At 72.7% G+C, this 57671-nt stretch carries 44 protein-coding genes (1 of these 44 running past the window's edge); 12 read left to right on the top strand and 32 right to left on the bottom strand.

Annotated elements, in window-relative coordinates:
* The 14 genes from eboE to ACFYY6_RS23590 all read right to left on the bottom strand — a co-directional run.
* Positions 1-422, bottom strand: the beginning of a protein-coding gene (eboE, locus tag ACFYY6_RS23655; RefSeq protein WP_351630396.1) for a metabolite traffic protein EboE. It extends 757 nt beyond the left edge of the window; the window shows 422 of its 1179 coding nt (coding positions 1-422); its start codon is at positions 420-422; the stop codon falls past the left edge of the window.
* Between the two features lie 4 nt (positions 423-426).
* Positions 427-1275 carry a TatD family hydrolase gene (locus ACFYY6_RS23650; RefSeq protein ID WP_351523410.1) on the bottom strand — a complete coding sequence of 283 codons (849 nt, stop codon included), beginning with the start codon at positions 1273-1275 and terminating at the stop codon, positions 427-429.
* The gene (locus ACFYY6_RS23645; RefSeq protein WP_389194970.1) at positions 1275-1916 is read right to left on the bottom strand and encodes an EboA domain-containing protein; all 642 of its coding nucleotides are present in this window, start codon (positions 1914-1916) and stop codon (positions 1275-1277) included. Before ACFYY6_RS23645 ends, ACFYY6_RS23650 begins: the two co-directional genes overlap by 1 nt.
* A 136-nt stretch (positions 1917-2052) precedes the next feature.
* Positions 2053-2910 carry a sugar phosphate isomerase/epimerase family protein gene (locus ACFYY6_RS23640; protein ID WP_351523406.1) on the bottom strand — a complete coding sequence of 286 codons (858 nt, stop codon included), beginning with the start codon at positions 2908-2910 and terminating at the stop codon, positions 2053-2055.
* Positions 2907-4214, bottom strand: a complete 1308-nt coding sequence (locus tag ACFYY6_RS23635; protein WP_389194967.1) for a UbiA family prenyltransferase — start codon at positions 4212-4214, stop codon at positions 2907-2909. The genes ACFYY6_RS23640 and ACFYY6_RS23635 overlap by 4 nt, the downstream gene beginning before the upstream one ends.
* Positions 4211-5329: an inositol-3-phosphate synthase gene (locus tag ACFYY6_RS23630; protein ID WP_389194964.1), complete on the bottom strand. Its 1119-nt coding sequence runs from the start codon at positions 5327-5329 to the stop codon at positions 4211-4213. Before ACFYY6_RS23630 ends, ACFYY6_RS23635 begins: the two co-directional genes overlap by 4 nt.
* A 266-nt stretch (positions 5330-5595) precedes the next feature.
* Positions 5596-9357: a ThuA domain-containing protein gene (locus ACFYY6_RS23625; RefSeq protein WP_389194961.1), complete on the bottom strand. Its 3762-nt coding sequence runs from the start codon at positions 9355-9357 to the stop codon at positions 5596-5598.
* 409 nt (positions 9358-9766) lie between these two features.
* A complete protein-coding gene (locus ACFYY6_RS23620; RefSeq protein WP_351523399.1) occupies positions 9767-10771 on the bottom strand; it encodes a sugar phosphate isomerase/epimerase family protein in 1005 nt (334 codons plus the stop codon).
* A gap of 12 nt (positions 10772-10783) precedes the next feature.
* The gene (locus ACFYY6_RS23615; protein ID WP_351523397.1) at positions 10784-12085 is read right to left on the bottom strand and encodes a Gfo/Idh/MocA family oxidoreductase; all 1302 of its coding nucleotides are present in this window, start codon (positions 12083-12085) and stop codon (positions 10784-10786) included.
* Between the two features lie 102 nt (positions 12086-12187).
* Positions 12188-13225: a substrate-binding domain-containing protein gene (locus ACFYY6_RS23610; RefSeq protein WP_351523395.1), complete on the bottom strand. Its 1038-nt coding sequence runs from the start codon at positions 13223-13225 to the stop codon at positions 12188-12190.
* A gap of 325 nt (positions 13226-13550) precedes the next feature.
* Positions 13551-14588: an ABC transporter permease gene (locus tag ACFYY6_RS23605; RefSeq protein WP_351523393.1), complete on the bottom strand. Its 1038-nt coding sequence runs from the start codon at positions 14586-14588 to the stop codon at positions 13551-13553.
* Entirely contained in the window at positions 14585-16108 is a 1524-nt protein-coding gene (locus ACFYY6_RS23600; RefSeq protein ID WP_351630416.1) for a sugar ABC transporter ATP-binding protein, read from the bottom strand. The genes ACFYY6_RS23605 and ACFYY6_RS23600 overlap by 4 nt, the downstream gene beginning before the upstream one ends.
* A 248-nt stretch (positions 16109-16356) precedes the next feature.
* Entirely contained in the window at positions 16357-17538 is a 1182-nt protein-coding gene (locus ACFYY6_RS23595; RefSeq protein WP_386609041.1) for an ROK family protein, read from the bottom strand.
* 264 nt (positions 17539-17802) lie between these two features.
* Entirely contained in the window at positions 17803-18768 is a 966-nt protein-coding gene (locus tag ACFYY6_RS23590; RefSeq protein ID WP_351523387.1) for a beta-ketoacyl-ACP synthase III, read from the bottom strand.
* Between the two features lie 347 nt (positions 18769-19115).
* Here ACFYY6_RS23590 and fdhD point away from each other — a divergent pair, with 347 nt between their 5' ends.
* Complete coding sequence (fdhD, locus tag ACFYY6_RS23585) at positions 19116-19964, top strand: formate dehydrogenase accessory sulfurtransferase FdhD (RefSeq protein WP_351630421.1); 849 nt, start codon at positions 19116-19118, stop codon at positions 19962-19964.
* A gap of 359 nt (positions 19965-20323) precedes the next feature.
* On the opposite strand, the gene ACFYY6_RS23580 is transcribed toward fdhD, so the two are convergent.
* Complete coding sequence (locus ACFYY6_RS23580; protein ID WP_389194956.1) at positions 20324-21466, bottom strand: bile acid:sodium symporter family protein; 1143 nt, start codon at positions 21464-21466, stop codon at positions 20324-20326.
* Positions 21467-21585: 119 nt separating this feature from the next.
* Between ACFYY6_RS23580 and ACFYY6_RS23575 the strand changes: the two genes are divergently transcribed.
* Positions 21586-22548 carry a LysR substrate-binding domain-containing protein gene (locus ACFYY6_RS23575; protein ID WP_351630425.1) on the top strand — a complete coding sequence of 321 codons (963 nt, stop codon included), beginning with the start codon at positions 21586-21588 and terminating at the stop codon, positions 22546-22548.
* Positions 22549-22811: 263 nt separating this feature from the next.
* Entirely contained in the window at positions 22812-24611 is a 1800-nt protein-coding gene (locus tag ACFYY6_RS23570; protein ID WP_388648847.1) for an AMP-dependent synthetase/ligase, read from the top strand.
* A gap of 65 nt (positions 24612-24676) precedes the next feature.
* Here ACFYY6_RS23570 and ACFYY6_RS23565 read toward each other — a convergent pair whose 3' ends face one another.
* From ACFYY6_RS23565 to ACFYY6_RS23555, 3 genes are read right to left on the bottom strand one after another with little or no spacing between them, the layout of a single operon-like run.
* Positions 24677-26449: a PQQ-dependent sugar dehydrogenase gene (locus tag ACFYY6_RS23565; protein ID WP_389194953.1), complete on the bottom strand. Its 1773-nt coding sequence runs from the start codon at positions 26447-26449 to the stop codon at positions 24677-24679.
* A gap of 11 nt (positions 26450-26460) precedes the next feature.
* The gene (locus ACFYY6_RS23560) at positions 26461-27729 is read right to left on the bottom strand and encodes a glycosyl hydrolase family 8 (protein ID WP_351523450.1); all 1269 of its coding nucleotides are present in this window, start codon (positions 27727-27729) and stop codon (positions 26461-26463) included.
* Between the two features lie 9 nt (positions 27730-27738).
* Positions 27739-28098, bottom strand: a complete 360-nt coding sequence (locus ACFYY6_RS23555) for a hypothetical protein (protein WP_389194949.1) — start codon at positions 28096-28098, stop codon at positions 27739-27741.
* 424 nt (positions 28099-28522) lie between these two features.
* Here ACFYY6_RS23555 and ACFYY6_RS23550 point away from each other — a divergent pair, with 424 nt between their 5' ends.
* Complete coding sequence (locus tag ACFYY6_RS23550; RefSeq protein ID WP_351523446.1) at positions 28523-29359, top strand: aldo/keto reductase; 837 nt, start codon at positions 28523-28525, stop codon at positions 29357-29359.
* Positions 29360-29933: 574 nt separating this feature from the next.
* On the opposite strand, the gene ACFYY6_RS23545 is transcribed toward ACFYY6_RS23550, so the two are convergent.
* Together ACFYY6_RS23545 and ACFYY6_RS23540 are read right to left on the bottom strand one after the other, a co-directional pair.
* On the bottom strand, positions 29934-30545 hold the full coding sequence (locus ACFYY6_RS23545; RefSeq protein ID WP_351523444.1) for a hypothetical protein: 612 nt from the start codon (positions 30543-30545) through the stop codon (positions 29934-29936).
* A gap of 504 nt (positions 30546-31049) precedes the next feature.
* Positions 31050-32000: a methyltransferase domain-containing protein gene (locus tag ACFYY6_RS23540; RefSeq protein WP_351523442.1), complete on the bottom strand. Its 951-nt coding sequence runs from the start codon at positions 31998-32000 to the stop codon at positions 31050-31052.
* A gap of 281 nt (positions 32001-32281) precedes the next feature.
* Here ACFYY6_RS23540 and ACFYY6_RS23535 point away from each other — a divergent pair, with 281 nt between their 5' ends.
* Entirely contained in the window at positions 32282-33244 is a 963-nt protein-coding gene (locus ACFYY6_RS23535; protein ID WP_351523440.1) for a LysR family transcriptional regulator, read from the top strand.
* Between the two features lie 100 nt (positions 33245-33344).
* Here the strand turns inward: ACFYY6_RS23535 and ACFYY6_RS23530 are convergent, their stop codons facing one another.
* A complete protein-coding gene (locus tag ACFYY6_RS23530) occupies positions 33345-33650 on the bottom strand; it encodes a 4a-hydroxytetrahydrobiopterin dehydratase (protein WP_351523438.1) in 306 nt (101 codons plus the stop codon).
* 63 nt (positions 33651-33713) lie between these two features.
* Here ACFYY6_RS23530 and ACFYY6_RS23525 point away from each other — a divergent pair, with 63 nt between their 5' ends.
* Positions 33714-34583, top strand: a complete 870-nt coding sequence (locus ACFYY6_RS23525) for a helix-turn-helix transcriptional regulator (protein WP_351523436.1) — start codon at positions 33714-33716, stop codon at positions 34581-34583.
* Between the two features lie 114 nt (positions 34584-34697).
* Here the strand turns inward: ACFYY6_RS23525 and secD are convergent, their stop codons facing one another.
* From secD to ACFYY6_RS23495, 6 genes are all read right to left on the bottom strand, one after another.
* Positions 34698-37244: a protein translocase subunit SecD gene (secD, locus tag ACFYY6_RS23520; protein ID WP_351630447.1), complete on the bottom strand. Its 2547-nt coding sequence runs from the start codon at positions 37242-37244 to the stop codon at positions 34698-34700.
* Positions 37245-37301: 57 nt separating this feature from the next.
* Positions 37302-37880: a hypothetical protein gene (locus tag ACFYY6_RS23515; RefSeq protein WP_351630450.1), complete on the bottom strand. Its 579-nt coding sequence runs from the start codon at positions 37878-37880 to the stop codon at positions 37302-37304.
* A 29-nt stretch (positions 37881-37909) separates the two neighbouring features.
* Positions 37910-38731 (bottom strand): rod shape-determining protein MreC, encoded by an 822-nt coding sequence (locus ACFYY6_RS23510; RefSeq protein WP_351630453.1) that lies wholly within the window; start codon positions 38729-38731, stop codon positions 37910-37912.
* A 167-nt stretch (positions 38732-38898) separates the two neighbouring features.
* Positions 38899-41019 carry an NAD-dependent DNA ligase LigA gene (ligA, locus tag ACFYY6_RS23505; protein WP_351630487.1) on the bottom strand — a complete coding sequence of 707 codons (2121 nt, stop codon included), beginning with the start codon at positions 41017-41019 and terminating at the stop codon, positions 38899-38901.
* A gap of 48 nt (positions 41020-41067) precedes the next feature.
* Positions 41068-43221: an alkaline phosphatase family protein gene (locus tag ACFYY6_RS23500; RefSeq protein ID WP_389195077.1), complete on the bottom strand. Its 2154-nt coding sequence runs from the start codon at positions 43219-43221 to the stop codon at positions 41068-41070.
* 199 nt (positions 43222-43420) lie between these two features.
* Positions 43421-43834: a hypothetical protein gene (locus tag ACFYY6_RS23495; protein WP_073781502.1), complete on the bottom strand. Its 414-nt coding sequence runs from the start codon at positions 43832-43834 to the stop codon at positions 43421-43423.
* A gap of 437 nt (positions 43835-44271) precedes the next feature.
* Between ACFYY6_RS23495 and ACFYY6_RS23490 the strand changes: the two genes are divergently transcribed.
* Both ACFYY6_RS23490 and ACFYY6_RS23485 read left to right on the top strand, forming a co-directional pair.
* Entirely contained in the window at positions 44272-45063 is a 792-nt protein-coding gene (locus ACFYY6_RS23490) for an MBL fold metallo-hydrolase (RefSeq protein ID WP_351630460.1), read from the top strand.
* Positions 45060-45680 carry a VTT domain-containing protein gene (locus ACFYY6_RS23485; RefSeq protein WP_351630462.1) on the top strand — a complete coding sequence of 207 codons (621 nt, stop codon included), beginning with the start codon at positions 45060-45062 and terminating at the stop codon, positions 45678-45680. The genes ACFYY6_RS23490 and ACFYY6_RS23485 overlap by 4 nt, the downstream gene beginning before the upstream one ends.
* 183 nt (positions 45681-45863) lie before the next feature.
* On the opposite strand, the gene ACFYY6_RS23480 is transcribed toward ACFYY6_RS23485, so the two are convergent.
* Both ACFYY6_RS23480 and ACFYY6_RS23475 read right to left on the bottom strand, forming a co-directional pair.
* Positions 45864-47276, bottom strand: coding sequence for an aminotransferase class I/II-fold pyridoxal phosphate-dependent enzyme (locus ACFYY6_RS23480; RefSeq protein ID WP_386609028.1), 1413 nt, complete (start codon positions 47274-47276; stop codon positions 45864-45866).
* A 140-nt stretch (positions 47277-47416) separates the two neighbouring features.
* Positions 47417-48268 (bottom strand): SMP-30/gluconolactonase/LRE family protein, encoded by an 852-nt coding sequence (locus tag ACFYY6_RS23475; RefSeq protein WP_351525337.1) that lies wholly within the window; start codon positions 48266-48268, stop codon positions 47417-47419.
* A gap of 319 nt (positions 48269-48587) precedes the next feature.
* Between ACFYY6_RS23475 and ACFYY6_RS23470 the strand changes: the two genes are divergently transcribed.
* The 3 genes from ACFYY6_RS23470 to ACFYY6_RS23460 all read left to right on the top strand — a co-directional run bounded on the left by ACFYY6_RS23470 (position 48588) and on the right by ACFYY6_RS23460 (position 51566).
* Positions 48588-50177, top strand: a complete 1590-nt coding sequence (locus ACFYY6_RS23470) for a bifunctional phosphatase PAP2/diacylglycerol kinase family protein (protein ID WP_389194944.1) — start codon at positions 48588-48590, stop codon at positions 50175-50177.
* Between the two features lie 201 nt (positions 50178-50378).
* Positions 50379-51188, top strand: a complete 810-nt coding sequence (locus ACFYY6_RS23465; protein ID WP_386609025.1) for a class I SAM-dependent methyltransferase — start codon at positions 50379-50381, stop codon at positions 51186-51188.
* Positions 51189-51212: 24 nt separating this feature from the next.
* Entirely contained in the window at positions 51213-51566 is a 354-nt protein-coding gene (locus tag ACFYY6_RS23460; RefSeq protein WP_351525340.1) for a VOC family protein, read from the top strand.
* 244 nt (positions 51567-51810) lie between these two features.
* Here the strand turns inward: ACFYY6_RS23460 and ACFYY6_RS23455 are convergent, their stop codons facing one another.
* Positions 51811-53835, bottom strand: a complete 2025-nt coding sequence (locus ACFYY6_RS23455; protein ID WP_389194940.1) for a DUF5107 domain-containing protein — start codon at positions 53833-53835, stop codon at positions 51811-51813.
* 268 nt (positions 53836-54103) lie between these two features.
* Between ACFYY6_RS23455 and ACFYY6_RS23450 the strand changes: the two genes are divergently transcribed.
* Positions 54104-54487 (top strand): DUF6204 family protein, encoded by a 384-nt coding sequence (locus ACFYY6_RS23450; RefSeq protein ID WP_351525342.1) that lies wholly within the window; start codon positions 54104-54106, stop codon positions 54485-54487.
* On the opposite strand, the gene asnB is transcribed toward ACFYY6_RS23450, so the two are convergent.
* Both asnB and ACFYY6_RS23440 read right to left on the bottom strand, forming a co-directional pair.
* Positions 54480-56330: an asparagine synthase (glutamine-hydrolyzing) gene (asnB, locus tag ACFYY6_RS23445; RefSeq protein ID WP_389194937.1), complete on the bottom strand. Its 1851-nt coding sequence runs from the start codon at positions 56328-56330 to the stop codon at positions 54480-54482. The two genes, ACFYY6_RS23450 and asnB, sit on opposite strands and share 8 nt — an antisense overlap.
* Positions 56331-56693: 363 nt before the next feature.
* On the bottom strand, positions 56694-57275 hold the full coding sequence (locus ACFYY6_RS23440) for a GNAT family N-acetyltransferase (protein ID WP_389194934.1): 582 nt from the start codon (positions 57273-57275) through the stop codon (positions 56694-56696).
* Positions 57276-57671 lie beyond the last annotated feature (396 nt).

Genomic DNA, 57671 nt, shown 5'->3' with positions numbered 1-57671 from the left:
GGGAGGGTGGAGATGGTTCCCTCGGTGACGTTGTCGGGGAGGAGCCCGGCGAGGAGGCGGGCGAGGGCGGTGGTGTGGGCGAGCCGTTCGGGGTCGGTCCAGTCGGGCCGGTACACCCGGTACTTGACCTCGTCGGCGCCGAAGCCCCGGTACGGGAAACCGTTGAGGGTGACGACCTCCAGTCCTCGGCGGTCGAGTTCGGCGCGCAGGGACCGCAGTTCGGACGGGTCGTCGGTCAGGGCGCGGGCGGCGTCCCGGGCGAGCCAGAGGCCGATGCCGAGGCGGTCGCGGCCGAGCCGGCGCCGGACGGGTTCGCAGTGGTCGCGCAGTTGGGCGCGCACGCCGTCGAGGGTTTCGGCGGGGTGGACGTTGGTGCAGTACGCGAGGTGGACGGTGGAGCCGTCGGGGTGGCGGAAGCGCATCGCCTCACTCCCCGCCGCGCAGGATGGAGTTGCCCTCGTGGAGGGCCGGCGGGGCGGCGGTGTCGAGCCGGAGGCGGCCGCTCTGCCCGTAGAAGGCGACGGGGTTGCGCCAGAGCACCTGGTCGACGTCGTCCTCGCCGAACCCGGCGGCGAGCATCGCGTCGCCCACCTTGCGGGTCTTGAGGGGGTCGCTCCTCCCCCAGTCTGCGGCCGAGTTGACGAGGATCCTCCCGGTGCCGTGGGACCGGAGGATCGCGATCATGCGGTCCTCGTCCATCTTGGTGTCGGGATAGATGGAGAAGCCGGCCCAGCAGCCGCTGTTCAGGGCGTCCTTGACGGTCGTCTCGTTGAGGTGGTCGAGCAGGACCCGTTCCGCAGGGAGGTGGGACTCGCGGATGACGTCGAGGGTGCGGTGCAGCCCCGCGAGCTTGTCGCGGTGCGGGGTGTGCACGAGGGCGGGCAGGTCGTGGTCGGCGGCGAGCTGGAGCTGGGCGGCGAGGGCGGTGTCCTCGGCGGGGGTCATGGAGTCGTAGCCGATCTCGCCGACGGCGACGACCGAGTCCTTGACGAGGTAGCGGGGCAGGGCGTCCAGGACGGGGGTGCAGCGGGGGTCGTTCGCCTCCTTGGGGTTGAGGGCGAGCGTGCAGTGGTGGGCGATGCCGTACTGGGCCGCGCGGAAGGGCTCCCAGCCGAGCAGGGCGTCGAAGTAGTCGAGGAAGCTGGCGGGCGAGGTGCGGGGCTGGCCGAGCCAGAAGGAGGGCTCCACGAGGGCGCGGACGCCCGCGTCGTGCATCGCCCGGTAGTCGTCCGTGGTGCGGGAGGTCATGTGGATGTGGGGGTCGAAGATGCGCATCAGGACTCCTGCGTGGGGGTGGTGAGGCCGAGAACGCGGGTGAGACCGGCGGGGACGTCACGGCCGGCCGCGATGCGTTCGGCGGCGAAGTCGCCCAGCATGCGGGCGAGTTCGGCGTCCCCACGGGAGCGGCGGTCCAGCCGGGCCACGGCGTCCACGGGGACGCCGGTGAAGAGACACTTGAGGACGGCGTGGCGCCAGTTGTGCGCGTCGAGGTGGGTGGCGGCGTACGGGCCGACGGCCGCGGCGATCAGCCGGGTGTCGTTGGTGCGCAGGGCGTCCTCGACGAGCGGGAGGGCGGTGGGTCCGAGGTCCAGCAGATGAAGGGCGCGCAGGACGGCGCGCCGCTCGGCCGCGGTGCCCTGTTCGTAGAGCCGGGTGACGACGGGCAGGGCGGCGTGGGCCTCGACGAGCAGCAGGGCGCGTACGGAGTCGGCGTGCTCCGGTCCGCAGCTCCGGCCGGCGGCGGCGTACCGCAGCTCCCACGGGGGTGCGCCGTACGGTCCGACGGGCTGCTCGGCGTCCTCGTGGGCGGCGGCGTGCTCCGCCTCGGCGAGGGCCTCGTCGAGCCAGGCGCGCGCGGCCCCGCCGAGCCGGGCGCCCAGTTCCTCGCGGGCCAGCAGCGGGGCCGGGAGCGACATCGTCTCCGACACTTTCACGGCCGGCGGGACCGCCGGGGAGGTGTGGTCCGTCGGGCTCGTCGGATCCGTCGGGTTCGTTGCATCCCTCGGGTTCATCGGGGGGGTCGTCGGCATGGCATTGCTCCCTTCGGCGGTGTCAGCGGCTCGACCGGCCGTGTGCGCGGAGGAACTCGATGGATGTGCGGGCGAGTTCGGGACCGGCATGGGAGTGGCGGGGCAGTTCGACGACGGTGAGACCGCGGTATCCGGCGTCCGGGAGAACGTCGAGCGCGTCGAGCACGGGCGGGAAGTCGATCTCGCCCTCGCCGAACGGGAGGTGTTCGTGGACGCCCCGTCGCATGTCCTCGATCTGGACGTGCCGCAGCCAGGGAGCGGCTTCGCGGACGCAGTCGGCGGGTGGGACGGTTTCCAGGCACTGGCAGTGGCCGATGTCGAGGGTGAGTCCGAGCGGTTCCGGATCGCCGGTGAGGGCACGGAGGTGGTGGAAGTCGTCGAGGGCGGCGAGGAGGTGCCCGGGTTCCGGTTCGATCGCGAGGGGGATGCCGCGCCGGTCGGCGGCGTCCAGGACGGGAGCGAGGGAGGCGGCGAGGCGCCGCCAGGCGGTGTCGGGGGCGGTGCCCAGCGGCATGGTGCCGCTGAAGCAGTGGACCGCGTGGGCGCCGAGGTCGGCGGCGACGTCGACGGCCCGGACGAGCAGCCGGGTGCGGGCCTCGCGGGCGCCGGGATCCGGATCGAGGAGGGAGGGGCCGTGCTTGCGGCGGGGGTCGAGGACGTAGCGGGCGCCGGTCTCGACGGTGACGCCGAGGCCGAGTTCCTGGAGCCTGGCCGCCACCCGCCGGGTACGTGCGGCGAGTTCCGGGGCGAGCGGGTCGAGGTGCATGTGGTCGAGGGTCAGGCCGACACCGTCGTATCCGAGGTCGGCGAGGAGTGCGAGGGCGTCGTCGAGGCGAAGGTCGGTGAGCCCGTTGGTGCCGTAGCCGAAACGGATCGTCATGTGGGGTTCACCTTCCGGGCGAGGGCGCGGGCGAGTGGGACGAGCCCCATGACGGCCATGCCCGTGCCGGTCGCCCCGGCGCGTACGGCGAGAGCCGCCTGGAGCGGGATCGCCGCGCGGATACCGGCTCCCACGGCACGTTGGGTGAGCGGTGGGGACGGGTTGAGGGCCGCGTGCAGGAGGGGGCCGGTGGCGGTGCGGAGATACGCCCCGGTGAGTGCGGTGAGGAGAAGACGGGTGGCGGGCGCCGGGGGCGGGGACGGGCGGTGCGGTCGCTGCCGTTGGGCCGGGCCTCGCGCGGTGAACGGGAGCGGGTTCGTGGCCCGCCCGGCACGCGGGACAGGGACCACGGCCCCTGGCTGTTCGCATGGGTCGCACCGCTCTCGCAGGATCGTGGCGCCGAGTGCCGCCGTGGTCACGAGCGCGGCGAGGGGGACGGCGGTGGAGCCGCCCCGTGCCTCGTGCCGGGAGACGGCGGTGACGGCGTAGGTGTGCACCCCGAGCAGTCCGGCGGCCGGGAGGGCAGCCCGTACGGAACCACCGACGCCCGTGAAGCCGCCGACACGTACGGAACCACCGGCCCGTACAGGACCGCCGGCCCGCGCGAAGCCACCGACACGTACGAAGCCACCGGCCTGCGCGAAATCACCGGCCCGTACGGGACCACCGGCCCCGGCACGGCCACCGGCCCGTACGGATCCACCGCCCCGGACGAAGCCGCCGGAACGCGGTGCCGCGGGCCCGCTCGTGACCGCGCCGCTGTCCGCGTTCGGGCCGGAGCACGGTCGTGAGCCGGCGCGTGCGCCCGTACCGGTACCGGCCGAACGCCGCCTCTGCTCTGTCGTACCCGGTGTCGCGGTGGCCGTGGCGGCGGCTCCCAGCAGCAGGTCGAGGGCGCGTGCCGCTGCCATCGCCGCCGGTCCGGCCGGGGTGTGCTTGAGCCGGAGGTCGTATGCCCAGACGGTCGCCGCCAGTCCCGTGGCGACCACGAGGGCGGGGCGGCCGGCCCGGGCCGCGAGTCCGAGTCCGGCGGCCGTCAGCGCCCCCGCCGCCGCAAGGGCCGCACCGGGGGCGACGCGCCCCGAGGGTAGGGGGCGGTGCGGGCGGTCGACGGCGTCCTCCTCGCGGTCGGCCCAGTCGTTGAGCGCCATACCCGCCTCGTACAGGCAGAGGGAGGCGCCCACGGCGAGCGCGGTGCCCCGGCCGGGACTCCGTCCGGTGGCCGCCGCCCCGGCGAGCGCGTCACCGGGGACGGTGAACAGCGCCGACACTCGTAGCAGTTCCGCCCAGGCGCGGGCGCTCACCGCGGCCCCCGCAGGGTGTCGGCGAAGGCGAGCAGGCGTCCGTACTGCTCGAACAGCGCGGCGGGTCCGTCGTCCGGGTCCTTGAAGTAGAAGCCGAGCCCGGGCAGTGGTCCGGTCAGCCCTCTTTCGTGGGCACGCGCCACCAGTCTCGCGAGGTCCAGGACCAGTGGTGCGGCGAGTGCGGAGTCGCAGCCCTGCCAGGTGGTCTGGAGCACCATGCGGGTCCCGAGGAATCCGTCGAACGCGATGTGGTCCCAGGCCGTCTTCCAGTCCCCCAGCGCCGGTACGTCGTCGATGTGGACCTCGCCCTCCGGTGCGGTGCCCAGGACATCGGCGAGGACACGTTCCTTGCCCGCGTTCTTCGCCTCGGCCGCGCCCGGGTCGGCGAGTGCCGCGCCGTCCCCGCCGCCGAGCAGGTTGGTGCCCGACCAGGCCCGTACGGACAGGGCGCGTTGCACGAACATCGGAGCGAGCACGGAGCGGAGCAACGTCTGGCCGGTCTTGCCGTCGCGGCCCGTGTGCGGGAGTCCGCAGTCCGCGACGGCGTCCCGGAGGGCGGGGTGGCGCAGTCCGGTGGAGGGGGTGAAGTTGACGTACGGACAGCCGGCCCGGAGCGCGGCGGCGGCGTAGAGCGAACTGGCGGGCAGCCGCGGGTCAGCGGGGTCCGGGACGGGCTCCGTGGAGGCGACGTTGATCACGACCGTTGTGGCCAGGCCGTTGCGGCGGCCGAAGTCCTCGAGGTCGGCGGCGAGGGCGGTGACGAGTTCCTCGTCGCCGCGGGTGTCGCCCGGCAGGGGGCCGCCGGGACGTATCTCCTTGTCCGCCCGGGCGAGTGCGTCGTGGACCGCCGCCGGGAGTCCGTGCGGCAGCACTCCCCCGGCGGCCAGCGCCTCGGCCCGCTCGGGCAGCGGGCGGTCGGCGGTGTCGTGTCCGCCGAAGACGAGCGAGCCGAGGGCGGGAAGGCCGCTGCCGGCGAACGGTGGAGTCTCGGTGACCATGCCGATCGCCGGGTGGAGCCCCGCCGCGACCGCGGCGTGGCCCGCCACGGCCGTGGTGGCGACGGAACCGCGTGCTCCGACGAACCAGACTCCGGTACGTACGGCGGGTGCTGACACGGGCTGCCTCCCTTGTCGGGGTCCTGGCTGGGCCGGGCGGAGCGCGCTGTACAACAAAGGTGCGGCGGGGCGGGGACGGGAAGAGAGGGAAATGGGACAGGGCCAGGGACGGGGACGGAGGGAACGGGACGGGACGGACCCGGCGGTGACGGCGGGCGGGGCGCCCTCGCACCCGCCCACCGTCCGCCCGCGGCATGGGTCACCGGACCTTGGTCTCAGACCGAATCGACCTGTTTCCGGCGTCGGTTGACCGACCGGCGGCCGTGCTACGCCGCGGGCAGTTCCTTCAACTTGATGTCGCGGAAGGACACATGGTCGTCGGCACCGTGGTTCTGGATGCCGATGTATCCGCTCTTCAGGCTCCGCGCCGGATCGGTGTTGGTGAAGTCGTTGATCTTCACCCCGTTCAGGAAGACCTGGAGGCGTTCGCCCAGGACCTTGATCTCGTAGCTGTTCCACTGGCCGGGCGGGCGTAGTGCGCGGTCGCGGGCCTTGGTGTTCGGCGCCTTGAACGTGTAGACGGACCCCGTGGTGCGGTCGGGCGCGTCGGTGGCGTCGATCTGGATCTCGTAGCCGTTGTTCACCGCGGACCAGGGGTCGTCGGATTCCGGGAAGCCGACGAAGATCCCGGAGTTGTCGTCGCCGCTCATCCTCCAGTCGAGCTTGAGCGAGTAGGCCCCGAGTTCCTTGGCCCGATAGGTGAGCAGTCCCATACCACCGACGGAGCGCAGTTCGCCGTCGACGACGTCGAATCCGCCGGGTCCCGCCTGCTTCCAGCCGTCGAGCGTCCTGCCGTTGAAGATCGTCCGGTAGCCGGTGTCGGGCTTGCAGTCGGCCTTCACCTGGCCGGAGGCGTAGCGCAGTCCGCCGAGGAGGAGCCGACGGAAGGCGGGCTCGGCGTACGACTCCTTGGTGTGGCCGAGGCCGGTGTAGAAGGACCGGCCGCCCTGGTAGGTCTGGCACCAGGTGATGGGGTGGTCGCCCTTCATGGTGCCGCCGGTGTAGGTGGTCTCGTCGAGCGTGGCGAGGATCCGGGCCCGACCGCGCGGGTTGGTGCGGTAGTTGTACCACTCGTCGGTGCGGTTCCACTCGTCGTCGAGGTGGGCGGTGGCCGGGTGCTCGTGGTCCTCCACGCGGACGGTGGCGGGCTGGATCGCGGGGTGCGAGGAGAAGTACGCGCCGACGAGTCCCCCGTAGAACGGCCAGTCGTACTCGGTGTCCGCCGCCGCGTGGACGCCCATGTAGCCGCCGCCGGTGGCCACATAGTTCTCGAACGCCTTCTGCTGGTCGGCGCCGAGCACGTCACCGGTGGTCGACAGGAACACGACGGCGTCGTACCGGGCGAGGTTGGCGGTGGTGAACTGCCGTGCCTCCTCGGTCGCGTCGACGGTGATGCCGCTGTCCTCGCCGAGCTGCCTGAGCGCGGCGACGCCGTCGGGGATCGCGTCATGGCGGTAGCCGGCCGTCTTCGAGAAGACCAGGACCCGTTTGGCGTTCCTGTCCGGAGTGCTGTGGACGAGCTCGAAGTCGTCGACGTCGTAGAGGGCCCCGGCGCCTCCCTTGAAGACGAGGAAGAGTTCGGTGGCCTTCCTGGGCACGTTGCGCAGGGGTACGTCGACGTCCTGGAACGTCTCCCAGCCGCCGGTCACCGGGACCGGGGTGGAGCCGAGGATCGTGCCGGTCGTCGAACCCGCCCTCACCTCCAGGAAGCCCCCGCTGCCGCCTGAGGAGACGCGGGCGGTGAGCCGGTTGGAGTCGCCGAGGAGATACGGCTTGAAGGAGATCCAGTCCCCGTCGTGGATGTCGCCGACTGTCTTGCCGCCGTGGGCGGGCGCCTTGTCGTAGACCTTGATGCCGGACGAGGCGGAGTAGTGCTCGGCCTGGCGGTGGCGCGGCTGGAGCTGGGACTGGTCGTGGCCGGACAGGGGGGCCTGACCGCCGCCTCCGCCGTCCGTGTAGGAGGCGTCGATGACCCCGAAGATGTTGGCGTTGGGGTCGTGGCCGCCGTCCATGGCGGTCTTGATGGTGCCGGAGCACCCGTTGACGGTGGTGATGGGGTGGCCGTGGCTGTCGTGGCCGAGGACGAAGCGGACCTCGACCTTGGCGCAGTCGACGGTGCCGTCCTCGGGGTCGGTGACGGTCACCTGGAACGGCACGTCGTCACCGAAGGCGAACAGCTGCCCGTCCCCGGGGAGTTTCAGTTCGACCTTCGGCGCCGTGTTGCCGACCGTGATGTGCACACTGGCGGAAGCGGTGCGTCCCGTCGGGTCCTTGGCGGTGACGGTGGCCGTGTAGGTGCCGTTCTTCCGGTACGTGTACGTGGGGTCGGCGGCCGTCGAGGTGCCGCCGTCGCCGAAGTCCCAGGCGTAGGTCAGGGCGTCGCCGTCGGGGTCGACGGTGCCCGCCGAGGAGAACCGCACCTTCAGCGGCGCCTGGCCGGAGGTCCTGTCGGAGGAGGCCACGGCGTTGGGCGAGCGTCCGCCGGCCGCGTTCTCGATGCGGTAGAGGGCGGAGTTCTCGTCCCCGCCGAACCATCCGGTGCCGTAGTCGAGGACGTACAGCGCTCCGTCGGGCCCGAAGGCCATGTCCATCACCTGCGTCCCGGTCCACGGGACGGGGTTGATGGACCGGACGGTGCCGTCGGCGTCGTGTGCGACGGCCTTGATCCAGCGGCGGCCGAACTCCCCGGCGAAGAACTGCCCGTCGTACGCCTCCGGGAGCTTCACGGGCGAGTCGAGGGCGGCGTCGTAGTGGTAGACGGGTCCGCCCATCGGGGATTCGGAGCCGGTGCCGAAGTCGGGCAGGGAGCCGCCGTCGTACGGGATCCAGGCGGGTTGGGCGGGCGGCAGGTCGACGAGACCGGTGTTGTGCGGCGAGGTGTTCTTCGGGGCGGCGCAGTCGAAGGCCGCGCCGGACGTCTTCGTCGCGAAGTCGTAGTCGACGTAGGCGTCGTTGGCACCGGTGCAGAACGGCCAGCCGTAGTTGCCCGGTCCGGTCACCCTCGCGAACTCGACCTGTCCGGCAGGGCCGCGCTTCGGGTCGGCGGCACCCGCGTCGGGACCGTAGTCGCCGACGTAGAGGATGCCGGTGGCCCTGTCGACGGAGAAGCGGAACGGGTTGCGGAAGCCCATCGCGTAGATCTCGGGGCGGGTCCTGTCGGTGCCCGGCGGGAAGAGGTTCCCCTCCGGAACGGTGTACGAGCCGTCGTCGGCGACCTTGATGCGGAGGATCTTGCCGCGCAGGTCGTTGGTGTTGCCGGAGCTGCGCCGCGCGTCGAACGCCGGGTTGCGGTCGGGGCGTTCGTCGATGGGCGTGTATCCGTCGGAGGCGAACGGGTTGGTGTCGTCGCCGGTCGACAGGTACAGGTTGCCGTCGGCGTCGAAGTCGATGTCGCCGCCGACGTGACAGCACATGCCGCGTGAGGTCGGGATGTCGAGGATCTTCTTCTCGCTGGCGTTGTCGAGGGTGCCGTCGCTCTTGAGGACGAAGCGGGAGAGACGGTTCACGCCGTCGAACGGGGCGAAGTCGGCGGCCGTGCCGTTCTCGGGGGCATCGCCCGCGGGGGTGTCCAGCGGCGGCGCGTAGTAGAGGTAGACGGCCCGGTTCCTGTCGAAGTCCGGGTCCACGGCGACGCCCTGGAGCCCCTCCTCGTCGTGCGAGTACACGGGCACGGCGCCCACCACGCGGGTGTTCCCTCCGCTGTCGGTGAGGCGCAGCTCCCCGTTGCGCGAGGTGTGGAGCACGCTGCGGTCGGGGAGGACGGCGAGGGTCATGGGCTCCCCGGTCTCGGCGGCGCCCTTGGCGAGGGTGACCTGCTGGAGCCCCTCGGCCGCGGCCGTCGCCGCCGCGTGCGCGGGAGCGGCCGGTGTGTCCGCGGCGGCCGGTGTCGCCGGCCCCGTCGCGGCCGCTCCGGGCGAGGCGCCCAGGGTCAGGGTGGTCGCCGCGAGCAGGCCGCCGGTGAGCAGCGCGAGGGTCCTGCGGACGCGGAGCCACGTTCCGTTCTGGTTTCTGGCTCTTGTTCGGTGCACGAGTGTCCTCCGGAGAATGCCGGTGGTACGGGCGAGTGCTGCCGTGCCGTGCCGCGCGGGACTGCCGCGCGCTTCGTCCGGGTGCGAGTTATGTCATGGACATGCCTTGGACGGTAGACCTCTTCGTCCGGACCGGAAAGCCCTTGTGCGGCGTTCTCGTCCAACTTCTTCCCGTGCCGGGACAAAGCAGGGGTGGGGGGCCGGGCGCGGGCAGGCCGGGGGCGGGGGTGGCGGTCGGGTACGGGCAGGCCGAGGGCAGGAGTGAGCACCGGGCGGGCACACGGCCGCCACCGCATGAACGCGGCCCACCGCTCCCCCGGCCCGGCGCGAGGACACCGTGCTGCCACCGCACCCGTCGTGGGCGAGGACGGTCGTCGGGGCCCGCCTCCCGCCGTACGCGAGGACGCCCTCAGTCACCGCCCCCGAACGCCGCGTCGAACGAGGCGGACGGCGGCTCGAAGTCGTACCGCCTGAGCGTGGCGAGCGCTTCCGGCGCCCCCACCAGCCGGTCCATCCCCGCGTCCTCCCACTCCACGGAGACCGGCCCGTCGTAGCCGATGGACCGGAGCATCCGGAACACGTCCTCCCACGGCACCTCGCCGTGCCCCGCGGAGACGAAGTCCCAGCCCCGCCTCGGGTCGCCCCACGGGAGGTGCGAGCCGAGGCGCCCGTTGCGGCCGTCCAGCCGCCTGCGCGCCTCCTTGCAGTCCACGTGGTGGATCCGGTCGCGGAAGTCGTACAGGAATCCCACGGGGTCCAGGTCCTGCCAGACGAAATGGCTCGGGTCGAAGTTCAGCCCGAACGCCGCCCGGTGGCCGACGGCCTCCAGCGCGCGGTGCGTGGTCCAGTAGTCGTACGCGATCTCGCCGGGGTGCACCTCGTGGGCGAACCGCACGCCCTCGGCGTCGAACACGTCCAGGACCGGGTTCCAGCGTTCCGCGAAGTCCTCGTACCCACGCTCGATCATGTGCGGCGGGACCGGCGGGAACATCGCGACCAGGTGCCAGATGGAGGAGCCGGTGAAGCCCACGACGGTGCGCACCCCGAAGGCGGCCGCGGCGCGGGCGGTGTCCTTCATCTCCTCGGCGGCCCGGCGCCGCACCCCTTCGGGTTCGCCGTCGCCCCAGACCCGGGCCGGCAGGATGCCCCGGTGGCGTTCGTCGATCGGGTGGTCGCAGACGGCCTGGCCGACGAGATGGTTGGAGACCGCCCAGCACTTGAGCCCGTAGCGGTCGAGCAGCTCGCGCCGCCCGTCCAGGTAGCCGGGGTCGCTCAGGGCCTTGTCCACCTCGAAGTGGTCGCCCCAGCAGGCGAGTTCGAGGCCGTCGTAGCCGAAGTCGCGAGCCAGCCGGCAGACCTCCTCCAGCGGCAGGTCGGCCCACTGACCGGTGAACAGGGTGAAGGGACGGGGCATGCGCGGGACCTCCTAGAGAACCACGGGGGTGTGTACGGAGTTCTTCTCGGCGCTCTCCTGAACCGCCGCGAGCACCCGCTGGACCTGGAGCCCGTCGGCGAACGACGGTGCGGGGGCGGACCCTTCGGCGATCGTCCGCACCAGGTCGCGGGCCTGATGGACGAAGGTGTGCTCGTACCCGAGGGCGTGGCCCGGCGGCCACCACGCCTCCAGGTAGGGATGCTCGGGCTCGGTCACGAGGATGCGCCGGAAGCCCGCCGTGGCGGCGGGTTCGGTGTGGTCGTGGAAGGACAGTTCGTTGAGGCGTTCCAGGTCGAAGGCGAGCGAGCCGCGCTCCCCGTTGATCTCCAGGCGCAGCGCGTTCTTCCGTCCGGCTGCCATCCGGGTCGCCTCGAAGGAGGCCAGCGCACCGGAGGCGAACCGGCCGGTGAACACGGTCGCGTCGTCGACGGTCACCGCGCCGTCCCTGCCGTCTCCCGCTTCGTATCCGCCGCCGTCGCCGTCCCGGCGGTCGTCGCCGACCCGGTGCGCGTCGGTACCGACGGCCGCGGAGAGTCCGGCGGACGGCCCGGCCGGCAGCGGCCGTCGCGTCACGAACGTCCTGCTGACCGCGGACACCCCGGTCAGCGGCTCCCCCGCCAGGTGCTGCGCCAGATCGACGATGTGCGCGCCCAGGTCGCCGAGTGCCCCCGAACCCGCCCGCTCCCGTCGCAGCCGCCAGGTGAGCGGTGCTTGGGGATCGACGAGCCAGTCCTGGAGGTAGGCGGCGCGGACGTGGCGCAGGGTGCCGAGCCGTCCCTCGCCGATCAGCCTCCGGGCGTAGCTGATCGCGGGCACCTTGCGGTAGTTGAAGCCCACCATGGCCACCTGGCCGCGGGCCGCAGCCCGTTCGGCCGCCTCGGCCATGATCTCGGCCTCGGCGACCGTGTTGGCCAGCGGCTTCTCGCACAGCACGTGCTTGCCGGCCTCCAGCGCGGCGATCGCGATCTCGGCATGGCTGTCGCCGGGGGTGCAGATATCGACGAGCTGTACGTCGTCCCGGGCGACGAGGGCCCGCCAGTCGGTCTCCGCCGCCGCCCAGCCGTGGCGGGCCGCCGCCGCGTCGACCGCCGCCCGGTCGCGTCCGCAGATCGCGGCGAGCACCGGTCTCATCGGCAGCTCGAAGACGTGACCGGCGGTGCGCCACCCCTGTGAGTGGGCGGCGCCCATGAACGCGTACCCGACCACGCCGATCCCGAGCGTGGGCACGCTCGGCACCGACCGGTGCGCCGTCGGCGCCTCGGCCTGCTGTGCCGTCTCTTCCCTGCGGGCCATCCGGGCTTCCTCCTCGTCGGTCTGTTCGATGGGGGTGGCGGAAGGGGCGACAGGCACCCTCCTCCGGGGCGGCGGGAGGGCCGGTGCCCTCCCCGGAGCGGCTCAGCTGAAGCCCGTCGGCAGGTACTGGTCGACGTTCTCCTTGGTGACCACCGCCGAGTAGAGGGTGAGACTGGTCGGGATCTCCAGCTCGGCCAGGCCGCCGACGCCCTTGCCCTGTGCGAGGGCGCGGGCCAGGTCGATCGCGGAGGCGGCCATCGTCGGCGGGTAGAGGACGGTGGCCTTCAGCACACCGTCGTCGGCCTTGATGGCGTCCATCGCGGACCTGGACCCGGCGCCGCCGACCATCAGGAACTCGTCGCGGCCCGCCTGCTGGATGGCCCGCAGCGCGCCGACACCCTGGTCGTCGTCGTGGTTCCACAGGGCGTCGATCCTCTTCTGCGCCTGGAGGAGCTGGGCCGTCTTCGCCTGGCCCGACTCGACGGTGAAGTCGGCCGCCTGACGGGCCACCAGCTCGATGTCGGGATAGTTCTTCAGCGCGTCGGCGAAGCCTTGGCTGCGCTGCTTGGTGAGTTCCAGGTTGTCGATGCCGGCCAGTTCGACGACCTTGGCGTCCGCCTTGCCCTTCAGCCGTTCGCCGATGTAGGTACCGGCGTTGAGGCCCATGCCGTAGTTGTCGCCGCCGACCCAGCAGCGGTACGCCTGCGGGGAGGCGAAGATCCGGTCCAGGTTGACGACGGGGATGCCGGCCCGCATGGCCTCCAGACCGACCTGCGTGAGCGCCTTGCCGTCGGCGGGGAGGACGACCAGGACATCGACCTTCTTGTTGATGAGAGTCTTGACCTGGCCGATCTGGGCGGCGGTGTCGTTGGAGCCCTCGGTGGTCTCCAGCGTCACGTCGGAGTACTTCGCCGCCCGCGCGGTGGCGTTCTCGTTGATGGCGTTGAGCCAGCCGTGGTCGGCCTGCGGACCCGCGAAGCCGATCGTGACGTGCTTGCCTGGCTCGGTGTCGGCCGCGGCACCGCCGCTGCGCGCGGCGTCCGCGGTCTTGGGTTCGTTGCTGGTGCAGGCGGTGAGGAAGGCGCCCGCGGAGACGGCCGCGGTCCCGAACAGCAGTCCTCTGCGGCTGGTTTCTGGCATGGCTGTCCAACCCTTCATCCGGTGCGTCGCGTGTCGTACGGGGAACGGGGCGGGGAGGGGCATCGAGGGGCGTGCCCGAGCGGGTGGGGCAGGTCTGGTGCTGTGGCCGGAAAGGTTTGCCGGTGACCCTTTCGGTCGCAGCACTAGTGCCGCTCCCGGCATTAGTGCCGCGGCAGGCAACGTTTGCCCGTCAAGGAGCGCGTCCGGTGCGTGCTCTCGGTGTGCCGGTCGGAAGCCCTCGTACTGGACGTACTCGGGTTTTCGGCCGGTGCGGCGAGAGGGCGTGCCGGGCGTCGCGACGGGGCGAACGTTGCCTGATGCGGCACTAGCCGGGCGCGGAGGTGCGGCGCTGGACCAGGACGGCGGCGACGATGATCGCGCCCTTGGCGATCTGCTGGACGTCGCTCTGGAGGTTGTTGAGCGCGAAGATGTTGGTGATGGTGGTGAAGACGAGGACGCCGAGCACCGAGCCGACGATGGTGCCGCGCCCGCCGCTGAGCAGGGTGCCGCCGATGATGGCGGCGGCGATGGCGTCCAGCTCGTACAGGTTGCCGTTGGTGTTCTGTCCCGAGCCGGACAGGATGACGAGCATGAACGCGGCGATGCCGCAGCACAGCCCGGACAGCAGGTAGAGAAGGAGTCGCTGTCGTCGTACGTCGATGCCGGCCAGCCGGGCCGCCTCCGGGTTGCCGCCGATGGCGACCGTACGGCGGCCGAAGGTGGTGCGGTTCAGCAGCAGCCAGCCGATGACGGTGACCGCGGCGAACATCATCACCAGCGGCGGGACGCCGAGGACGTAGGAGTCGGGCAGCCCCAGGTCCAGCACGGACCCGACGGTGACGAGTTGTGTCTTCCCGTCGGTGATCTGGAGGGCGAGTCCGCGTGCCGAGGCGAGCATCGCGAGCGTCGCGATGAACGGCACCATCCGCCCGTACGCGATGAGCAGCCCGTTCACCAGCCCGGCGGCGAGCCCGACGACCACGGCGGTGAACAGGATCCCCGCGAAGCCGTACTCCTGGGTGGCGACCGTGGTCGCCCAGACGGAGGCGAGCGCGACCATGGCGCCGACCGAGAGGTCGATGCCGCCGCTGGTGATGACGAAGGTCATCCCCACGGTCACGACACCGATGACGGACGACTGGGTCAGGATCAGCTGGAGGTTGCCGGTGTCGAGGAAGGCGTCGGGCTCGGTGACCCCGCCGACCGCGATCAGTACGGCGAGGACGCCCAGGAGCGAGAGGGTGCGCACGTCCACGCGCGGTCCGAAGGCGCGCGGCGTCGAGTCCCGCTTCGGGGATCCGGCGTCCGGGGCGTGCGCCCCGTCCGGCCCGCCCTGCCGTGCCGAGGAGACGGGCTGCGTCATGATGTCGGGCTCCCTTCCATCACCAGGTCGAGTACGCGGTGCTCGTCCAGCTCCCCGGCGGGCGCCATGTGCACGACGCGGCCCCCGCGGAGCACCAGCACCCGGTCGGCGAGGCCCAGCACTTCGGGCACCTCGCTGGAGACGAGCAGGACGGCGAGGCCCTCGTCGGCCAGTCGGCGGATCACCGCGTACAGCTCGGCGCGGGCGCCGACGTCGACGCCGCGGGTCGGTTCGTCGAGCAGCAGGACGCGGCATCCGCGCAGCAGCCAGCGGGCCAGTACGGCCTTCTGCTGGTTGCCTCCGGAGAGCGTGCGGACGGGGGCGTCGGGGTTGTCGGGGCGCAGGGAGAGTTCGCGGGTCGCGGCGCGGGCCGCCCGGCGTTCGGCCCCGCGGTCCAGCCAACCGCCCCGGGCGAAGCGGGACATGGAGGAGACGGAGACGTTGCGGGTGACGGACTCGAGCATCAGCAGGGCCTGCGCCTTGCGTTCCTCGGGGGCGAGTCCGACACCGGCGGCGACCGCCGCGCGGACGCTGCCGGGCCGGAGCCGTCGGCCCGCGACGGTGACCCGTCCGGCGGTCGGCCTGCGGGCCCCGTAGACGGTCTCCAGGATCTCGGAGCGTCCCGAGCCGACGAGTCCGGCCAGGCCGACGATCTCGCCCGGCCTCAACTCCAGGTCCAGCGGCTCGAATTCGCCCTTCCTGGCCAGCCCTTCGGCCTTCAGCACGGGTTCGGCCGCCGTGTGCGCGCCGCGCGCGGGGCGGGCCGGGAAGACGTGCTCGACGTCCCGGCCGGTCATCATGGCGACGATGTCGCGCGTCGGCGTGGACCGGACGGGCAGCCCCACGGCGACGGCCCGTCCGTCCTTCAGCACGGTCACCCGGTCGCCGATCCGGCGGATCTCGTCCAGCCGGTGCGAGATGTGGACGACGGCGACTCCCCCGGCGGTGAGCGCGGCGACGACGCGGAACAGGTTGTCGACCTCGTCCGGGTCGAGCGCCGCGGTCGGCTCGTCCATCACGATGAGCCGCACGTCGTGGGAGAGCGCCCGTGCCATGGAGACGATCTGCTGCTGGGCCGCCGACAGCCGGCCGACCTCGTGCGCCGGATCGATCTCGGGGTGCCCCAGCCGCCCCAGCAGCGCGGCCGTGGCCGCGCGCCCCCGGCGGGCGCGGACGAGGAGGCGCGCGGTGGTGGGCTCATGGCCGAGGAAGACGTTCTCGGCCACCGAGAGGCCCTGGACCAGGTCGAGTTCCTGGTAGATGGTGGCGATGCCCAGGCGCATCGCGGCGACGGGCGACTTGAGCTCGACCGGTTCGCCGCACCAGGTGATCCCGCCGTCGTCGGGCCGGTGGGCCCCGGCGAGCACCTTGATGAGGGTGGACTTCCCGGCGCCGTTCTGGCCGAGGAGGCAGTGGACCTCACCGGCCCGGACCTCCAGGTCCACACCGTCGAGGGCACGGACTCCCGGGAACGACTTGGTGATGCCGGACATGGTGAGCAGAGGTGGTTCTGGTGCCATGACGAATCCCCTCGGCGAATGGGGTCTCCCCTGCTCCGGCGCAGCCGGGAGCCTGGGGAAGGCCGGTGAGCGAGCGGGGCGGTACCTGGGTGCGTGTGCGCGAGTTCGTCCAACCACGGGCTGTACGTATGCGCTGGTGCGGAGCTTGCGGCTGTACGGGTCCGGCTTCGCCGGGATCCGGGCTCACGGTGTACGGAGGTGGAGACGGGTTGCGCAGGCGGTGGTGCCGATGTGCCACCGGCCCGGGGTCAGGCCGGTGAGAACAAGTGGTCGCTGATGAGCCGGGCCGCGCCGATCACTCCGGCGGCGTGCCCCAACTCGCCCAGCACGATGGGGAGATTACCGGTGGCCAGTGGCAGCGACTGGCGGTAGACCTGGGTCCGGACGCTGGCGAGCAGTGTGTGCCCGAGGCCGGTCACCCCGCCGCCGATCACCACCAGTCCGGGGTTGAAGAAGCTGACGAGTCCCGCGACGACCTGGCCGACCCGGTTGCCGCCCTCGCGGATCAGGCCGAGCGCGATGGGGTCACCGGCGGCCGCGGCGGCCGCCACGTCGGCGGCGGTGAGTGCTCCGGCCGCCTCCAGTCGGCCGGCGAGTTCCGCCGAATGCCCGGCACGTGCCGCCTCCTCGGCGTCACGGGCGAGCGCGGCACCGCTGAAGTGGGCTTCCAGACAGCCCCGGTTGCCGCAGGCGCAGAGCCGTCCGTCGGGTTCGACCCGTATGTGTCCGATGTCCCCGGCGCTTCCGGTCGTGCCCCGGTGGACCTCGCCGCCGGCGACGATGCCGCAGCCGATGCCCGTACCGATCTTGACGCAGAGGAAGTCGCCGACGGAGCGCGCGACCCCGGCGTGCCGCTCCCCCAGGGCCATCAGGTTCACGTCGTTGTCGACCATGACGGGGCAGCCCAGTTCCTGGCTGAGCGCCTCGCGGACCGGAAAGCCGTCCCAGCCGGGCATGATCGGCGGGGCGACCGGTACGCCTTCGGGGAAGCGCACCGGACCGGGTACGCCGATGCCCGCGCCGTCGAAGCCCTCGGCGAGCCCGGAGGCCCGGAGCCCGGCCGCCATCGCCAGGACCTGTTCGAAGACGGCGACGGGGCCCTCGCGTACGTCCATGGGATGGTTGAGGTGGCCCAGCACCTCCAACTCGGCGTTGGTGACGGCCACATCGACGGACGTGGCCCCGATGTCGACGCCGAGGAATCGCAGTCGCGGGTCGAGCCGGATGTTGTGGGAGCGGCGTCCGCCGCGGGACGCGGCGAGGCCGTCGGCCACGACGAGTCCGGTCCCCAGCAGCCGCTCGACCTCGACGGCGAGCTTGGAGCGGGAGAGTTCGACCTGGTCCCCCAGTTGAGCCCGCGAGTGGGGACCGCCGTCGCGCAACAGCCTGAGCAGCCGCGCCTGGTGCGCGTTCGCGGGTCGTGCCGTCATGCGTCTCACGCGCCCCTCCCCGCCGCATCGGCCGTCCGTCCGGGCTTTCGAGGGGAACGTAGCAGCGGTCGACCGGAGTGGGAAGAAGTCGTGCGGGAATCCGCACCTACTTTCTCCACACCGTGGACAAAGCAACCGGTGCGAACGACGCCGTGCCCCGGCGCGGCGCCGTTCCGGCTCCGGCACGCCGTCGCGTCCCGGAGCCCGGCGACGAGGCGGGCCCCGGGGTGCGACGCCACCGCCCCGCGGGCGATGCCACGGACGTCAGGGGCAGCGGATCACCTGACCCGCGTACGAGAGGTTCCCTCCGAAGGCGAACAGCAGCACGGGGTCGCCGGTGTGCACCTCTCCGCGCTCCACCAGCTTGGACAGGGCCATCGGGACGGAGGCGGCCGACGTGTTGCCGGACTCCACGACGTCCCGGGCGATGACCGCGTTGACCGCGCCTATCTTCCGGGCGAGCGGCTCGATGATCCGGAGGTTCGCCTGGTGCAGCACCACCGCGGCCAGGTCCTCCGGCGCGACACCGGCCTTGTCGCACACCTTGCGGGCGATGGGCGGCAGTTGTGTGGTGGCCCAGCGGTACACCGACTGGCCTTCCTGCGCGAAGCGCGGGGGCGTGCCCTCGATCCGTACCGCGTTCCCCATCCGCGGCACCGAACCCCACAGCACGGGGCCGATCCCGGGCCGGTCCCGGCCATCCGTCCCCGGGCGGTCCCGGTCCGCGACGACGACCGCGGCTCCGGCTCCGTCGCCGACGAGCACGCAGGTGCTGCGGTCGGTCCAGTCCGCGACGTCCCCCATCTTGTCGGCGCCGATCACCAGGACTCGCTCGGCCGCGCCGGCCCGGATGGTGTGATCGGCGGTGGCGAGGGCGTGGGTGAAGCCGGAGCACACCACGTTGATGTCCATCACCGCGGGCGAGTCCATGCCGAGCCGGGCGGCGACCCGTGCCGACATGCTCGGTGAGCGGTCGATCGCGGTGGACGTGGCGACCAGGACCATGTCGATCTCGTCGGGCCGCAGCCCCGCCGAGGCGAGCGCCTTGGCCGCCGCGTTCGCGGCCAGTTCGTCGACGGGTTCGTCGGGTCCTCCCACGTGCCGGGTCCTGATGCCGACGCGGCTGGTGATCCACTCGTCGTTGGTATCGACCATGGCCGCCAGGTCCTCGTTGGTGAGCACCCTGGCGGGCTGATAGTGGCCGAGCGCCACGACACGTGAGCCGGTCATGTACAGGTTCCCCTCGCTACGTATGGCAGGAGCCATCCAGTCTTGGTCGCTACCGACCGGTACGGGGACACGTGTTCCCACAGGATTGGCACGCGCTCGTTGGAGGTTCGATCACTGCCCCGTCCACCGTCCGCGCCCGGACGCCGGAGTCATGGCACGCGAGGCCCGGAATCAGGGGTCTCGCAGGTCGGCGGGGCGACGGCCACCGCCCTCCGCGCACGCCGCGTCGGCCGCGATGGCAGACTCCATGTGTCAGGACGCGTGTGCCGGGACGAGCACAGCACGAGGGCATGACGGCGGGACGGCCGGGGCCGCCTCACCGCACGACGGGAAACGGGTTCACGGCTATGGGACGGGTCACCGAGCGCCGCCGCACCATCCGCATCCGGGACGGGGCGGTCTCCGCGCGCCCCGACACGCTCGTCGCCGAGGAGCCCCTGGAGATCCGGCTGAACGGCAGGCCGCTCGCCATCACGATGCGCACCCCGGGCGACGACTTCGCGCTGGCGGCGGGCTTCCTGGTGAGCGAGGGCGTCGTCGGCGACGGCTCCGAGGTGCAGTCGATCGTCTACTGCGCCGGGGCGACCGCGGACGGCGTGAACACGTACAACGTGGTGGACGTGAAGCTCGCCCCCGGCGTCCCGGTCCCCGATGTCGCGCTCGAACGCCACGTGTACACCACGTCGTCCTGCGGGCTGTGCGGCAAGGCGAGCCTCGACGCGGTCCGCACCACCACCCGGCACCCGATCGCGGACGCTCCCCCGCTCCTGGTCGAGCCCGCGCTGCTCGCGGTACTGCCGGACCGGCTGCGCGCGGCCCAGCGGGTCTTCGACCGCACCGGCGGCCTGCACGCGGCGGCACTGTTCTCGGAGGCGGGCGAGCTCCTCGACGTCCGGGAGGACGTCGGCCGGCACAACGCGGTGGACAAGCTGGTCGGCCGGGCCCTGACCGACGGACGGCTGCCGCTGTCCCGGACGATCCTGCTGGTGTCGGGACGAGCCTCGTTCGAACTGGCCCAGAAGGCCGTGATGGCCGGGATCCCGATGCTCGCGGCGGTCTCGGCCCCATCGTCCCTCGCCGTGGACCTGGCGGCCGAGACCGGGCTGACCCTGGTCGGCTTCCTGCGGGGCCCGTCGATGAACGTCTACGCGGGCGAGCACCGCATCGCCCTGGAACCGGCGGTCCTCCGGGACTGACCGCCCCACCCGGACGGCGCCACGTCCCACGGGCCGGCCGGCCCCGCACCGCCCCGCCCGCGCGCCCCGCACTCGCGTCGATAACAACGTCGCCCACGATTGGCGGTGGGAGAAGGAGCTGCGTCTGGGGCCTTCGAATCCAAGGCGGAGGAGGGAGTCGGATGGGGTCTCCCCTGCTCGAAAGCAGCTGAGAGCTCGGGGAAGGAGCGTCGGCGACTGACGACAACGCCGGAGGCGGAGGTCCCAGACGCCGCGACGCCGCCGACAATCGTGGGCGAGGTCGTAAGGAACCGGCGCCCACCGGTCGCGATCCGCCGCCGGGCCGAGCTCCGGCCGCGCCCCGGCCGACGGGCCCTGTGTCAGGTCGAGGCCCCCTCGGCCACCGCATCGTCCCGCCGCCGCCCCGGCTCCTCCCCACCGGTCCCCGGCACCGCGGACGTCTCCGTACGCCCCACGGGCGTCTCCGCACGCCCCACGCGAGGTCCCACCGGCCCCGAGGCCTGCTCCGTGCCCTCCGGGGCCGCCTCCGGCACATCGCGCGAGCGACGTTTGGCGAGCACCGCGCACACCATCAGCTGCATCTGGTGGAAGAGCATCAGCGGCAGTACGGCGTAGGACGCCTGCGCGCCGAAGATCACGCTCGCCATCGGCAGCCCGGAGGCGAGGCTCTTCTTCGATCCGGCGAACTGGACGGCGATCCGGTCCGCCCGGTCGAACCCCAGCCGCTTCGTCCCGTACCAGGTCAGCGTCAGCATCAGCGCGAGCAGCAGCGCCTCGGCGCCGAGCAGCGCCCCGAGCCGGGCCGGGGTGACCTGGTGCCAGATGCCGGTGACCATGCCCTCGCTGAACGCCGTGTAGACGACGAGCAGGATCGAGCCGCGGTCGACGTAGCCGAGGATCTTCTTGTGGCGGGTGAGGAAGCCGTTGATCCAGCGGCGCAGCAGCTGCCCGGCCACGAACGGCAGCAGCAGCTGGACCCCGATCCTCAGCAGCGCGTCCGCCGAGAAGCCGCCGCCGCTGTTGCCGAGCAGCCCCGCGGCGAGCAGCGGGGTGAGGAAGATTCCGGCGATCGAGGAGAAGGAGCCCGCGCAGATCGCCGCGGGCACGTTGCCGCGGGCGATGGAGGTGAAGGCGATCGAGGACTGGATGGTCGAGGGGACGAGGCAGAGGAAGAGGAAGCCGCTGTGGAGCTGCGGCGTCAGGACGTACGGCACCAGTCCCCGCGCCGCCAGCCCGAGCAGCGGGAACGCCACGAAGGTGCAGGCCAGGACGGTGAGGTGGAGCCGCCAGTGCTTGAGGCCGTCGACGGCCTCGGCGGTGGAGAGGCGGGCGCCGTACAGGAAGAAGAGAAGCGCGATCGCTCCGGTCGATGCGCCGCCCGCGATGTCCGCGGCGGCCCCGGACGCGGGCAGTATCGCCGCGACCGCGACCGTGCCGACCAGCGCCAGGATGTAAGGGTCGACCGGCAGCCAGGACGGCAGCCTCGGGGTGCGGCGGCTCATGTGCTCCACGCGTTCTCTCGGTTCCGTTCGTACCCTCCCATCCTGCTGAGGCCCGGGGCGATCGGGAATCCCGCATACCGCGCTCACTGTCATCACGATGCGCGATAACCTAGGGTTCCATGTACGACCCCGCGCAGCTCCGGACGTTTCTCGCCGTCGCCCAGACCCTGAGCTTCACCCAGGCCGCCCGTCGGCTGGGGGTGCGGCAGTCCACGGTGAGCCAGCACGTGCGGCGCCTGGAGGACGCGACGGGGCGGCCGTTGTTCACCCGCGACACCCACCGGGTCGACCTCACCCCGGACGGCGAGGCGATGCTCGGCTTCGCCCGGACGATTTGGGAAGCCCACGAACGGGCCGCGGCCTTCTTCGCGGGGACGCGGCTGCGGGGGCGGCTGCGGTTCGGGGCCTCCGAGGACTTCGTCCTGACGCGGCTGCCGGAGATCCTGGAGTCCTTCCGCCGCGATCACCCGGAGGTCGAGCTGGAGCTGACGGTGGAGCTCTCCGGGATCCTGCACCGGCGTCTGGCGGCGGGCCGGCTCGACCTGGTGCTCGCCAAGCGGCGCACCGGAGACACACACGGGGAACTGGTCTGGCGGGACGCGCTGGCCTGGATCGGCGCGCCGCGCCTGCGGATCGACCCGGACCGTCCGGTTCCGCTGGTGCTGTACCCGCCGCCCGGCATCACCCGGGCCCGCGCCCTGGAGGTCCTGGAGCGGCACGGCAGGTCCTGGCGGATCGCGTGCACGAGTACGAGCCTCAACGGTCTGGTCGCGGCGGCCCGTGCCGGGCTCGGAGTGATGGCCCACAGCCGGGGCCTGGTCCCGCCCGGTCTGGCGCCGCTGCCGCCCAGGTCCGCGCTGCCCGATCTGGGCGGTGTGGACTTCGTCCTGCTGCACGGCCGCCGCGGGGACGGGGCGCCGGAGGCCGGCGGATCGCACGAGGCCGCCGACGCCCTGGCGGCGGCGATCCTGGCGGGCGCCGACCGGCTGATCCGCACGCCGGACCGGGCCGACCCGGACCGATACCCCGGTATCCCCCGCATCCGGCCCGAACACGAGCACATCCGTCCCGAAGATGGGTGATCGTCGCGTACCTGCGTGATCGCCGCGTACGGATTCGGTGGAGATTCCGGCGCCGGCCTCTTACGAGCTCGCCCACGATTGTCAGCGGCGTCGCAGCGTCCGGGCCTTGCCCATCTGGCCGGATATCGGTCGTCGGCCCGTATGTGGGCGGCGTCGCCCGCTTGTCCGGGCCCCTCCCGCCCGGCCGCCCGTTGGGGTACCGTCGCGGCGCTGTGCGGAGCGCCACGAGGAGCAGGTCATTGCGCGATTTCACTGTCCCACCCATGGCGGCCGCTCCTCTCGTGGGCGGACTGGCCGACGTGGTGTTCGAATACGCCGAGGACGAGCCCGACCGGATCGCCCTGGGTCGCAAGGACGCGAACGGAATCTGGCGGGATGTCACCGCGGCGGCGTTCCGCGACGAGGTGCTGGCACTGGCCAGGGGGCTGATCGCGCACGGCGTCCGGTTCGGCGACCGGGTGGCTCTGATGTCCCGCACGTGCTACGAGTGGACGCTCTTCGACTTCGCGCTGTGGTCCGTCGGGGCCCAGTCCGTGCCCGTGTATCCGACGTCCTCGGCCGAGCAGGTCCACTGGATGCTGCACGACGCGGATGTGTCCGCCGTCATGGTCGAGCACGAGGACCACGCGATGACGGTGGCGTCGGTGATCGACCGGCTGCCCGGCGTCAAGCGCCTCTGGCAGCTCGACGCCGACGCGGTGGCCGAACTGGTCGACGCGGGCGGCCGGGTCGAGGACGAGGTCGTGCACCGCCACCGGCGCGCGGTGACCCCCGAATCGGTGGCGACCGTCATCTACACCTCCGGGACCACCGGACGGCCGAGGGGCTGCGTGCTCACGCACGCCAACTTCATGTTCGAGACGGACACCATGGCCTCCCGCTGGCGGTCGGTCTTCCGGTCCCGGCCGGGCGACGAGGCGGCCACCCTGCTGTTCCTGCCGCTGGCACACGTCTTCGGCCGCATGGTCGAGGTCGCGGCGGTCCGCGGCCGGGTGAAGCTGGGCCACCAGCCGGACCTGTCGGCGAAGGCCCTGATGCCGGACCTGGTCTCGTTCCGGCCGACGTTCGTCCTCGCCGTGCCGTACGTCTTCGAGAAGGTCTTCGACGCCGCCCGGCGCAGGGCCGAGGCCGAGGGGCGGGCCGCCGCGTTCGACAAAGCGGTGGACGTCGCGGTCACGTACGCGGAGGCGATGGAGGCGCGGGCCTTTGGCACCGGTCCGGGGCCGTCGGCCGGACTGCGGGTGCAGCACCAGTTCTTCGACAAGGTCGTGTACCGGAAGGTGCGCGAGTCGCTGGGCGGCCGCATCCGGCACGCCATGTCCGGCGGGTCCGGGATGGACCGGCGGCTCGGGCTGTTCTTCGAGGGCGCGGGGGTCACCGTGTACGAGGGGTACGGGCTGACCGAGTCGACCGCGGCGGCCACCGCCAATCCGCCGGAGCGCACCCGGTACGGCACGGTCGGGCAGCCGGTCCCGGGCACCACGGTGCACATCGCGGAGGACGGCGAGGTGTGGGTGCACGGTCCCCATGTGTTCGCGGGCTACCTGAGCGCTCCGGAGGCGACCGCGGCGGTCCTGCGCGACGGCTGGCTGGCCACCGGGGACCTGGGGTCCCTCGACGCGGACGGCTATCTGACGATCACCGGGCGGAAGAAGGAGATCCTGGTGACGTCGGGCGGCAAGAGCGTGTCCCCGGCCGGCCTGGAGGAGCGGGTGCGGGCGCATCCGCTGGTCGCGCAGTGCCTGGTGGTCGGCAACGACCGGCCGTATGTCGCGGCGCTGGTCACGATCGACCAGGACGCGGTGGAGCACTGGCTCGCCATGCAGGGCCGGGAGCTCCTCCGGCCGGAGGAGCTGGTGCGCGACCCGGGCCTGGAGACGGAGATCCGGCGCGCGGTCGTGGCCGCCAACACGTCGGTGTCCCAGGCCGAGTCGATCCGTACGTTCCGGATACTGGCGCGTCCGTTCAGCGAGGAGCACGGTCTGCTGACCCCCTCGCTCAAGCTGAAGCGCAAGGCGATCGAGGCGGCGTACGCGGCGGAGGTCGAGGCGTTGTACCGCTGAGGCACGGTGCGCGGTGCCGTGACCCGGCGGTACGGCACCGCGCACGTGGTGGTAGGGGACGGTCCTCAGGTGATCGAGACGCGGAACAGCTTGTCCGAGCCGGGCGGCTCCTTCCCGTGGATGTCGCAGTTGGTGGTGGAGAGCCACAGCTCGTCCCGGCCGGGCACCGCGGTGACCGTGCGCAGCCGGCCGTAGGAACCGACGTAGTACGCGGTGGGTGTGCCGAGGTTCTCGCCGTCGATGGGCACCCGCCACAGCCGTTCGCCCCTCAGCGCGGCCATGTAGATGACGTTGCGGACGACGGCGATCCCGCTGGGCGACGCCTCGGAGACCTTCCAGGTCTTCTTGGGATCGGTCATCCCGGCGGTGGAGCAACTGCCCTCGCAGATTGGCCAGCCGTAGTTCCTCCCGGGCTGGACGAGGTTGAGTTCGTCCTTGGAGCTGTCGCCGAACTCGGCCTCCCACAGCCGTCCGTCGCGGTCGAAGGCGAGACCCTGCGGGTTGCGGTGCCCGTAGCTGTAGACGTGGTTGCCGAACGGGTTGCCGGGGGCGGCCTTGCCGTCCCTGGTCATCCGCAGCACCTTGCCGTTCAGCGAGTTCTTGTCCTGGGCGAGGTCGCGGTCGTGGGCCTCGCCGGTCGACGCGTACAGGTAGCCGTCGGGGCCGAAGGCGAGCCGCCCGCCGTTGTGGTACTTGTTCTTCTTGATCCCCTTGAGCAGGACCTTGTACCCGCCGAGCGTGCTGCCGTCGTACGTCATGCGCGCCACACGGTTGCCCTCGGACGCCGTGTGCATGAAGTAGACGTAGTGGTTGGCGGACCAGTCGGGGTCGACGGCGACGCCGAGGAGTCCGCCCTCGCCACCGGTCGTGACGACCTCGGGCACGGTGCCCACCTGTTTCCTGGTGCCCGCGGGGGTGGCCCTGAAGACCTCGAAGCTGTCCCGTTCGGTCACCAGCGCGGACGCGCCGTCGGGCATCCAGTACGTGCCCCACGGGATGGTCCAGCCGGTGGACACCGTCGTGATGTCCGACGGCACGCCTCCGTCGGCGGTGCAGGCCGGGGTGGTGAAGGCGACCGTGTTGCTCGGGGGCGAGACGTTGCCCGCGGCGTCCTTCGCGACGACGTCCAGGGAGTACGGGCTGGCGCAGGCGAGTCCCGTGAGCGTCGTCGTGGGGGCGGGCGGGGTGCCCGTCACGGTCTTGTAGACGGTGTTCCCGCTGCGCACCTCGTACGCGGTGACGGCCGTGTCGTCCGTCGCCGCGCCCCACTTCAGGGCGACGCCGTTCGCGGTGAGCCCCGACGTGGACAGGGTTCCGGGCGCGGCGGGAGGCGTGCTGTCCGGTGCGGTGACCGTGACGTCGATGTGGTCGAGGTTGGGCAGTCCGTCGGCCGTCGTGGAGGTGAGCCGGATCCTGTTGCCGCCCGCCGTCACCGGGGTGGTGACGGTGGAGGTGGCCCAGGTGTTCCAGTCGGCGGTGGCCCGGAAGGCGTGGGCGGCGAAGACGGTCTCGCCGCCCACGGCGATGTCGGCGGCCCGGGAGGCGGCCGTGCCGTTGGAGTACCGCACGGCGATGCGCGCGGTGCCCGCCGTGGCCGCGTCGACGGTGAATTCCACGTAACCGCCCACGACGTTGTCGCCGTTGACGAATCCTGTCCCCGAGTAGCCGGAGTGGTTGGACTCGGCGGCGCCCCGGACGATCGTCGCGGACTCCGCCTCGTACCGGGTCGCGGTCTCGGCGGCGGACCGCGGTGCCGCGTGCACCGGCCCGGCGCAGAGCAGCATCACCGCGAGGGCCGCCGTTCCTCTCCGTGCCGTGGTGAGCGTTCCGACCCGCATCCCAACCTCCGTCAGGGAACCCAGTAGTTGCCGGACGCGACGATCATCGACTGGAGCTGGACGCTTCCGCCGTAGTAGGAGCCCGTGTCGATCGAGGTGCCCGCGATCTTCTTCCAGAGCGCGTCGAGCCATGCCTGGGAACCCGGGTCGGTCAGCGCGGCCACGGCGAACGGGGCGGTGAAGGCCATGTCGTGACCGCTGTCGAACGCGCTGCCGTTGAGGCGGTAGCCGGTGACGATCTTGTTGGGGTCGCCGCCCGTCTTGGACTTGATCCAGGAGTTCATCTTGCGCGCCGAGGCGAGCGAGGCGCTGCCCCCTCCGGTGACGGCGTCGGCGCCGAGGCGCCACGGGTCGCGGCAGGCGTTCCAGGAGTAGTCGCCGTCGTTGGGGCCCTCCAGCACCTCGCCCGGTGCGGGCTTGGCCGTGCCGTTGGTGTTGACGACGAAGTCCGCCAGCAGCCCGGTGCTCGACGCGTACGTGGACTGCTGACCGGTGATCAGTTTCTGGTGGGCGGTGCGCACGGTGTCCCAGGTGCTGTCGCCCGTGGCCTTCTTGAAGGCGCGGAAGTGGTCGAGCATCCAGTCAGAGGAGCGGGTCATCCAGTAGTGGGACTCCCCGGAGTCCGACCAGTCGCCGAGCAGCGTGAGGTGGGTGGTCGGGTTGATCTCGCTCTTCTTGATGGCGTTGATGCGCTTGACCGCGAGTTCCTTGTAGTTGTAAGTGCCGGACGATCCCCACTGCTTGTCGGCGAGGAGCAGCCCGAAGGCGACGTCGAGGTCGCCGTCGGTCGCGGAGTCGGATCCGTTGACGCTCTTGCAGGAGGAGTTCTGCTCGGCGGCGAGGAGGTTGGAGTTGTTGACCGAGGGGTGCGCGAGCACGTACTTGACCATGCCGTCGAAGACGGTCTTCGCGTCCGGGTCGGCACCGGCCATCGTCGCCGTGATGACCATGCCGTAGCCCTGGGCCTCGGCGACGTAGGGGTGGTCGGCGTCCGGCGAGACCACCTCGTACCAGCCGTTGCCGCAGTTCTTCTTGACGAACGCCGACTTCCAGGCGTTATACGTCTTGACCACGGCCTGGTCGAGCGTGGCCTGGGAGCCGGACGGCTTCAGGGTTCCCGCCGCGTACGGAAAGGTGTGGCTGCCGAACGGCACCGCGGGACCGGCGGCGCCTCCGGACGCCACCGCGGTCGCGGACGGTGCGCCGAGCAGCGGGAGCAGCAGTCCGGCGGCGGCGAGCGCCGCTCCGCCGACGGCCGGCTTCCTGATGGTGATGCGCATGGGGTCTCCTCAGCCCTGGTACTGGACGACGATCTCGGTGGATTCGCGCGAGGCCCGGGACGCCTCGCCGCGGGCGTCCGCGCCGGTGCCCGATCCGCGGGCACGGTCGCGGTCGACGGACCGGAAGGGGAAGAGCGCGGGGTGATGCCGACGGGCGGCGTCGCCGTGCCGATGGGCACTCCTGACGGCGGCCGTCGCGGACTCGGTGTCCTCGATGTCGCTCGCGGCGGCCGGGGCGGGTCCGGCACCCCGATCACCCGCCTCCGAGGCGGCGATCGCCCTCGGAACGTGACCCACCAGGGGCAGAAGCAGACAGCTGAGGCCGGCGAGTACGGCAGCGGCACGACGTGGGGGGCGGTCACCGCGCACGGATGCTCCCTTTCAGATCCGCGTTAGGAAAGGTTCCTAACCATCACTGCATGGGATTCCTTCGCGGCCGATCTGTCAATGCCCCTCGCGGACCCAAATATCTGTTCCCGCACCTGAGTTCACCGGATTCCGGACACCTCGGGCATGAAACACGGCAACGGGGGCACGATCGGGGCCCGGCGGGCAGGACCGTCGGAGCCGGGCCTCGCCGGCCGGAGCCTGGCGGCCGGCTCATCGGCGCCCGGTCGGCCGCCCGCGCCGGGGGCGGCCGACGAACCGCCGGACCGTCGGACGGGTCGGCCGCGGCCCGAGGGGCCCCGGGCCGGACAGGTCACCGGCCCGGGGCCGTGCCACCGGGAATGCCTGGCGCACTGTGATCGTTGAACATGCAAATCACAACCGACGACGTAAGGATCGACCGCTCGTGAGCAAGGTCCCCTCCATCACCCTCAACAACGGCGTCGAGATGCCGCAGCTCGGTTTCGGCGTCTGGCAGGTGCCGGACGACGAGGCCGCGAAGGCGGTCGCGACGGCCATCGAGTCCGGGTACCGGAGCATCGACACCGCCGCGATCTACGAGAACGAGAAGGGCACCGGCCGGGCCGTGGCGGCCTCCGGTGTCGCCCGTGAGGAACTGTTCATCACGACGAAGCTGTGGAACGCCGAACAGGGGTACGACTCCACCCTGCGCGCGTTCGACGCCTCGCTCGACAAGCTGGGTACGGACTATGTCGACCTGTACCTGATCCACTGGCCGCTGCCGGCGAAGGGCGCCTACGTCGACACGTACAAGGCATTCGAGAAGATCTACTCCGAAGGCCGCGCGAAGGCCATCGGGGTCTCGAACTTCCTCCCGGAGCACCTGGAGCGCCTGCTCGGCGAGACGTCCGTGGTACCGGCCGTCAACCAGATCGAGCTCCACCCGCAGCTCCAGCAGGCGCAGTCGCGCGCCGTCCACGCCGCTCACGGCATCGCGACCGAGGCGTGGTCCCCGCTGGGACAGGGCAAGGGCCTCCTGGAGGTGCCGACGGTCGTCGCGATCGCGCGGAAGCACGGCCGCACGCCCGCCCAGGTGGTGCTCCGCTGGCACATCCAGACGGGCAACGTGGTGATCCCGAAGTCCGTGACACCGTCGCGGATCGTCGAGAACATCGACGTGTTCGGCTTCGAGCTGGACGCCGACGACCTCGCCGCGATCGCCGCACTGGACGAGGGCAAGCGCCTCGGCCCGGATCCGGCCGATTTCAACGTCGGCGCCTGAGCGTTTTCGCCGCGCCACTGACCGCGCGGGCCGCCGGGAGCACGGTCCGGACGGCCACACGGGCCGTCGCCCGACCGGGCGACGGCCCGCCCCTGGAGACACGCGGCGCCACAGGGGCATCCGCGTACCGGTACGGCGGGGGTCCGGAGAGCGGACCCATGACCACGCCGCCCGGACTTCACCCCTCCGCGGCGAGAACGCCGGGAGGGGGGTCGGCATCCGCCGGTCCCTGCCGTGCGCGACCGGTCGGGGCCTGACGGCCGGGACGTGGGCGGCGTCTGCCACGCCGGCACCACGTTCGGCCGCCCCGGCCACGACCTCCTTCCGGGGCCGCGGCCGAGTGCCACGAGCCGAAGGCCGCACGCGGCGCGGCCGCTGCGGTCGGCTGGCAGTGCCTCACCGTCCGGCTTTAGTATGGCGAGGCAGGTGGATGTAGTTGTCAGGCGTTTTCAGGTGTGGGCATCCGGGACCGGGACGACGACCCCGGATGCCCTGACTGGAACCCCGGCCCGATTCCGGCGGGCCGGGGTTCTACGTCGGACCGGCGACCATCACCGCGTCGGGTCCGCGACCGTCACCATTCCTCGCCGTACCCGTAGTCGTCGTCGTAGTCGTCGTAGCCGCCGTCGTAGCCGCCGTGACCGCGGTGGTGGCGCTCGATCACACGGAAGCTGCCGACCACGCCGTCCTCGACGCACACGCCGCCCTTGACGCGGCCCGGACGGACGCCGTCGCTGGAGCTCCACGGCCCGACGGTGGCGATGGGGGCGCCGTTGTCGCAGGTGACACCCCGGAAGACCTCGATCGTGCGGTGGCTCTCGTTGCGGATGTTGAGGCTCTTGGATCCGAGCCCGCTGATCACGGTCACGCAGCCACCGCGCTCGTCGGAGTAGGTGCGCTCGTTGATGTGGATGCGCCCCTCATGGTGGTGGTGCCGGTGGTGGCGCTTCTTCTCGTGGCCGCCGCCGTTGCCCCTGCCCTCGTTGCCCCTGCCCTCGTTGCCCCTGCCTTCGTTGCCCTTGCCCGAGTCGCCGCCCTCGGGGACCGAAACGGGAGCTGCCTGCTGGACGACCGGGGTCGCCTGGGCCTGCCCGGAGGTGGCGGCCGAGGCGTACGTGATACCTGTTGCGGCCATGGCGGCGGCAGCCGCGACAGCTGCCGTGACCATCGTGGAACGAGTAACCATGTCGCTTCTCCTCTCAGAGAGGCCGGCTGAGCAGTCGACCCGGAATGAAAGTACTTACGATTTGTCATACCTGTCATACCGGACACGTGGAAGGTCGTTGTCGGCACTCCGATCGGGGTACACGAGATAGGCCATATGCCATTTCCGCGCCGACGGAATTCGAACCAACTGACCCGAGAAAATGGCCAATTGATGTGCCGTTAGCCTGTACAGGGGACTTCCTGACACCTGCTCACCCTGGCGGCAGCGTGTCTTTTGTTGACACGGTCCCGACCGTGCGGCCAATCGGGGCACGGACCCCTCTGCCGCAGGCAGAAATACCCTTCGCGCGCGCTTTTTCGCGCATCGGAAACCGGCTTTTCCGGCCGGTATTCCGCCCTTCCGGTGCCTCCTTTCCCCATTCCGGCCGCGGACCGGCGCGGCCGCTCGCAGTGCGACGGGCCGGGAGGCGCGGTCGATGCGACCGCCCCTCCCGGCCCGTCGTGCCCGGCAGACCTCAGCCCCTCACCGGGCGGGGCCGCTCCGCCGGCCCAGATGCACCGTGCGCGCCATGAGCAGGAAGACGTCGGGGCGACGGCGCAGTCCGGCCGGGTCCTCGGGGTCGAGCAGCCGGTCGAGCACCGCGATGTCCTCGGCGTCGAGGACGTCTTCGAGCATCTCGCGGCGCCGGGTGAACTCCGCGACGACATGATCGCGCGCCGGTTCGGGCAGCGGTGCCGGGAGGTCGAGCAGGAAGCTGCGGGTGCCGTGCGGGCGCAGTCCCGCCGCGTCGAGCAGAGCGCTCCAGTCCTCGGTCTCGCGCCTGGAGGCGGGCAGGGAGGCCCGCATCGACTCGAACCAGCTCGCCGTGGCCGCTTCGATCCTGGCCTCCAGCCCGGGCCGCCCCATGCCCGTGTCGCGCGGCAGGTGACGAGCCGCCAGCCCGCCCTCGACCAGGGCGACGGTGCCGCCGGGGCGCAGCAGCGCGGCGAACCCGGCGAGGACGGCGCCCTGGTCGCCCATGTGGTGCAGGGAGTTGCCCGCCCAGATCAGGTCCGCCTCCCCCAGCCGGTCGAGGTCGTCGGGAAGGTCGGCCCGGCACGTGCCGACGCGGTCGCCGAGGCCGAGCCGTTCGGCACGGGCCCGGGCGCGGTCCAGAAGGGCCTCGGTGCCGTCGACGGCCACGACCGCCGCCTCGGGGAACACCTCGGCCAGCAGGCAGGTGATGACGCCGGGCCCGCTGCCGATGTCCAGGATCCGGCGCGTTTCCGCGGCTGTGGGCAGTCCGGCGATCCAGCGGGCCGCCGCCTCGTACTGCGGGCGGCACAGTTCGCCCTCCCGCTCCAGGATCGGGGCCATGGCGTCCCAGTCGAAGTCGGCATCACCGTGGTGATGGCCCGGGGCCGCACCGCGCCCGTGGCCGTGCGCGGCGTGGCCGGTGTCGTGGCGATGACCGTGTCCGTCGTGTTGGCTCATGGGGACAGCGTCGCCACACCCCGCCCCCTCGGCAAGCCGCCTTGCCGCTTCGGCAAAGCGTCGCTCCGGTGCTCCCGGCCCGTGCCGTCGTGGAGGAGCGTCCGTCCTCCGGGCCCGGCCGGCCCGACGCCTCGCACCGGCCCGTGCCGTCGTGGAGGAGCGTCCGTCCCCCGTGCCCGGTCCCCCGGCTCGTCGTGCGCGGCGGGGCGACTCCGAACCGATCGGTGCCGATTGGACAACAACATATTGCCGGTAGGCCACCCTGGCCATAACTTGCGTTTATGGAGCTGGAGTTGCGCCATCTGCGTACCGTACGTGCCATCGCCGACACCGGAAGCCTCACGAAGGCGGCCGCAGCCCTCGGGCTTGCCCAACCCGCGCTGAGCGCGCAGTTGCGACGGATCGAGAAGGCGCTCGGCGGTCCGCTCTTCGAGCGGGACCACACCGGCGCCCGGCCCACACCCCTCGGTGAGCTGGTGCTCGAACGGGCCCGGGTGGTGCTGCCCGCGGTCAGTGAACTCCAGCAGGAGGCGGTGCGGTTCGCCAACGCCTGCGGCCCGATGGAGCGCTTCCGGCTCGGCGGCACGCACGGCCCTTTGCTGGGCGGCCTCGTCGACCGTCTGGTCACCGCCCACCCGAACGCCCCCGTGTCGACGTACACCTCGTGGTCGGAGGCCGAGGTCGCCTCCCAACTGGTCGACGGGCGCCTGGACTTCGCGCTCATCGGGGTCTGCGGGGAAAGCCCGCCGCCCGCGAGCGACCGCTTGACCTGGCAGGTGATCGGGGTCGACCCGGTCTTCGTCATGCTGCCGGAATCGCATCCGCTGGCCGCCGAGCGGGAACTCGACCTCGCCGCCCTCTCGGCGGAGTGCTGGGCGGACGTGCCGGGCGACGGCTGTTTCGCGGACTGCTTCGTCAGCGCCTGCGCGCGGGCCGGGTTCAGCCCGGCCTCGGTGTACGAGACGGACACCGCGTCCGTGGTCCATCTGGTCCAGGTGGGACGCGCGATCGGGCTGTGCCGGGCGACGTTCCCTCCGGTGCCGGGGCTGGTGACCCGCCCGCTCGCGGGCACCCCGCTGAGCTGGCGCCACCTGCTGGGCTGGCACCCGCGTTCCGCGGCGGCCGTGTCGGCGGCCGGCGCGGTGAGCGGGCACACGGTGGCGGCGTACGCGGACGCGGTGGGGCGCAGCGAGAGCTACTCGGGGTGGCTGGCCACGCATCCGGGGTTCGGCCCAGCGGGTTGATCACCCCCGCCCTCGTGTGCCGGGCCCCGCGACCGTGTCCGGCCCCGGCTGCCGTACCCGGCTCCCGGGACACGACGGTCCCGGGCCCCGCCCCGGGCGGCTACCGCACGCCGTGCCCGCCCGCGATCGCCGCCACCCGTGCGGCGAGGTTCAGATCGTGCTCGGTGACCACGCCCCCGGCGTCGTGGGTGTTCACGGACAGGGTGACGGTGTTGTATCCGAGGGTCAGGTCGGAGTGGTGGTTCAGCTCGTCCTGGATCTGTGCCACGTGCACTGTCAGCCCGAGGGCCGCGAAGTGCGTGCGCAGGCGGTAGGTGCAGGTGATCCGGTCCCCCTCCAGCGACCAGCCGGGCAGGTCGCCCAGCCGTTCATCGATCTCCTGGCGCGACAGTGGTTCGGCGGGCATGCTGCGACTCCCTCACGAGTGGTCGGTTCCGGTCGGCGGTGCCGGTGACGTTACGGTCTGGGTATGACAACTGTCGCGTCTGACACGGGGGTAGGGCCGCTGCTGCGCCGTTGGCGGGAGCAGCGGCGGATCAGCCAGCTGGAGCTGGCGCTCCGTGCCGACTCCTCCTCCCGGCACATCTCCTTCATCGAGACGGGCCGCTCCCGGCCCAGTGAGGAGATGGTCCTGCGTCTGGCGGAACACCTCGACGTCCCGGTCAGGGAACGCAACGCCCTGCTCGTGATGGCCGGCTACGCGCCGCGGTACGCGCAGACCGCGTTCGACGATCCCGCGCTGGCCCCGGTGCGCGAGGGGATGGAGCGGCTGCTCCAGGGGTACGACCCGTATCCGGCGCTGGTCGTCGACGGCGTGTACGACGTGGTGGCGGCCAATCGGGGCGTCGAGATGCTGCTGGAGGGGGTGGCCGGGCATCTGCTGGTACCCCCGCTGAACGCGATGCGGCTCACGCTCCACCCGGAGGGCCTGGCCCCGCGCATCCGCAACCTCCGCGAGTGGCGTGCCGATCTGCTCGCGCAGATGAGGCGCCAGATCGCCCTGGCCCGGTCGGCGGAGCTGCGCGAACTGTACGAGGAGGTCGCAGGCTACCCGCCACCGGAGCGTGCGGACGGGCCCGAGGGCTCGGTACCGGCCGGGAAAGCGGACGGGCCGGCCGGGAGCGCGGATCGAGCGGTCGACGGGGCCCGTGCCGCGTCCGCCTCCCCCGCGTTCGCGTTGCCGTTGCGTATCGAGCACGGCGGCCGGGTGCTCTCGTTCATCTCGTCCATCGCGACGTTCAACACGCCGATGGACGTGACGGTGGCCGAACTGGCCATCGAGACGTTCCTGCCCGCCGACCGGGCGACCGCCGATCTTCTGCGGTCTCTCGCCCCCTGACGGCCGGGCGGCCCGGGGCGTGGTGCCCCGGCCGACGCGCGCCGCCCCCTTCCCGGGGCCGGATCACCGGTTGCGGGAAGGGGGCGGGCAGGGTCGTCCGGCCGGTCGGAGCCGCTACACGCGCGCTCCGTTGTCGAACGGGTCCCGCTGTGCCGTCCGCTTGCCGGAACGGCTTCCGGAGGACCGCTTCCGGGCGGGCGGCGGGGCCTTGCTGCTCCGTTCCAACAGGAGCGCCGCCGGGACGGCGGTCATCACCGAGGAGTACGTCCCGACGCAGATGCCGATCAGCAGGGCGAGGGCGAAGTCCGCGAGCGAGTCGCCGCCGAGGACGGCGAGAGCGGTCAGGATGAAGAGGGCGCCCATGCCCGTGTTGACCGTTCTGGGCACGGTCTGGAGCACCGCCCGGTTGGCGATCGTGGCGACGGGAGTGCGACGGGCCTTCGCCCACAGTTCCCGCACCCGGTCGAAGACCACCACGGAGTCGTTGACGGAGTACCCGATGACGGTCAGGAGCGCGGCGAGGAAGACGCCGTCGACGGTGCGCCCGAGCCAGGCGAAGGCACCGATGAGGATGACGACGTCGTGGACCAGCGCCCCGACCGATCCCAGGGCGAACGTCCATCGGAACCGGACCACCAGGTAGGCCAGCTGGACGAGGACGGCGATGGCGAGCGCGATCAGGGCGTTGCGCCGGAGTTCGTCGCCGAGGCTGGGGCCGATCAGTTCGTCGCGGACCTTGGTGGTCTCGCCGCCCTCCTTCGCGAGGGCCGTGCGCAGGGTGTGCTCGCCGTCGTTGTCGAGCTTCCCGGTGCGTACGGAGAGGTCCCCGGAGCCCGCCGTGGTGACCTCGGCGTCGGGGAATCCCGCGTCCGACAGCAGGGTCCGGGCGCGTTCCACGTCCACGGGCTTGCTCGTCGAGTACTCGACGAGCCGGCCGCCGGTGAACTCGACCCCGAGGTTGACGCCGCGTACGACGATGCCGAGGACCGCGACGACGACCAGCGACGTGGAGATCAGCAGCCAGCGGCGCGGGGAGCGCATCAGCTGGGGGTCTCGACGAGTCAGCCAGGTGCGCACCCGGCCGGGGCTGGCGATGCCGTTGAGCCCGCGCCGGGCGGTGACGAAGCGGGACCCCGCGGCGATCTCGGTGAGCGCGCGGGCGATGACGAGCGCGGAGAACATCGAGGCGACCACACCGATGGCGAGGGTGACACCGAAGCCCTTCACCGGCCCGGAGCCGAGGAAGAAGAGCAGTCCCGCCGCGATCAGCGTGGTGACGTTCGAGTCCGCGACGGCGCTCCACGCGCCGCGGAACCCTGCGGTCAGGGAGGTGCGGAGCGAACGGTTCGGATGCTGCTCGTGCTCCTCCCTGGCGCGTTCGAAGACGAGCACGTTGGCGTCGACCGCCATGCCGATGGCCAGCACGAACCCCGCGAGGCCGGGAAGGGTGAGCGTGACGCCGAGGCCGACCAGGGCCGCGTACGAGATCAGTCCGTAGGCGGCGAGCGCGACGGCGGCGAGCGCGCCGAAGAGCCGGTAGACGATGGTGATGAAGAGCGCGGTGGCCGCGGCGCCGATGAGGGCGGCGCGTGCGCTGGCGTCGATGGCGGCGGCACCGAGTGTCGGGCCGACGGTGCGCTGTTCGACGATCTCGACGGGGAGCGGCAGGGCGCCGCCCTCGATCAGCAGGGCCAGTTCACGGGCCTCGTCGGCGCTGAACGAACCGGTGATCTGGGTGGAACCGGACGGCAGGCCGACGCCGCAGGCGACCGACGGGGACACCTGGGGCGAGGAGATGATCTGCTGGTCGAGGACGATGGCGACGCGGCGGCGGTCGTCCTGGACGGGGTTGCACGCGGCCTCGCCGGTCAGCCGGGTCCAGTCCTGTCCGGCCTTCTTGTGGAAGTCGAGCGAGACGGTCCAGCCGGCACCCTGCTGGGCGTCGAACGAGGCGGTGGCCGCCTTGACGCCCGCGCCGGACAGCCGGGCCGGGCCCAGGTCGAGGAGACGGCCCTGTTCGTCGGGGAGCGTCAGCCCGCCGTCCGCCTTCTTGCCACCCGTCTCCTTGTCCTCGCCCTTCTTGCCGTCGCCCTTCGTCCGGTCGGCCTTCTGGCCGTCCCCGGTCTTCTTGTCGTCCGTCGTACCGCCGGTGCCGGTCCCGTCCTCGGCCTTCTTGTCCGCTGTGGCCTTCTCCGCGGCGTCCCCGGCCTTGTTCCCGGTGTCCGCCTTGTCGTCGGACTCGCCTTCGGACTTGCCGTCCCCGGTCCCGCCGTCCTTCTTGCCGGACGTTCCGGCGTCGGCCTCGGTGCCGGGGCCCTGGACGGCATGGAAGGTGAGCTGAGCGGTCTTGCCGATGACCTCGGCGGCCTTGCGCGGGTCCTGGACGTCCGGCAGTTCGACGATGATCCGGTCCTCGCCGGAACGGGTCAGGGTGGGCTCGGCGACACCCAGCGAGTCGATGCGCTGGCGGAGCACCTCCAGGGTGCGGTCGGTGCTCTCCCGGTCCGCCTTCGCGGTGTCCGAGTCCTTGGCCTGGAGCACCATTCTGGTGCCGCCCTGAAGGTCGAGGCCGAGTCTGGGTGACATGTTCAGCGTGATGAGTACGGAGACGAGCAGCACGGCGGCAGCCAGCACCGCTCGCACCGTGGTGGCGCGAGTCATGGGATTCCTCCGAGGGGGCGCCGTGCGCCCTCGGCTCGGCGAGAACGGGACGGCGGTTCAGTGGGACGGGACCACGGGTGGCCGGGCGGGGGGCACAACCCGTACCGGGGCGGGTGGCCGGTGGACGGCCGTCCTCGGAGGCCCGCGTACGCCGGGAAGCGCGACGCGGAAACGGTCGATGGTGCGCGAGAGTACGGCGGGCACCGGGCGCGGCTGGAGGTGCGGGGTACGGATGCCCGGCGCGCCGGGCAGCAGGACGTCGGGGTCGGACGGCGGGAGCTGCTGCGGGGCGCGGTTGTGCTCGGCACCGGCCCGGGGCCCGGGCCCGGGTCCGGTGGTGGGCGCGGGCCGGTGGCCGTCGGTGGCCGTGGCCGTGCGGGCGCGGCGGGAGTCGTGGACGGTGACCGTGCGGGCGGTCCGGTCGGTGTGCGGGACCGGTTGCCGGGCGTCGGGCGCCTGCGCGGCGGGAGGCGGCGGCGCACCGGCGAACGGTCCCCCCGCGTACAGGGCCCCGGCCGCCGCGGGCGCGCCGCCCACGACGGTGAGCACGGCGAACAGCAGGGACGCGAGGAGTCGACGGCCCGCCCGTGCGTGGCCGCGGCGCGCCGGGGTGTCCGGCCGTGCCCCCGGGGGCACGTTCCCCGGGGGCGGCCCCGGGAGGGGGGTCACCTGTGTCGGCCCGACAGCGCGGGCGCCGTGGCCGCCCGGCGGAGCACCGAGTTGAGGATCAGTCCGGCACCGCGCACGACGGTGGTGGCCGGGTCGTCGACGAGACGCACCGGAGCGCCGAGCCGGATTGCTATCCGGTTGGTGACATCAGGGCGTGCGGCACCGCCGCCCGCGAGCAGCGGACCCTTGCGCAGGGCGCCCAGGACGGCGCCGTGCCGGTCCTGCTGCCACATGTCCAGGACCATGTCCAGGACGGTGCGGACGACGGCGGTGGGCGGCTCGCCGGGGCCGAGGTCGCTGAGTCCCGTCTCGGCCTGGCGGGCGTCGCGGATCTGTCCGCCGACCAGGAGCGTCGCCTCCGTCAGTTCGGCGCCGATGTCGACGACGAGCAGCGGGCCGCCGTCCTGCGGCGCGGCACACGCGGCGGCGGCCCTCGCGCTGTCCAGGGCGATGACACGGGTCGGCCCGAGGGAGGCGGCCGCCTCCCTCGCGGCGGCGCGGTGCTCGGCACCGGCGAGGACGGGATGGCTGAGCACGATCACGGTGCCGCTGCGGTCCGGCCCCAGGGCCGTGTCGGCGATGCGGCCGAGCATCCGCCCGCAGGACACCGGGTCGACGATGCGTCCCCGGCGCACCGGGCGTCCGTGCCCCGGCGCGTCGGCGGCTCCGGCGCGGGCGGCGTCGGCGACGACACCGTGCCCGGGCATCCACGCACGGGTACCGGAGCTGCCGAGATCGAGGGCGAGGCCGCGGGTGACGCCCCGCAGTTCCCGGTGGAAGGACCGGTCGATCCGCGGTCCGTCGTGCAGCGAACGCATCGTCCCTCCCCCGGATCTGCCGGAGCAGCCGTAGCACCCACCCACGCACCCGCTGACAGCAAGGCATGGCCGAGCCCTCACTATGCAATAGGGAGGCAAAGAAAGCCACTCTCGGGCAAAATCGAAGGGCTCGGGCGCCGCCGCCCACTTCCCGGCCGCGCGGTGGGTCAGACCTCCGACGGCAGGAAGTCGGCTATCAGCGCGGCGAACTCGTCCGGCCCGGCGATCCGGACCCCGAGGTCCTCGGCCTTGGTGCGCTTGGATCCCGCCTTCTCACCGGCGACCAGGAGCGTGGTGCGCTTGGAGACGCTGGACGACGACTTTCCGCCCGCCCGCTCGATCAGTTCGTTCATCTGGTTGCGGGAGAGCTTCTCCAGCACACCGGTCATCGCGCCGGTGACCACGACGGTCATGCCGTGCAGCGGCAGTCCGGCGGCCCCGTCCGCCTTCCCCTCCCCGTCCTCGGACGCGGTCCGCGCGGGCTCCTCGCCCGGCTCGGGCGGCGGCGTCGCGCCCGGCTCCGTCATGTTGACCCCCGCGGCCACCAGCTTCTCGATCAGCGGGGCCAGCTCCGCCAGCTCGGCGACGACGGCCGCGGCCTTCTCCTTGCCGATGCCGTCGACCCGCTGGAGCTCCTCGGCGTCGGCCGCCCTGATCCTGTCCATGTCCGCGAAGTAGCGGGCGATCCGCCGCGACATGGAGCGTCCGGTGCCGCGCACGCCCAGCGCGCAGAACACCCGGGAGAGCGGCTGCGTCCGTGCCGTGTCGATGGCGGCGAGGAGGTTGTCCGTGCTGGTCTCGCCCATCCGCTCCAGGCCGAGCAGCTGCTCCCGTCCGAGCGTGAAGAGGTCCGCGAAGTCGGTCACCAGACCGGCGTCGACGAGCTGGACGACCCGGGTCGCGCCGAGCCCCTCGATGTCGAGCTGGTCGCGGCCGGCCGCGTAGGAGATGGAGGCGACGAGGCGGCAGTCGCGGCCCCTGACGCACCGCCAGCGCTGTTCGCTGGTGTCGATCTCGGATCCGCACTGCGGGCATGCCTCGGGGAAGACCACGGGCTGCTCGTCGCCGGTCCGCAGGTGGGCGACGGGCGCCTCGATCCGGGGGATGATGTCGCCCGCCTTGTAGACCATGACCCGGTCGCCCAGGCGCAGGTCGCGGCGGGTGATGTCGGCCGGGTTGTGCAGGGTGGCATAGCTGACCGTCGACCCGTCGATCTCGACGGGTTCCAGCACGGCGCGGGGCGCGATGATGCCGGTCCTGCCCACGTTCCATTCGACGCCGAGGAGCCGGGTGACCTTCTCGACGGCCGGGAGCTTGTACGCGATGGCCCAGCGCGGCGCCCGGCTCCCGGAACCGGCGTCGCGCTGGTCGGCCGCGAGATCGGCCTTGATCACGATGCCGTCGATCCCGAACGGCAACGCGGCACGCAGCCCCGCGACCTCCTCGACACGGGCCTGCACGTCCTCGACGGTGGTGACGGTGCGCGGCGCCACGTCCGTGGCCGCCGCGGTGTGGACGCCGAGCGCGGCGACGTACGCCAGGACCTCGCTGTGCGGGAGGTCGGCGAGCGTCCCGGTCAGTGCTCCGGACTCGGCCAGGGGCAGGGCCCCGTAGGCGAAGAACGTCATCTCCACCGTGTACGCCCGGTCCTTGGCGCGCAGGGTGCCCGCCGCGCCGTTCCTCGGGTTGGCGAAGGGGGTGCCGCCGTGCTCGGTGCGCACGGCGTTGGCCTGCTCGAACTGTTCGTTCGTCATCAGGATCTCGCCACGCAGCTCGATCGTGACCGGCTCGGCCAGCTGTCCGGGAAGTCCGGCCACGGTGCCGATCGCGTGCGACACGTCCTCGCCGGCGGTGCCGTCGCCCCGGGTGATCAGCTGGTCCAGACGGCCCTCCCGGTAGCGGGCGGCGACGGCCAGTCCGTCGAGTTTCGGCTCCACGCTCCATGCGGCGACGGGCCTGCCTATGCGGCGCTCCAGCGACGCCGTCCACGCCGCGAACTGCTCGGCCGAGAAGACGTTGTCCAGGGACAGCATCGGCACCGTGTGCGGCACGTCCCCGCTCGCGGCCCCGCCGGCCACCTTGCCGGTCGGTGACGCGTCCAGCACCTCCTGCGGGTGCTCCTGCTCGTATGCGGCGATCCCCCGTACCAGCCGGTCGTACGCGTCGTCGTCGAGCGCGCTCTCGCCCGTGGCGTAGTAGGCCGCCGCGGCCTGCGACGCTTCTTCGACCGCGGCGGCGTAGGCGGCGGCATCGGCGAGCACAACAGCTGAGTTCGTCATGGCCCCCATCCTGCCGTCCAGCACTGACAATCCCCTCCCAGCTGGGAGAACGCCCCGTCAGCCGACCGTCGGAACCGTTCCGTCCGCCTCGCCCGAAAGCCCCGCCGCATCGGGACGCCCCGCCCCTTCGCGCGGGCCCGCCCCGTCGTGCCGCCCCGCCGCGTCGGCGCCGTCCGCCGCGTACCGTACGACCGTCGTCGGCGTGCGCGTCGCCGGAGTCCGCCGCCCCGCGCACTCCCTCAGCCAGCGCCGCAGCACCCGGTGCACCCGCTCGGCCCCCACCAGCTCGGTGCCGTCGGCCACCGGGGACGACAGGTCCGTCGGCCACAGCAGGAACGGCCGGGACTGCGCGCCGCCGAGGCCCCCGTGCGAGCCGATCTGTTCCTCGAAGGCGTGCACGGTGCCCGTGGCCGGGTCGTGCATCGAGTTCACCATGACGTCGGCGACGTGCGGGAAGGTGTCGGTGCGGCGGATCGCGGCCGCCGCACCGGGGCCGAACGGGGCCAGCGGCCCCTCCCCGTCGCGCAGCTCCCGCACCGGGGTCTCGGTGCCTCCGCGGCTCAGCACCACCGATCCGTGGCGTTCGCTGCGGACCAGCAGGAAGCCGATGCCCGGATGGTTGGCGAGGGTGCCGAGCAGCGCCGGACGGCTCCGGTCGAGCTGTTCGCGCGAGGCACGCCCCTCGATGTCGGGGAAGGAGATCAGCCCGAGGTTGCCGGAGGCGAGGACGACCGGGTCGGACGGCTCGGCGCGGTGCTCCGCCCCGGTCTCCTCGACCGGGCGCCGGTGCAGGGCGATCCGCACCGCGTCGCGCGCCTCCGAGCCGCTGCGGGTGCGCTGCGCCCGGCGGGACACGGGCAGGCCGCAGCCCGCCCGCACCAGGTCCTTGAGCGTCAGCCCGTACGCTCCCGCGAAGGTCTCCCCCGGGCTCTGGCCGTGGTCGGAGAGGAGCACGATCCGGTACCGGCGCGGGGTGTGCTCGGCGACCTTCGCGATCAGCGCGAGACAGCGGTCCAGCCGCCCGAGCAGCTTCTCCGCGTCGCGGCTGTGCGGTCCGGAGTGGTGCGCCACCTCGTCGTACGCGACGAGGTCGGCGTAGACGGCGGTGCGTCCGGCGAACATGTCCCCGATGACGGCGGCGACCACCACGTCCCGTTCGACGACGGTGGCGAAGGCCCGGATGAAGGGGTAGAGCCCGCCGCGCTTGATCCGAGGCGCCTCCTTCCGGATGCGGGCCCGGGTGGACTCGCCGATCTCGCGGCAGACCTCCGCGACGAACGCCAACGCCGTGCGCACGGCGTTGGCCGGGTCGGAGAAATAGGCGAAGTAGCCGGCCCGGGAACGGCGGCCCTTGCCGCGCCTGGCCGCCATGGACAGGACGAGCGCCAGTTGGTCGGCGCCGCCGCTGAAGAGGTTGCCGCGGCTGGCGCCGTCGACGGTGAGCAGCCCTCCGTCACGGGTGCGGGCGACGGCCCTGCGCTGGAGTTCGAGAGCGCTCGCGGGCCGGCTGGAGACCATGACGTCGCCGGTCTCCTTCTCGTACCAGCGAAAGGCGGGGACGTCGTGGTTGCTGCCGTGCAGGATGCCGAGCTGGCTGGCTCCGGTCTGGCTGGACCAGTCGGTGCGCCAGGAGGTGAGCCGGTGGCTCCCGTCGTCCGTGAGCCACCGCGCGACGGTCGGCATCAGACCGGTGTCCGCCGCCCTGGCGAGGATGTCGTGGCCAACGCCGTCGAGCTGGATGAACACGATGCCCGGCGGCCCGCAGCGGCCGTGGTCGTGCCCGCTGCGGCGGCGTCGGCGGTCGGCGAGCCGGGACAGGCGCCGCCGGTAGGCGTTGTCGTCGCGGACGGCGAGCGCCGTGGACGTGGCCGAGGCGACGGCGGACATCACGGCCGCGACGACGACCGCGGTCTGCGGGTCGGCGGCGCCGCGCCCGTCCGGTATGAGCCGCAGGGCGACCAGCAGCAGCGAACCGTTCAGAAAGAAGACGAGCAGTCCGAGGACGAGTGCGGGCACGATCAGCAGTGCCCGCACCAGGAGCGGCCAGACGAGTGCGGAGAGCAGGCCGAACGCTCCGGCGCCCCAGGCCGCGGTGAACGCGGTCTTGGTGATGCTGTCGCCGTCGTCCGACTGGAGCCGGAAGTCCGGCAGTACCCCGGCGAGCACCAGCATCGTGAGCGTGGAGACCGCCCACACCACGGCCACTCGCATCAGGGCGTTGCCGGCCGTTCGCCATCGCCCGTCACCCACGCCTCGACCACCTCACGTCCGGGCCCCGCCGCTGCGGACCCTGTCCCCCAGCCTGTCACAGCCCGACGGCAAGCCGCGGAAGGGACGGGGCCGGGACGAGGGCGGGGGCTGGGCCCGGGGGCGGAGGAAGAAGCAGAGGCGGCAGTGGAGGCGGAGTGCGTCAGCGGCCGTCGTAACCGGCGGTGGGCATGGAGAGCCTGCGGTGCACGCTCGCCTTCGTGCCGGCGTTGTACGGCGGCTCGTCCAGCCCGGCGATCTCCAGGCGCACGCCGCGCCGCGCGCACTCCGCGGCGAACTCCGCGACCGACGTGAGGGCCCGTTCCAGCACCCGGTCGTTGGCGGCGACGAACACCTCGACATCGCCGCTCTCGACATCGCTCCACAGTGCGTGGTGATCGGGGCGCAGTCCGTAGAAGCGGAGCTGGCGGGTGACGACGTATCCCTTGTCCGCGGCCCAGCGGGCGCACATGTCGTGCTGGCTACGGGTGTCCACGAGGAACGGATCGCTGTCGAGTTCTTCGAGCGGTGTGAGACTGGCGATCGCCGCCACCCGTACGTCCACTGCGTCCCCCAAGACCGTTCCCCCGTGCTAGGCGTACGGGCGACCCTACCCCTCCCTCTCCCCTGCAAAAAGGCGCATGTCGGGACGGGAGGAGCGCGTTGCACAGCGCAGAACGGCGGTGCGCCCGCGCACGCCGGAGCGGGCCCGGCGGCGAGGGCGCACACGGGGCGGCGGGAAGGGTCGTGCGGGTGGCCCAGGTGTACGCCACGGCGCACACGCCCAATGCGTGGACCACGCCCCGTACCCGGCGCACACGCCCGATGCGGGGCCCGCGCCTCGTACCCGGCACACACCCGGTGCGGGGCACTCCTCTGTGCACGGCGCACCCCTCGGTCCGCGGTGCCGCCCGGAGGTGCGTCAACGGACGGAGCCCAGACACCCGATCCGGTCACGGCATTAGGCTCGGTTGCCGGAGCCGGACGAGAAGACGGGGAACGAGGAGGTGCCGCGTGCCGGTGGAAGTCACTTGGTGGGGCCATGCCACCTGCACGATCGAGGATTCCGGGGTGCGCGTGCTCACCGATCCGCTGTTCGTAAGACGCCTGGCCCATCTGCGTCGGCGTCGCGGCGAGCTGCCCGGCCCGGAGGCCGCGGTCGCCGATGTCGTGCTCGTCTCGCATCTCCACTCCGACCACCTCCACCTGCCGTCGCTGGCCCGGCTCGCGGCGGGCAGCCGACTGGTGGTGCCGGTGGGCGCGCTGCGCACCGTGCCGGGGCTGCGCCGGCTGAGCTCGGCTCGCGCGCTGCGGGTCACCGAGGTGGCCCCCGGCGACGAGGTCCGGTTCGGCGGGACGGACGGGGTGCGCATCCGCGTGGTTCCCTCGCTGCACGACGGCAGGCGCCTGCCCATGGGGCCGCACCGCTCCCCCGCGCTCGGCTATGTGATCGAGGGCGAGGCCCGGACGTACTTCGCGGGCGACACCGGCCTCTTCGACGACATGGCCAGGATCGTCGGGCCGGTGGACGTGGCACTGCTGCCTGTGGGCGGCTGGGGCCCGTATCTGGGCCACGGCCATCTGGACGCGGGGCGGGCGGCGCAGGCGCTGGCCCGGCTGGCGCCCCGGGCAGCCGTACCGGTGCACTACGGCACGTACTGGCCGATCGGGCTGGACGGCGTCCGGCCGCACGAGTTCCACTCGCCGGGCGACGAGTTCGTCCGCAAGGCGGCGGTGCTGGCACCGGAGGTGGCCACGCACCGGCTCTCCCACGGCGAGCGGATGCGGCCGGGGGCCACCAGGTGATCCAGGAGGTCGTGCGACAGCTCCCCCCGGAGTCGACGCAGCAGGCGGTGGGCTACCCCTCGTTGTTCCTGCTGGTGACGCTGGGCTCGTTGGTGCCGGTGGTGCCGACGGGCGCGTTGGTCAGCTCGGCGGCGGTGGTGGCGCTGCATCAGTCGTCGCCGTTCGCGCTGCTGGTGGTGTTCGCGGTGGCGGCGACGGCGGCATTCGTCGGCGACATCTGTCTGTACTGGCTCGGCCGGCGCGGGGTGCGGTCGAGGAACGGTTCGAAGTGGCTCCGGACCATCAGCGACCAGGCTGCTCCGGAACGGCTGGAGCAGGCACGGCGGAAGCTGGACGAGCACGGGGCGATGGTGCTCGTGCTGTCGCGGCTGATACCGGCGGGGCGGATTCCCGTGATGCTGGCCTGCCTGCTGAGCCGGATGCCGTTGCACCGGTTCGCGCGCGGGGACGTGCCGGCCTGTCTGGCGTGGGCCGCGACGTACCAGCTGATCGGTGTGCTGGGCGGCTCGCTGTTCCCCGAACCGTGGCAGGGGGTGGTAGCGGCGGTGGGTCTGACGCTGCTGGTCAGCGGCGGCCCGGCGGCGTGGCGCCGGATACGGGCCCGGTTCGGCCACTGAACACGGTCCCGATCCGGCCGCTGCACGGGCGCTGACCGGAGCCCGGTCCGGGCACTGGACGGAGCCGGCGCGGGCTCGGGAAGGAGCCGGTCCGGGCTCGGGACACTGCCGGTCCGGGCTCGGGACACTGCCGGTCCGGGCAGTGACGCCGCTGAACGGGTATGGGGGAGCCGTCCGGTTCCGTCAGCGAAGGTCCGCGAGGGCAGCTTCGAAGCGCCCGAGGGCCCCGGCCACATGCGGTAGTTCCAGGGGTCGTTCGGCGGCGAGGGACTCCAGCTGCTGTTCGGGGGTCGTGCCGACCAGCGTCCCGGTGCCCAGGCGTACGCGCAGGGCCGCCAGATCGTCGCCGAACCGGTGGCCGCCGGGTGTCGGTGTCCCGAGACGCTCCGTCAGGTACTCCTCCAGCTCCAGGGAATCCGTCACCCCCCGGGCGGCCAGCCCGGACCTGAGCGGCCCCAGATCGGCGTAGAGGTGGCGTCCCGCCTGCGGGGGCCTGGCGAGCGCGCCCGACGCGAGGACCGCGCGATGGGCCGCCCCCGCGATCCGCGCATGCAGCGTCGCGGACCTGCGTACCCGGTCGGCGACGGCGTCCGGCCCCAGCAGCGCGTGGGCGGCGGCAGCGGCCACGGGGACCGCGACGAGCGCGCCCAGCGCGGTGAGGACGTCGAGCGTACGGGCATGGTGCACCGCCCCCCGCCCGGTGTCCGGGAACCGGGCGATCGCGACCGGCCAGGCCGAGGGGGTCAGCGCACCGGCGAGATCGCAGAGGACCGTGACGTCGTCCGGGCACATCTCCGCCGGACTGAGCAGGACCGTGTCGTGCGGCCGGTGCAGGGTGTCGCGCCAGGTCTCGTCGCTGACGATGTGCAGCCCTTCGGCGACCGCCGCCTCGCACGCCTCGCGCACGAGTTCCGGCGGGGCCACGGTCGCGGTCGGATCGTCGACGACGGAGACCAGCAGCAGCCGGGGCCTGCCGCCCTCCGCGCGCACCCTGCGGATGGTCTCCAGCAGCGCGTACGGATCGGGCACGCCGCCGCACTCGGCCGGTGTCGGCACCTGGTAGGCGGGGCTGTCCAGCAACCGGGCCTGCGGGATCCAGGTGGCGGTGCAGGGACGCGGCAGCAGGATGTCGCCGCCGTGCGCGGCGATCAGCGCGAGCAGCAGCGGCGAGGCTCCCGGCGCGGCGGCGATGTGCTCCGGGCCGCCGTGCAGACCGCGTCGGGCCCAATAGGCGGTGGCGGCGCGGCGCAGGACATCGCCCCCACCGGTCGGTTCGGGCGCGCCGCGGTCGGCCGCAGCGGCGAGCACCTCGGCCAGTTCGGGCAGCACGGGCAGTCCGGGGTCGGGGGCGGGCGGCCCGTAGCGGACGGGACCGTGGTCGCCCCGGACGGAACGGGTACCACCCCCGCGCCCCGCCGGTCCGCTCCGGTCGTCCCTGCCCGTACGCTCCGCCTCCTCGGTGCGCTCCGCTTCGTCGATGTGCTTCTCGTCCTCGGTGCGCTCCGTGTGCTCGGTTTCCTCGGTGTGCTCGGTCCGCTCCCGCGCCATCCGGGCCTCCTTCGCCGCCGCCCCGTCGCCGTGCCCGCCGTATGTCACGCCCAGGGCCTTTATACGAGGGTTCGCCGGGACCCGCCCGCCCAGCGGGGCCCGGCGGCCGGAAGCCGAGGTCCCGGCGCGGTTCGGCCGGGCCCTGGCCGGCCGCCGTTCCGCGGCGCGGGCTCCTGCCCGGACGGCGGTCAGCCGGCGAAGGGCGTCCCCGGCATGCCCTGCCCCGCGTCCGGCACCACCAGCAGCGAGCCGGACAGCGGATGCGGGGCGTCCAGTCCGACGCGCGCCGAGGAGATGTAGAGGTCGCGCAGATCCGTACCGCCGAAGGCACAGGCGGTCGGACGCCTCACGGGCAGCTCGACGATCCGGTCCAGCGAACCGTCGGGCGTGTAGCGGCGCACCGCCGCGCCGTCCCACAGAGCGACCCAGACGGCGCCGTCCGCGTCGACGGTCAGGCCGTCGGGGAAGCCCGCGCCCTCCTCGATCGTGGCGAACGGACGCCGGTTCACGGCGTTCTCGCCGTCGAAGTCGAAGACGTCGACACGGCGGGTGGGCGTGTCGACGTAGTACATCAGCCGCTCGTCCGGGCTCCAGCCGATGCCGTTGCTGCACGCCACCACGGGCAGCACCGGGGTGACCCCGCCGTCCGGCGCGACGCGGGCGAGGCTGCCGCCGATCTCGGTCTCGTCGTAGCGCATGGTGCCCGCCCACAGCGCCCCGTCGGGCGCGACCGCCGCGTCGTTGCCCCGGCGCCCGGGCTCGGGGTCGTGGACCAGCCAACGGAACGCGCCGTCCGGGTCGTACAGGCCGATGCCGTCGCGCAAGTTGACCACGAGCCCCCCGCCCACGCGCGGTTTGGCCGCGCCGACGTGCTGTTCGGTGGTCCGCACCGTGCGGTGGCCGGTCACCGGGTCGTAGGTGTGTACGCGGGCGGCGAGGATGTCGACCCAGATCAGCCGGCCGGCGGCCGGGTCCCAGGTCGGGCCCTCGCCCAGCTCGGCGTTCTCGGATACGGCCACGTCCAGGCGCGCGGAACTCATGTCTGCCCCTTGTGGAGTCTGCCCCTTGTGGGGTCCGACCGCGCCGCAGTCCCGCGGCGTCCGGGCCGGGGCCCGTCGGCCCCGCGCCCGGTCCGGCGGATCGCGGCTGCGGTCACGGAGAGTCCGGCCACGGGCCGGAATCACGACCACAGGGTAAGGGCCGCGGCCCGCACCCCGCACACGTGGCGCCGTCGGCGGACACCCGAACGGCACACATGCGGGGCCGTGCGGGCGGACGGCGGAACGTGTCGCACACGGCCCGGTGGTTCCGCGCGGTCGGACGAGGTGTCACACGGCCGATCGGGGTATCCGCAGTCCCATGCACTCACCGCGTACGCCGTTCGGCGTTTCTCCGTCCGTCGCACCGCGTGCCTGGCTCCGCCGCGGCGATCTCGCCGTGTTCAGGAGCCTGGCGCACCGGACCTGGCCGGGTGCCGAACCGGTACTGCCCCGGCTGAGCCGCTGCGCCGACCACGGACTCCTCTGGTTCGGTGTCGCGGCGGGCCTGGCCGCGCTGGGCGGCGGCGCCCGGGCACGGCGGGCCGCGCTGCGCGGGGTCGCCTCGCTGGCCGTGGCGTCCGCCGTGACCAACACGCTCGGCAAGCGGGCCGTGCGCAGGGAGCGTCCGCTGCTGGACGCCGTTCCGGTGGTTCGGCAGCTCAGTCGTCAGCCGTTCACCACGTCCTTCCCCTCCGGGCACTCGGCGTCGGCGGCGGCCTTCGCCACGGGCGTGGCCCTGGAATCGCGGGGGTGGGGCGCGGTCGTGGCGCCGCTCGCGCTCTCCGTCGCCGCCTCCCGCGTGTACACCGGGGTCCACTACCCGAGTGATGTACTGGCCGGTGCGGCGCTCGGGGTGGGGGCGGCGCTGGCGCTGCGCGGGGTCGTTCCGACGCGCGCGCGGTTCCCGGCACCGAGCCGCACGCCCGGTCGCGCACCGGCGCTGCCGGACGGCGGGGGCCTGGTCGTCGTGGTCAACGAGCAGTCAGGAACCGCGGCGACGGCCGCATCACTGGTGCGCGCCGCACTGCCCGATGCCGAGGTGGTGGGATGCGCGCCCGACGACCTCCGCGCCGAGCTGGAGAGGGCGGCCGGACGGGGCAGGGCGCTCGGAGTCTGCGGCGGGGACGGCACGGTCAACGCGGCGGCCGCCGTGGCCCGCGCGCACGGGGTGCCGCTGGCGGTGTTCCCCGGGGGGACGCTGAACCACTTCGCCCACGACCTGGGCATCGAGACGGTGGACGATGTCCGCACCGCCCTGACCACGGGTGACGCGGTACAGGTCGACATCGGCCGCTTCCGACCGGGGCCGAACGGCCCGGAAGGCCCGGAAGGCCCGAGCGAACCGGTCGCCCCGGGCAGTCCCCACGAACCCCATAGGCCGTTCGGGCCGGGCGAAACCGTCGACGCGTACGGATACTTCCTCAACGCCTTCAGCCTCGGCGTCTATCCGGAGCTGGTGCGGACCCGCGAATACTGGGCTCCCCGGATCGGCGCCTGGCCTGCGGGTCTGCTCGCGGCATGGCGGGCATTGCGCGGTGACCGCCCGCTGGAGGCGGAGGTGGACGGGCGGCGGCGCCCGTTGTGGCTGCTGTTCGTGGGCAACGGCCTGTTCCAGCGGGTCGGCCCGGCGCCGGGCCGTCGTCACGGTCTCGCGGACGGTCTGCTGGACGTACGGATGGTGCACGCGGGACGCGCCCCCGGCCTGCGCCTGCTCGCGGCGGCCGTCGCCGGGCCGCTCACCCGTTCGCCCGTCCACGCGGCACGGCGGCGCCGGAAAGTACGGGTCTCGGGCCTGGCTCCCGGCACACCCTACGCATACGACGGCGAAGTCGGGTATGCGCGGGGCGAGTTGACGATCGACAAGCTGCCCGAGGCGCTGACGGTGTACTGCCCCGCCCCGAAGCGGTGAGGCATCCGCGACCCGGGCCGTCGAACGGAAGGGCAGCCCACGACAGCATCACCCTTTGACCATATGGCGAGACACCCATCTCATAATGCGATCCATGCGCGTACGGTGTCATCACGGGGGCCTCGCCGCCGGCCGCTCTGCGCGCGGCCCGCTCCGGGGCACCGCGCTTCGCGCTTCGCGTCCCAAGGAAGGAACCACGCCATGGAGAAGCGGTCCGCCGTCTACACACACGGCCACCACGAGTCCGTCCTGCGCTCGCACCGCTGGCGTACGGCCGCGAATTCCGCGGCGTACCTCGTCGGCGAACTCCGCCCCGGCATGACCGTGCTGGACGTCGGCTGCGGGCCCGGCACCATCACCGCCGATCTCGCCGCGCTGGTCGCTCCCGGCCGGGTGACCGCGGTCGACACCAGTCGGGAGGTCCTGGACCGGGCTGCCGAGGTCGCCGCCGAACGCGGCCTGGATGGGATCGAGTTCGCGACCGCCGATGTGCACGCACTGGACTTCCCCGACGACTCCTTCGACATCGTCCACGCCCACCAGGTGCTCCAGCACGTGACCGACCCGGTGCGGGCCCTGCGCGAGATGCGACGGGTCTGTCGGCCCGGGGGCATCGTCGCGGCCCGCGACAGCGACTACGCGGCCATGAGCTGGTATCCCGAGGTCCCCGGTCTGGACGCCTGGCAGGAGTTGTACGGCCGGGTCGCCCGCGCCAACGGCGGGGAGCCGGACGCGGGCCGCCGGCTGCTCTCCTGGGCCCGGAAGGCCGGTTTCACCGACATCGTTCCGACCGCCGCCGCCTGGTGCTTCGCCACCCCGGAGAGCCGCGCGTGGTGGAGCGGCCTGTGGGCGGAGCGCACGGTCGGCTCGGCCTACGCGGAGTCGGCCGTGGCGGGCGGTCACGCCGACGCCGGGGAACTGACCGCCATCGCCTCGGCCTGGCGGACGTGGGGAGAACGGGACGACGCCTGGTTCATGGTCCCGCACGGCGAGATCCTCTGCCGGGCCTGATATCCGCCAACTACCCTGTCCCGCATGGACATTCTGGGAACCACGCTGCGTATCTGCGTCGACGACCTGGAGGCCGCGGTGGCCTTCTACGAGGACCTCACGGACAGTTCCGCGCTGCGCTTCGAGCGCGGCGGGGTGTCGGTCGCCGCGATCAGCTGCTTTCTGCTGATGAGCGGACCCGAGTCCGAACTGGAGATCCTGCGCAAGGTCACGGCGACGATCGCGGTCAAGGATGTCGACGCGGCCCATGCCTCCCTCACCCGGGTCGGTGCGCGGGTCATCGCGGGTCCGGTGCCCACACCGGTGGGCCGCAACCTGATCGCCGTGCATCCGGACGGCTCCGTCTTCGAGTACGTCGACCGGAACGCGGGCGCCTGAGCGGCGCTCGCCCCGCGCCACGACCACCGGCCCCACCCGACGGGGCCAAAAGCCGCCCACGGGCCCGGAGAACACCGGGCCCACAACCGCCGGACCGGACACCGCCGAGCCGGAAGCCACCGGGTCCATGCCCGTCCCGGCGGCTCGTACCAGGCGGTCCCCCACCTCGAGCACCTCGAGCCCTGGGACGCCTGATGTCCTGGCAGGCGGCACGTCCCGGGGCGCATCAGGTCCCGAGAAGCCGTCACGTCCTGGGACGCATCCGGTAGTCGTGCCGGTCCGGCAGTTCCTCGTCGGTGACCGCGGCCCACACCTCGTCCAGGATCTCCGCCCCCTCCCGGAGATCGGCGACCTCGAAGCCCTCGTCGAAGACTGCCCGGGCGGCGGTACGGTCGCCCTCGGCGATCAGCAGCCGGGCCTCCAGCAGGCGGAAGCGCCCGCGACCGCGGACCTCCGGGGGCAGCCCGGCCCATACCTCCCGGGCCGCCTCGGGACGCTCCGCCGCCAGCAGTGCCTCGATCGCCTCGCGGCCGAGCGCCGTCACGGCGGCCGTCCGGGCCTCACCACCGACGCCGTCACCGCCGTGGCCACCGGCATCGCCGTTGCCGACGCCGTCACCGCCGCCCGGACGCTCCGCGCCCAGGTCGTCGAACGCCTCCACGTAGAGTCCGGCGGCCCGTTCTCGCTGCCCGCTCTCCCCCGCGGCCACGGCGAGGCAGCGCAGCAGCGGCCAGCGGGACGCGGCACGGACGAGCCCCCGTTCCCAGCTGCGGACCGCCTGGGCACGGTCACCGGCGTGCCACTGGGCGACACCGAGGTGGTATTCGGTGAGCGGATCGGCGGGGGCCGTCTCCAGCATGTCGCGCCAGTGCCGCGAGACCAGCGAGGGGCCGGGCGGGGCCGCCCGGCGAGCCGCGGGGAGACTGCCCCGGTCGAGCAGCTCCAGCCAGGGTTCCTGCTGCTCACCAAGGGTCGATTCCACGAACGGAGTGCCCGGCAGTCGGTATCCGCCGCGCCGGACCTCCAGGGCGCCCCACCCGGAACCGATGGCGAGCGATTCGCCGGGCTCGGTGTCGGCGCAGCGGAGCCACGCGGTGTACGCGGCCTCGGCATCGGCGCGCGGCAGCGCCTCGGCGAGCCGCCGCTCGGTCTCGGCACGGGCCTGCGCCCAGTCGTCGCCGTGCACCGCCTCCGGGTCGGCGGACAGCGGCCCGTAGGACTCCAGCCAGCTGAACTCGGCGCCCGGTTCGAGGGGTACGTGCTCCAGCTGGGTCCGGGCGAGACCGGCCTGGATCTCGGCGTAGCCCGTGGTGCCGGGCTCGGTGAGCCATTCCTGCCAGCGCCGCCCGCCGGGGCCGCTGCCCCAGAGGAACAGCTTCCGGCCCCTCAGCAGGTCGGTCGACGTCTGGACGAGACCGTGCCCGTGCTCGTCGAGGGAGGCGATCCAGCGGCGTGCGCCGTCGGGCACCTCGTAGAAGTAGTCGGCGGGGAAGTCGCTCCGCAGCGGGTACGTGCGGTCGACGGAACCGGACACCGGAACCGGGACGCGGGTCAGGGCCCGCTCGTAGCCGAAGTGCCACGCCTCGTCGGCCGGGGCCAGGACGCGGGTGCGTTCGCCCTCGGGAACGGCGATGTTGGACCACCAGTAGACGGGTGCGGTGTGCTCGTGCGGGTTGCGTATCCGCACCCCGACATGGAGGAAGTCGGAGTCCTCCGGCAGCCACAGGTCCACCTGGAACGGGAGGTCGCGCAGCCGTTCCCACTCCCAGAGCCGGATCATGTCCCCGCCGTCGGGCGCGGGCACACGGGCGGCGTGCACCGGTGCGCAGGACAGGGTGGTGTGGCCGGTGGCCCCGATGTTCCATTCGATGCCGCCGGAGAACCAGGCACCGTTGAGCGCGAAGTCCGCCGGCTGCAGCACCGGGTTGGTGTACAGGAGATCGCGGCCGGTCGGCTTGTGGTGGAGGGAGTGGACGCGGCCGCCGAACCCGGGCAGCAGGGTGGCCTTCAGCCGGTCGTTCTCGATGACGATCGCGTCCAGCGCGGTGGGGACGCGCTCGCGTCCGTACCCGTCGAGAAGGCGCACCGGAAGCACGGTGGACAGTGGATCGTAGCCGACCTGGCGCGCCATGTCGCCCGGCAGGCCGGCCCGGACCCGTTGGTCGACGACGTGTGTCTCGTCGAGCGGACGCAACGCGGGCAACGGGTTCTCCGGGCCCAGCGGTGCGGCGGGCAGAGTCAGTACGGCACGTCGTACGGTCGTGGCCAAGGCAACCTCGCTCCTTCACGCGGGCCGCCGCTGGTCCGGGCGCCCCCGTCGACCATGGAACACGCTGGACGGCGGCCCGACCAGGGCTCCGCCGCCCGGCTCGGGAAAAGACCGGAAGTTCACGGCCCCGCCACGGACCGAGCCACCGCCCCTCCCCCTCCCCGGGGGCGGCCCCACGAATTCCGTAGTGCACCGCACCCCGTCTCCGTACCCTTGGCCGTTCATGAGCGGAAGCTCTTCATGTACGGAAGACGGAGCGGGAACCACGATGAGCACCCAGCACACCTACCGAGTGATCGTGCGCGGCACCTGGCAGGGCCTGACGGAGGAGGCACGCGCCCGCCTCCTGTCCGAGGTGGACCGGCACGGGCTGGACGCGATGCAGTTCACCGAGGCGGGTTCGCTGTCGTACGACCGGGTGCTCAAGCACTTCAGCATGCGCTTCGTGGTCGTGTCGGATGCCGCGGACGGCGAGGAGATGGCGTCCGCGATCGCCGAGGACCGCGCCGAGACCCGGTTGAGGGAACTGGGGTACGGCCACGGCGAACTCCGTTCCACCGCGACGGACATGGACACCATGAAGGTCAATTACAAGGGGCGGCGGTCGGACGGGGCGGCCGGGCGCCCCGCCGCCGGTGAACGGCTCAGCTGAGGTCCACCTCCGGCCGGTACATGTCCAGCCACGTCGCCAGGTCCAGGGTGCGTTCCAGGCCGCGCCGGGACGCTCCGGTGACCTGGGGGGCGGCGTGTTCGTCGGCCGCCTTGCTCAGCCGGTCGCGGTCGATGAGCTCGAAGACCCGGTGGTCCGGTTGCGCGAGCAGGTCGCGGGCGTGTTCCTGGAGGGCGACGGCGTACTTCGGGTCCTGCGTCGACGGGTAGGGGCTCTTGGTCCGTTCGTACACGGACCGGGGCAGGACGTCCGCGACAGCTTCGCGCAGCAGGCTCTTCTCTCGGCCGTCGAAGGACTTCAGCGCCCAGGGTGTGTTGTAGACGTACTCGACGAGCCGGTGGTCGCAGAACGGCACCCGGACCTCCAGGCCGACGGCCATGCTGGCCCGGTCCTTGCGGTCGAGCAGGACACGCACGAACCGGGTCAGGTGGAGGTGGCAGATCCGTCGCATGCGGTACTCGAAGTCGCTCTCGCCGGTGAGCCGTTCGATGCCGGCGACGGCGGTCTCGTAGGAGTCGCGGATGTACGGCCCGAGGCGGAGGGCCCGGTGCACGTCGTCGCGGAGCATGTCCGCGTCCTCGCCGAAGTGCTCGCCGTAGTGGACCAGCCAGGGGAAGGTGTCGGCGCGGCGGGCCTCCTCGTCGAAGAACTGGAGGTAGCCGCCGAAGACCTCGTCGGCGGACTCGCCGGACAGTGCGACGGTCGAGTGCTCGCGGATGGCCCGGAAGAGCAGGTAGAGCGAGGAGTCCATGTCCCCCAGGCCCATCGGCAGGTCGCGGGCGCGGATCACCCGGGCGCGTACGTCGGGGTCGGCGAGGGTGTCCGGGTCGAGCACGATGTCGCGGTGGAGGGTGCCCGCCTGCCGGGCCACGTCGTGCACGAACGGGGTGTCGGGGGTGGTGCGCAGCGCGTCGGCGACGAAGTGTTCGGTGCGTCCGACGAAGTCGACGGCGAACGTGCGGACCTTCTCGCCGCTCTCGGCGAGCCGCCGGGCGGCGAGGGCGGTGACCGCGGACGAGTCGAGGCCGCCGGAGAGCAGGACGCAGCGGGGTACGTCGGAGACCAACTGGCGGCCCACGATGTCGTCGAGCAGCGAGCGCACGGTGGTGATGGTGGTGTCGCGGTCGTCGTGGTGCGCACGGGTCTCCAGCCGCCAGTAGACGCGTCGGCGCAGGCCGTTGCGGTCCACGGTGACGACCGTGCCGGGCTCCACCTCGCGCATGCCGTCCCACACGGCGTGCCCGGGGGTCTTGACGAGGCTGAACAGTTCACGGAGCCCGTCGAGGGTCACCCGGGGCCGGGCCAGCGGGTTGGCCAGAATGGCCTTGGGCTCCGAGCCGAACAGCACTCCGTCGGGCGTCGGCCAGTAGTAGAACGGCTTGACGCCCATCCGGTCGCGGATCATGACGAGCTTGTCGTGACGGCCGTCCCAGACGGCGAAGGCGTACATGCCGTTGAGGTGTTCGGCGACGGCCTCGCCCCACTCCAGGTAGCCGTGCAGCACGACCTCGGTGTCCGAGTCGGTGGTGAACCGGTGCCCGCGGCCGGTCAGCTCGCCGCGGAGTTCGGTGAAGTTGTACGCCTCGCCGGAGTAGACGAGGGCGAGGTCCCCCTCGGGCGTGGAGACGGACATGGGCTGGCGTCCGCCCGGCAGGTCGATGATCGCGAGCCGGCGGTGCCCGAGCCCCGCGTGCCCGTCGGTCCAGGTCCCCCGGTCGTCCGGGCCCCGGCAGGCCATCGTCTCCGTCATCGCGTCGAGCGTCGCGGCCTCCTCGGATGCCCGGAGATCACGGTCGTAGGAGACCCAGCCTGCGATGCCACACATACGCGTCCTCCCGATGAGGTCCCGGCCGGGAAGCGGTCGTACGCACGGGTCGCCCCGGCGGGGGCGGCGTGCCGTGGGCGAGGGCCCGGCAGAACCGGTTGCAAACCAGTTGTATTGAGCAGCTATATGACGAGGCTCCGCCTCCGGCCGCATGCGGTCAACACGGGTGTCGCGCCGACGGGTCCGATCCCTCACGCTTTCGGCCGCCGCTTTCCCGTTCCTATACGGATTTCCGTGCTCCGCGGCCCGGGGAATACGGCCTCGCGGGGCCCCGGTGGCGCTGCGATCCGGCCACGGGCAAAGACTTCCCCAATCCGTTCGGCCGGTGGAGCGGGTCGGCGGCGGGCCCGGGGTGGTGCCCGGTCAGCCCGCCGGGCGCCGAGGCATCCCGGCCGTGATCGCCCACCGCTCGTGGTCGCGCCAGGCCCCGTCGATGAGGAGGAAGTCCGGCGAGAACCCTTCGAGGCGGAATCCGGCGCGCCGGACGAGCGCCAGGGACGCCTCGTTGCCCGGCTGGATGTTGGCTTCGAGGCGGTGCAGGCCCAGCGGGCCGAAGGCGTGGCGCAGGACCAGTTCCAGCCCCTCGCCCATCAGGCCCCGCCCCGCTGCGTGGGCGAAGGCGCCGTACCCGAGTGCGCCGCAGCGGAACCCGCCGCGCACGATGTTGTTGATGTTGATGAATCCGGCGATCGCGCCGGGGCGGCGTCCGTCCTCGCCTTCGCGTCGGCAGACCAGGAAGCCGGCCTTCGTGGGGTCGTCGATCAGCCGTCCGGCGTACGCGTCGTACGCGTCGGCGTCGAGGGGCGGGAAGAGCCAGGGACGGTGCAGGTCCCGGCTCTCCCGCGCGCGGGTGGTGAACTCTTCGGCATCCGCCCGGCGGTAGGGGCGGATCGCCGCACGGCGCCCCTCGGCCAGGAAGTCGGTCTCGGCTTCGGTTTCCGGCATCCGGTCAGGCTAACGACCTGGGGACCGATAGGGAGCGGGCTCGCGCCGCCCATCGGCACGCGGCGCCGCCCCACCTGCGCGCGCGACCTCCAAGGGCCGGCCCTGTCGTCGAACCGTCGCCCGCCGTACGAAGGTGTCGCGAGGACGGGGCCCGGCTCGAAGACACCGACGGTGTCGGAGGAGACGCCCGCGCGTCCCGGCGCCGTCGGGGGCGTGGGCGAGGCCGCGGCACCTCCCCGGTCCGGCCCGCAGCGGGGTGCCGCGGGCCGGTCCTGGTGCGGCCCTCCTCGACGGAGGCGGGGAACTAGTGCCGCATCAGGCAACGTTCGCCCCGTCGCGACGCCCGGCACGCCCTCTCGCCGCACCGGCCGAAATCCCAAGTACATCCAGTACGAG

The organism is Streptomyces sp. NPDC001750, from assembly GCF_042892615.1.
Taxonomy (GTDB): domain Bacteria; phylum Actinomycetota; class Actinomycetes; order Streptomycetales; family Streptomycetaceae; genus Streptomyces.
This window is presented reverse-complemented; position numbering and strand designations above follow the sequence as displayed.

Excerpts from the sequence above, each read along its gene's own strand:
- ACFYY6_RS23650 (WP_351523410.1), bottom strand. The coding sequence starts at position 1,275 with ATGCGCATCTTCGACCCCCACATCCACATGACCTCCCGCACCACGGAC.
- ACFYY6_RS23645 (WP_389194970.1), bottom strand. The coding sequence starts at position 1,916 with ATGTCGCTCCCGGCCCCGCTGCTGGCCCGCGAGGAACTGGGCGCCCGG.
- ACFYY6_RS23640 (WP_351523406.1), bottom strand. The coding sequence starts at position 2,910 with ATGACGATCCGTTTCGGCTACGGCACCAACGGGCTCACCGACCTTCGC.
- ACFYY6_RS23620 (WP_351523399.1), bottom strand. The coding sequence starts at position 10,771 with ATGCCCCGTCCCTTCACCCTGTTCACCGGTCAGTGGGCCGACCTGCCG.
- ACFYY6_RS23615 (WP_351523397.1), bottom strand. The coding sequence starts at position 12,085 with ATGGCCCGCAGGGAAGAGACGGCACAGCAGGCCGAGGCGCCGACGGCG.
- ACFYY6_RS23610 (WP_351523395.1), bottom strand. The coding sequence starts at position 13,225 with ATGCCAGAAACCAGCCGCAGAGGACTGCTGTTCGGGACCGCGGCCGTC.
- ACFYY6_RS23605 (WP_351523393.1), bottom strand. The coding sequence starts at position 14,588 with ATGACGCAGCCCGTCTCCTCGGCACGGCAGGGCGGGCCGGACGGGGCG.
- ACFYY6_RS23600 (WP_351630416.1), bottom strand. The coding sequence starts at position 16,108 with ATGGCACCAGAACCACCTCTGCTCACCATGTCCGGCATCACCAAGTCG.
- ACFYY6_RS23595 (WP_386609041.1), bottom strand. The coding sequence starts at position 17,538 with ATGACGGCACGACCCGCGAACGCGCACCAGGCGCGGCTGCTCAGGCTG.
- ACFYY6_RS23590 (WP_351523387.1), bottom strand. The coding sequence starts at position 18,768 with ATGACCGGCTCACGTGTCGTGGCGCTCGGCCACTATCAGCCCGCCAGG.
- fdhD (WP_351630421.1), top strand. The coding sequence starts at position 19,116 with ATGGGACGGGTCACCGAGCGCCGCCGCACCATCCGCATCCGGGACGGG.
- ACFYY6_RS23580 (WP_389194956.1), bottom strand. The coding sequence starts at position 21,466 with ATGAGCCGCCGCACCCCGAGGCTGCCGTCCTGGCTGCCGGTCGACCCT.
- ACFYY6_RS23575 (WP_351630425.1), top strand. The coding sequence starts at position 21,586 with ATGTACGACCCCGCGCAGCTCCGGACGTTTCTCGCCGTCGCCCAGACC.
- ACFYY6_RS23570 (WP_388648847.1), top strand. The coding sequence starts at position 22,812 with ATGGCGGCCGCTCCTCTCGTGGGCGGACTGGCCGACGTGGTGTTCGAA.
- ACFYY6_RS23565 (WP_389194953.1), bottom strand. The coding sequence starts at position 26,449 with ATGCGGGTCGGAACGCTCACCACGGCACGGAGAGGAACGGCGGCCCTC.
- ACFYY6_RS23560 (WP_351523450.1), bottom strand. The coding sequence starts at position 27,729 with ATGCGCATCACCATCAGGAAGCCGGCCGTCGGCGGAGCGGCGCTCGCC.
- ACFYY6_RS23545 (WP_351523444.1), bottom strand. The coding sequence starts at position 30,545 with ATGGTTACTCGTTCCACGATGGTCACGGCAGCTGTCGCGGCTGCCGCC.
- ACFYY6_RS23540 (WP_351523442.1), bottom strand. The coding sequence starts at position 32,000 with ATGAGCCAACACGACGGACACGGTCATCGCCACGACACCGGCCACGCC.
- ACFYY6_RS23535 (WP_351523440.1), top strand. The coding sequence starts at position 32,282 with ATGGAGCTGGAGTTGCGCCATCTGCGTACCGTACGTGCCATCGCCGAC.
- ACFYY6_RS23530 (WP_351523438.1), bottom strand. The coding sequence starts at position 33,650 with ATGCCCGCCGAACCACTGTCGCGCCAGGAGATCGATGAACGGCTGGGC.
- ACFYY6_RS23525 (WP_351523436.1), top strand. The coding sequence starts at position 33,714 with ATGACAACTGTCGCGTCTGACACGGGGGTAGGGCCGCTGCTGCGCCGT.
- secD (WP_351630447.1), bottom strand. The coding sequence starts at position 37,244 with ATGACTCGCGCCACCACGGTGCGAGCGGTGCTGGCTGCCGCCGTGCTG.
- ACFYY6_RS23510 (WP_351630453.1), bottom strand. The coding sequence starts at position 38,731 with ATGCGTTCGCTGCACGACGGACCGCGGATCGACCGGTCCTTCCACCGG.
- ligA (WP_351630487.1), bottom strand. The coding sequence starts at position 41,019 with ATGGGGGCCATGACGAACTCAGCTGTTGTGCTCGCCGATGCCGCCGCC.
- ACFYY6_RS23500 (WP_389195077.1), bottom strand. The coding sequence starts at position 43,221 with ATGCGAGTGGCCGTGGTGTGGGCGGTCTCCACGCTCACGATGCTGGTG.
- ACFYY6_RS23475 (WP_351525337.1), bottom strand. The coding sequence starts at position 48,268 with ATGAGTTCCGCGCGCCTGGACGTGGCCGTATCCGAGAACGCCGAGCTG.
- ACFYY6_RS23470 (WP_389194944.1), top strand. The coding sequence starts at position 48,588 with ATGCACTCACCGCGTACGCCGTTCGGCGTTTCTCCGTCCGTCGCACCG.
- ACFYY6_RS23465 (WP_386609025.1), top strand. The coding sequence starts at position 50,379 with ATGGAGAAGCGGTCCGCCGTCTACACACACGGCCACCACGAGTCCGTC.
- ACFYY6_RS23460 (WP_351525340.1), top strand. The coding sequence starts at position 51,213 with ATGGACATTCTGGGAACCACGCTGCGTATCTGCGTCGACGACCTGGAG.
- ACFYY6_RS23450 (WP_351525342.1), top strand. The coding sequence starts at position 54,104 with ATGAGCACCCAGCACACCTACCGAGTGATCGTGCGCGGCACCTGGCAG.
- asnB (WP_389194937.1), bottom strand. The coding sequence starts at position 56,330 with ATGTGTGGCATCGCAGGCTGGGTCTCCTACGACCGTGATCTCCGGGCA.
- ACFYY6_RS23440 (WP_389194934.1), bottom strand. The coding sequence starts at position 57,275 with ATGCCGGAAACCGAAGCCGAGACCGACTTCCTGGCCGAGGGGCGCCGT.